Raw genomic sequence first — 48,882 nt, 5'->3', positions numbered from 1 at the left:
ATCCCACAAATTGTGACGCACATCTTGCAGAAAGCCTTTTTCAGACACGCTCTAGAATGCAGTAAATAAATATTTTCAGAGAGACTGGGTAAATATATGGAAAATGTGATTCGGAAACTGTATGGTATGTATATGGATAATGACAATAGAGAAAAAAATGAAATGTCAGTAATGCATGATGATTTATGTAAAGAGAAAAAAGAGAAGGCATACCAGTGCTATCAGAAATTGAGAGTTCAACTGACAGATGAGCTTGCTGAAGAACTGGATGAACTGATGAATAAACATATGGAAATATATCCACAGGAGCTGGAAGAAAGTTTTGCCATGGGATTTAAAACAGGGGCAAGGCTGATGTGCGAGATTTTCAGTGAAGAAACAGAATGATTGTAAAGCAGATATGGCAATTCTCCAGATAAAGTATGATTTTAGAGGATTGCCATAGGTTTGATAAGTGGGTCTGACATATAATTTTTGATAACATGATCAGGATAATTTATGGTTGTTGAACGTTATCAGAAATTGTGAGGTTGTCAGACGTAATTTCATTCAGGAGATATTCTATAGTATGCATATGTTCGTTCATAACTTTTTCTGCAAGAGGTGCATCATTATTGGTTATTGCCTGAACAAGCCGAGTGTGCTGGGAATCAATCTCCGGTGCATCGTTATTTTTCTGCATAAGATAGGAACGTATTCCAACGATCATATTTTCAGTAATCTGTGCAGAGGCATTTAATACACTCAGTATTAATGGATTGGCAGAAATCTGAGCAATTTTCAGATGCAGATCACGATCCAGATCACCGCGGATTTTTTCATCCTGAGTGCTGTCCAGTCTGGCAATGATAAGCTGGAGTTCAGCAGCATCCAGCGGTGTACAGTTTTGGGCGGCGAGAAAAGCAGCTTTGCTTTCCAGTGCGCCTCGAAGCTGCAATGCATCCTGAATTTTGCTGTTGTACATTTGAAATATGATAGACAGAGGTTCAGTAAGACAGCTGTGAAGATCAGTTGCAATATAATTGGCACCGCCATGTACGCTGACAGTAATCCCGAGCAGGGAAAGAGCCTTCAGGACTTCTCGTAATGCTGGTCTGGAGATTCCGAATTCTTCTGCCAGAATACGTTCAGCAGGAAGTGCATCGCCGGGTTGTAATTCTCCGTTTTGGATATTTTCGATAATTTGTTTCAGAACATCGTTGAATGTACTGGTTTTATCTATTTTTCTAAACATTTATTTTCCTCTTTCCTGGTACATCGTTTCGTAAATAACTATACCAATCGCGTAAGATGCGGATTCGAGTGTGCAGCTCTATATCAGATAACTGTTCCGCAGAGATTTCTTTGATTATTAAATAGTTACATACATCTAATATTATAACGGATTGAAAGGGAGATGCAACTGATTCCTACAAAATTTCTAAAAGTGTAAAATTTTTGTGTTGCTGAGAACGGAGTGAACAGTAACAAATTTTTGCAGTTTTTTTATAAATTTTATAATTATATTAGAAATTAGACAAATTTCTCTCACATTTATAGGTTATGATATTTACATCTTAAGGAAATGACGTACCTTAAGAGAAAATCTTTCCTTTCCCTAAAAAGTGTAAAATGAACGTGAATCACCGCTTAGCCGACAAGATCGACGGAGAAGCGGTGATTTTATTATGTCACTGAAGCAGGATTCTTTCTTATAAACCTCTGTAACGATTAAGACAGGCATAAATTTCCTGAATACGGGGAGTAGCGTAACCACAGGAAATTTTTTGATTCTCCGTAAAAAAGGACAGACCATGTAAAGAGAGATTTTTCCAGAGAAACTGCACAATCTCAGGCAGGGTACGTCTGCCGTCTGCCAGATGTTCAACTGCATATTTCAGCAGGAGACCTAAGGCAGCGGTCTGTTCTGCGTCAATAAGCTGTTCTGTATAGCGGAGATCAATCTCCTGTCTGCCGAGAGAGAAGCCATCTGTTCCGGAGATTCTGGTTTTCAGGCGCTCAGGTTTTGTGGCACCGGAATCGGAATGATTTCCACGACTGTTATGTCTGAGGCGCTTAGAAGATTCGGCAGGTCTGCTCATAATGCGATGGCTGTGCGGAAGCTGAAAATCAGTAACTGAAACAGCAGGCAGAGGATATTGGCTGCATAATTTTTTGACAGAAGTTGTAATATCTTTTGGAACGTAATTGTCCATCTGGATAATTGTATCTGCAATATGAAAGAATGCCCCGGAACTTCCGGCAACAAGAATTGTAGAAATCCCTGCTTTTTTATAAAGATCTTCTGCACGCTCCAGAAACGGAGTGATCGGCTCTTTCTCACGCTGAATAACCTGCTGCATGAAAGCATCGCGAACCATGAAGTTAGTTGCGGAGGTGTCTTCGTCAAGAAGAAAAAGGTGGCTTCCGGCTTCCATGCTTTCTACGATACCGGCTGCCTGGGAAGTGCTTCCACTGGCATCCAGTGTAGAGAAACAGCGGGTATCTTTCTTGTTTGGAAGATCATTTATAAACATGGAAATATCCACATCCTTGATAAAACGGCCATCTTCTGAACGCAGTTTGACAGCAGTTGCATCTGTGATCACGTATTCACGTCCATCTCCGGGGATATGATTGTATACACCAAGTTCAAGTGCATTCAGAAGCGTGGATTTGCCATGATATCCACCGCCTACGATCAGAGTGATTCCCTTTGGAATCCCCATGCCTGTGATTTTTCCTTTATGGGGAAGATTTATGGAAATGCGCAGACTGTCCGGAGAAGTAAAGGGAATGGAAGCTTTCATAGGGCGGGAGGAAATACCGCTTTCTCTTGGGAGGATGGAGCCGTCGGCTATGAATGCGCAGAGATTTTTTGCGGGTAGCGTCTGACGGATAAATTCCTGATCCTCTGCAAGCTCTATATAATTCTGTAATTCCTTTGCATTAAGGCTGGAATAGAAAAAGGATTTTTGAATGCATACAGGCAGAAAATCAAAAAGGATTTTCTCCAGTTCAGTGGCATTGATCGTGCGGCCATTAGCAGGGAAGCCCACAAAAAAGCGGGCGGTTATGCCTTTTTCTGTTATTTCACAGGCTGTCCGGGAAAGAATCTCCTGACCACAATGACTGACAGTGAGCAGGCCGCTTTTGCCGGAGCCTTTTGCACGAAAGCTGTACTGACTGACCTGTTTTTCAAACTGACGTGTAAGATAGTCGCAAAGAGTAGTCCCGGTAAGTGTATCTTTATAATATTCGACGGGAAATCCGGCATCTCTGTGTGAAATCTGAATGCTGACATGAGAGGGAGAAGCAAAAGGATCTCCCTGCACATGGTCGATGGACAGAATATAATTTCCAAAATGATACAGACCTTTCAGCCCTTTATATGCCGGATAACTTTTGCGGTTTATGGAACGAAGCTGCTGACGCAGTTCCTCTGAATTTTTCATGACAGAACCTCCTGGTATTGCAGATATTTTTATAATAATCCTCGCAAATAATGAATTTGAGAGGAGAAACATTAACCTGCCATCAACTATAGCGGAAATGAATCATAATGTCCACTGACAAATAAATATTAATCATATGGAAAATTTTCAGAGGATGTTTTATAATGAAAAACAGGTAATTGTTCAATATCATTACATAATAGCGAACTGATGAATAGTTACCGTTATCAAAGCAATACTATGAATGACAGTCATAAAGAAAGGCGGAACAGTAAATGGAACGTAGAAATGCATGGCTTTCTTATACAGAAGCAGAAGAAAAAGAACTGGAGCAGGTTGCAAAAGCGTATCGCAATTTTCTTAATGTGGGAAAAACAGAGCGTGAATGTGTGACGCAGATCATCAGAGAAGCACGGGCAGCAGGTTATGAATCTCTGGAAGAGAAGACTGCGAAGGGTGAGAAACTGAAAGCAGGAGATAAAGTTTATACAGTCGGAATGAAGAAGATCATTGCACTGTTTCATATCGGACAGGATGATATTTCTGAGGGAATGAATATTCTGGGAGCACACATTGATTCTCCACGTCTTGATGTCAAACAGAATCCATTATATGAGGATACGGATCTTGCATATCTGGATACCCATTATTATGGTGGTGTTAAGAAATACCAGTGGGTGACTCTTCCCCTGGCAATCCATGGCGTAGTGGTAAAGAAAGACGGAAGTACAGCAGAAGTAAATATCGGTGAGGATGAGGATGATCCGATCGTATATATCACAGACCTTCTGATCCATCTTGCAGGAAAGCAGATGCAAAAAAAAGCGACAGAAGTGATCGAGGGAGAGAATCTGGACATCCTGATCGGCAGCAGACCACTGAAAGACATGGAAGATGATAAGAAGAAAGAGGCAGTAAAACAGAATGTATTGAATATCCTTAAAGAGAAGTATGATATGGAAGAGGAAGATTTTCTTTCTGCAGAGCTGGAGATCGTACCGGCAGGAAAAGCAAGAGAGTGTGGTCTGGACAGAAGTATGATCGCTGCTTATGGACAGGATGACAGAGTGTGCGCATATACTTCTCTGCTTGCAATGCTTGGGATGGACACCCCGAAACACACTTCCTGCTGTCTGTTTACTGATAAAGAAGAGATTGGAAGCGTAGGTGCAACCGGTATGCAGTCACGTTTCTTTGAGAACGCAGTGGCTGAACTTCTGGATGTAATGGGATGCTACAGTGATCTGAGATTGAGAAGAACTCTGAAGAATTCCAGTATGCTTTCCTCTGATGTAAGTGCTGGTTATGATCCGGCTTATGGGGAGGCATTTGAGAAAAAGAATGCAGCTTATCTTGGAAGAGGTATCGTATTAAATAAATTTACCGGAGCAAGAGGTAAATCCGGCTCGAATGATGCAAATGCAGAATACGTGGCAAGAGTCAGAAATATTTTTGACAGCCATGAAGTTGCGTTCCAGACAGCTGAACTTGGTAAAGTTGATGTAGGCGGAGGCGGAACAATCGCTTATATCGCAGCGCTTTATGGAATGGAAGTCATTGACAGCGGTGTGGCAGTGCTCAGTATGCATGCACCATGGGAAGTGACAAGTAAGGCAGATATTTACGAAGCTAAGAAAGCATATAAGGCATTTCTGCTGGAAGCATAAAAAGTCAGGCAGATGCGGAATAAAAATATGAAGAAATCGTGGAAGCTGTATCGTTTCTGATAACAGAGACTTGCAGATTCCGCAGATAAGGGCAGAGCTTTTGGAAAACTGAAGCGCTGCCCTTTTAACATATAAGTGAGGTTATGATTGTAAAAGGTATTTCTGATATCTTACGAAAGACAGGTTGCGATTCTGTAAGATCTGGATTGGAGCAGGATATTTAATAGACAGGAGGGAAAGATGGAGGAAGCGCTGATCAGAGTAAAAGATTTGTGTAAAATATATAATCCCGGCGAGAATGAAGTACGGGCGCTGGATCATATTAATCTGGAAATTAATAAGGGTGAGTTTGTTGCTATTATCGGACAGTCAGGTTCGGGAAAGTCTACATTTATGAATATGCTGGGTTGTCTGGATGTGCCTACATCCGGCGAATATTTTCTGAATGGAACTGATGTGTCCACAATGGAAGATAATGAACTCTCAGAAGTCAGAAACCGGGAGATCGGATTTATTTTTCAGGGATTTAATCTGATCTCAAATCTGACTGCAATTGAAAATGTGGAACTACCGCTGGTTTACAGAGGGGTAGACAGAAAAACGAGACATAAGCTGGCAGTAGAGTCACTGACCATGGTAGGGCTTGAGAAACGTATGGATCACAGACCAAATGAAATGTCAGGAGGACAGCAGCAGAGGGTGGCTATTGCAAGAGCAATCGCGGCCCAGCCACCGGTGATCCTGGCAGATGAACCTACAGGAAATCTGGATTCTGCATCCAGTAAGGAGATTCTTCAGATTCTTAAAAGTATGCATGAGCAGGGAAAAACGGTCATATTGATCACACATGATAATGGGATTGCTGCTCAGGCAAGGCGTGTAGTCAGAATTATGGATGGAAAGATAGAGTCAGATTTTATCAATAAAAACTATGGGAAAGAAGAATATATAAAAAATCAGCTGGATGCATAAACCCGGTTACAAGGAGACAAATATTATGAAAAAAAAGAAAAGTAAAAAGAAAATTATTATTGGAGCAGCGGCTGTTCTCGTTGTTGCCGGCGGAGTTACAGTAGCAGGTCAGAGGAATTCCACAGAAAATCAGATCCCGCAGGTTCAGGTGGTAATTGCAGAGAAGGGTGATGTTGAGGAAATTGTAGATGCTACAGGAACAGTGGGAAGTGAAGAGGAGAAGACCTATTATTCTCCTGTAAATGCAGAGCTGAAAACGGTTTCTTTTGCCCAGGGAGATGTGGTGAAAAAGGGAACAAAACTGATCGAGTTTAATACAGAGGATCTGGAGAAAGATAATCGGAAAGCAGAACTGAATCTGAAATCAACAAAGTATGATACAAAGGATACAAGAAATAAATCTGACAAAGCAGAGAAGAAGCAGAAGGATGCCAAAAAGAATGTTCAGGAGCTTGAGAAGAAAATAAAGGATAAAAAAGCTTATGTCTCGTCTCTGAAATCACAGATTTCAGCGGCAGCAGCAGCGGCACAGCGTGAAGCGGCAGCTCAGGCATCCGCACAGGCAGCAGCTCAGGCTCAGGCACAGCAGCAGGAAGCTCAGGCAAAAGCCCAGGCAGAGGCAAAGAAACAGGAGGAAATCCAGAGTAAATATCAGGCCGCACTTTATACATACAAGACGGAGACTCTTCCGCAGTACCAGCAGCAGCTCTCAGATCTGAATGCACAGTATAATCAGGCACAAAGCGATTATAATCAGGCAGACACCACATATCAGATGGCATTTGCAACATGGCAGGCAGACCCTTCAGATGAGAATACACAGGCTCTGGATAATGCGGAGGCTGCAAGAACACAGGCACAGCTCGCAATGCAGCAGGCACAGCAGACTTATAATGATCTTAAGCAACAGACACCGAAAATGCCGGTACTTTCTGATTTCACAGAAAGCAGTGCAGATTACTCATGGGGAATTTCAGACGGTTCAGATGCAGATGACAGCGATGGGGAAGATTCTTCCTCCTACGGATATGATTACAGTGGAAGTGATGGCGGGACAGTAACTGCGGATACTTCTGCTCTGGAAAGTGCACTTGAGACAGCAAGCGATGAACTTGCAGAGCTTCAGTCAGATCTGGCTTCTGAGAAAGCTATCGCAGAGGCAGATTCCACAAGCCTGACAAAAGAAGAAAAAGAGAAACTGAAAGTAACAGATAATCTTTCCGAACTGGACGCAAAATCAGCCGAGGAGCTGGTGAAGGAAGGAAAGAAAGGAATCACCGCGGAATTTAACGGAATCATATCCAAGGCAGATATTAAGCAGGGAGCAGCAGTTACTCAGGGTATGGAACTGTTTACTATTGAGAATACAGACAAGGCAAGTGTGGATGTGACTCTCTCTAAATATGATTATAATACAGTGAAAGAGGGGCAGTCTGTTGAGATTACCTTGGGGGATAATACTTATCAGGGTACTGTAACAAAAATGAGTCATATTGCGGTGCAGAATGAAAAAGGAACGCCGGTCATTTCAGCAACAGTAAGCATTGATAATCCGGATGAAGATATTTTCCTGGGAGTAGATGCCAAGGTTAAGATTCATGCGGCTTCTGCGAAAAATGTGGTGACTCTTCCTGTGGAAGTGGTCAATATCGGAAAAGAAGGCTCCTTCTGCTATGTGATAGAAGATGGACTGGTGACAAAGAGAAATATTACCACAGGAATCAGCTCAGAGGATTATGTGGAAATTACGGACGGAATTAAAGAAGGAGAAGAAGTAATCGCAGATCTGGGTGATTACACAGAGGGAATGGAAGTACAGGCAGTTCCTGAACAGACAGGAGAGGATGCCGATGAGTAATCTGTATGAATATATCAAGATGGCAGTCCATAACATTATGGCAAATAAGGGACGTTCTTTTCTGACTATGCTTGGCATTATCATTGGCATTGCTTCTGTAATTGCCATTGTATCTGTGGGTGAAGGAACCAAGAACCAGATGAACAGTGAAATTGATGATATCGGCGGCGGGCAGATTGCCATCAGTGTCAGCGATGAGGCACAGACAGATGAGGAGTGGATCACTGCGGATGATGTGGAAGCAATCCGGGCGGTAGACGGTATAGAAGGAGTAAATGTTTCGGATTCATTCAGTGGAGAAACTACCACAGGTAAGGGAAATTTTTCTCTTATGCTGACGGGTGAGGGACCGGATGCAAAGCTGTTAAATAATGCCACCATGAAGCATGGAGTATATTTCGGGGAAAATGAAGTTCAGGAAGCCAAAAATGTCTGTGTGCTTTCCGATGCAGATGCAAAAAGACTCTTTGGCACAGATGATGTGGTTGGAATGACTGTAGATGTCAATTGTTATGGACTGACCAAAAGTCTTCGTATCTGCGGGGTGACAACCCAGAAAGAAAATGGAACCTTTGTCAGTTATACTTATGAGGGAATGCCGGTGACTATTAATGTTCCCTATACTACAATGAATGAATTCACCGGTGTATCCGATTACTTTTTCTCAGTAACAATGCAGGCAGATAAGAGCTTAAACAGTCAGGATGTTGCTGACAAAGTGGTAAAACTGATGGAAAAAAGACATCAGTGTGCAGGAAAAGATTACTTTCAGGTACAGAGCTTTCAGGATATTATGAGCTCTATGAATCAGATGCTGGATATGGTGACTGCTTTTATCTCCTTTGTGGCGGGAATTTCCCTTCTGGTTGGCGGTATCGGCGTTATGAATATTATGCTGGTTTCCGTAACAGAACGTACCAGAGAGATTGGTATCCGTAAGTCACTGGGAGCGAAAACCTCTTCTATTATGATGCAGTTTCTGGCAGAGGCGGCAATTCTGACGGTGATTGGAGGGGTGATAGGAATTGTTCTGGGTGTGATTGGCGGATATGTGATCTGTTCAATCATAAGCAGCAGTATGGGAATGTCCATCACTCCGGGAATCAGCCTGAGTACAATTATGGCGGCGACTTTGTTTTCCTGTGCTGTGGGAGTATTCTTTGGAATTTATCCTGCGAAGAAAGCAGCAAAACTGAGCCCGATCGAGGCTTTGCGGCGGAATTAATGAAAACAGGACTGCGATGGTATTTTGGTGTTCTGATATCATTACAGAATAGTTGTAAATTGTTATAATTTTGCGAATCAAAAGAAAAAAATAAAAAATTCAAAAAAAGTGTTGACAAATGTTCCAGTATAGAGTAGAATACTCATTGTTGTGAGGGACACGAGATAAGAACTTCACAAGGATGTGCGTTTAGCTCAGCTGGATAGAGCGTTTGGCTACGGACCAAAAGGCCGGGGGTTCGAATCCTCTAACGCACGTAGAACCGCTAGAAATCAAGGCTTCTAGCGGTTATTTTTTTGATTGGCCAGTCCTGAAATTACTTCCATGAGAAGCGTTGGAAAATGTTCTGAAAGGAACTTTATAAAGGTTAGGCATGGACGTGGAAAAGGGCTATACAATAAATAAATGAAAAAGAAACGCTGGTTCCGGTAAATACCGGTTCCGGCGTTTCTTTTTATAATTTTCGGATCATTGCGCTTCCATGCAGATCGCATACAGGATCTGCAAACAGATGGTTTTTCAGACAGAATTCCCCGACCGCTTTTCGACATCCGGAAAACTGTGTACTGTACACATCGTGGATCAGGAGAACTCCTCCGGTGGCCAGGCGTTCATAGAACAGAGGAAGTGCGGCTGCAGTTGGAGCATAGAGATCTGCGTCCAGAGATACAAAACAAAAAGTTTCATCTGTGACATCGGAAAAGGTATCCGGAAACCATCCTTTGTGGATCACAGTACGTGTAGGATCAGGCATAACATGAAGAACAGAGTCAATATCAGTAGAAGAAAAATCACCTGTTTTGGCACGGGACAGATTACCGGAGGCTTCTATTGTGATATCCTTTTCTGAAAAGCCCTCAAAAGTATCAAAAAGATGGATTTTTCGGTCTGGAAAGGCTGCACTGATTAGGGAAGAAAATTCACCTCGAAAAACACCTAGTTCTGCAACATTTCCCGGAATATCCAATTGATAGATCTGCTCAGATAAAAGACGCATAACAGCAACCCGTGCGTCAAACATGCGAAGGACGGAGGGATCACGAAAAGGTCCGTGATAACCTAAGTTTTCCATCTGCTTTATCATAGAATTGCGCCGTTCTTCATCCAGAACTCCCAGGATGACCAGATCCGGGAGAAGTGCTGCTGCAGTATCCGGAGAACAGACTGGAATATTTCCAATATATGATCCGTGTTTATGGGGGTCATTATCAGCAAAGCACAGGAGCTGACAGGGACTGCTGAGAAGTCTTGCGGTCATTTGTCCAATTTGTCCGGCACCAAATATTACAGTTTTATATACTGATTTTGCCATCATTTTGATGTAGCCTTTCTGTCAGCGCGAACCTGGATCATCTGTCCTGTGATGGAGATGGCGATTTCAGCCGGTGTTTCTGCTTTGATCTCCAGTCCTATAGGTGAGATGATATGGTTTAAATCTTGTTCATTAATGTTGTATTCTTCAATCAGACGGCGAAATACAGCAGCTTTTTTTGCACGGCTTCCAATGACGCCTATATAACATGCAGGTGTAGCGAGAAGCTGTGCCTGTACAATGGTATCATAGGAATGTCCACGTGTCATGACGCAGCAATAATCAGCAGCTGTAATAGAAACATACTGGTCCAGATGGTTGAAATCACAAAGTATTGTTTCAACTGCTCCTGGGAAAAGAGCAGGATTTGTAAATTCCGGCCGGTCATCCAGGACAACACAGCGAAAATCAACGCTTGCAAGGATTGGGACAAGCTTTTGTGAGACATGTCCGCCGCCGAATACATAGACAGTTCCTGAGGTTCCAATCTGTTCAGAAAACAGATCATAATCTTCACTGTGATATCGGTGTGGCTTTGTAGACAAAGAAGATAATACAGAAGAAGGAACATTGGCAGTTCCGATGAGACCGCATGCAGGACTGTAGAGGCTCACACCGGAGGTGGTGAGAAGATCGCAGATCAGCCAGAAATCTTTTCGCTCTTCATAGAATTTTTCAGCAGTTTCCGTGATTTCCATAATAATCGGATCGTTATGATCAAGATACTGGAAAAAGGCCGTAACATCACCACCACAGATCATACCAATATTTTCAACATCTTTATGATTCAGCCGGAATTCATGCTCGCAGGATTCCTTTTTTTCAAGAATATCCAATGCCATACATTCAGCACGATATTCTACAGCTCCACCTCCGATGGTTCCGGAAATTCTGCCGTTTTTTCCGACCAGCATGCGGGAACCGGCACCTCTTGGTGTAGACCCTGAGGATGCTGTAACGGAAACAAGTACAAGATCGTTTCCCTCCAGGAATTGTTGTTTTATTGTCTGAAATAATGTTCTCATATAATAAAATACCTCCTAACTAAATTAAGTGATTTTTCTGCTCCAGTTGTGTACGTCTGCCCGCCTGAACTAAAGCGTGATATGGCAGAGTGATTGTATCATGTCCTGCAGTTTGCGGGCTTGTTCTAACTGCTGCTCATGAGCTTTGCGAGCTTCCGGACTTTTGCATTTACTCATGCTGTCGGCAAATCTTTTTTCTATGGTTACACGCTGTGTTTCCTGAATCAGTTTATCAGCCAGAAATACAATAGCTGCTTCATCCAGCGTGGCTTCCAACAGACCATGGTGCTGTGAAATGATCTGGCTGATCTCAGGATAACCTAACTGTAAGAAAAGTTCACCGCCTGTTTTCGCGTGATGCCTCTGAAGTCTGGCAATATCATGCAGAAGTGCACCGGAGCGAACAAGCTTCTGGTCAAAGATATAACCATTGGATTCCAGCATATTGCATAAACAACAGGCAAGTTCAGTAACAGCATCACTGTGAGCTTGTACATGACGGGGCAGAGAAACAGCATTGCGAAGCCTGAGACATAGTCCGTCATTTAATTCAGGATGAGGCAGTATATAACTGGGATCAGAGAAAGAAATATTATTTTTTTCATTCACTTCCAGATGATAGTAAGAGCCGCAGGGCAGACGAAACCGCTGCCTGCTGTACATATCAGAATGTAATGCATGTAAATAAGAAGAGATTACATCTGTATGAGTTACCACTGCAATATCACCTTCAGAAGCGCAAAGAATCTTATGAACTGCCTGCGAAAAGCGAAAACCAGATGCAGCAGGAGTTTCTGCTCCCGGGATCGGATGATCAGGGTTATTCCCACGCGCTTTATAAATGTCCGGCCATCTCTGGCGTATTTCATCAAAAGAAAGGCCATCCCATTCTCCCAGATTTCGTTCTGACAGATCAGAAACAATGATATGTGGAAGCTCAGGTGCCATATGGCCTGCTGTCTCAACTGCTCTTAACAAAGGACTGCAGTATACCCCTGATATTTTATCGGACAATTCTTCGTTAAGAAGGACTGCCTGCAGATGTCCAAGCATGGATAGAGAGAAATCTGTCTGTCCTACACAGTAAGAATGTTCATCCGGATACTGTGGTTTTCCATGCCGGACCAGATAAAGGTTACGCATTTAAAAACCCTCCGAAACATTCTTCAAATATTTTTTTTGAACAGGAACGTGTTTCTTCTGAAAAACGGGCATATCGTTTCAGAAATTCTTCGCCGTATGGTGTCAGTTCGCTATGGCTTCCCCTTGTACCGCCTTGGCTTCTGATGATCAGAGGTTCATGAAGCTGTGATTCCAGGGTATGGATCAGGTTCCAGCTGGTAGAATAGGAAATGTGCATGCGCTCACAGGCATCGCGGACAGATCCTGTTTCATGGATCAGTGTAAGCAGCGAATAGAGTTTTTCATCAAAAAAAACTTTTTCCCGGGCTAGCTGAATATGGATTTCAGAACGGATCAGACTCTGGTTGTGTATGCGGAGAAGTTCAGCATAATCCTCTGGTGTATCAGCATCATGAATAATACCGGGATCCTTTACATTAAGATAATACATGGGTTCCCCGCAGTTATCCACAGCACCTTTAAGTCCTGATTTTCCGTCATCACTTAGGATGGAATCAATCAGTGTGGAACGGATCAGAATGGGATGACCGGGATTGCCATTACAGACCGGAGTTACAAGGGGACGCCCCAGAGAGAGCATTTGAGTGACTGTCTGGGCTGTGAACAGCGGAACATCAACAGGTGTAAAGAGTACCGTATCCACTTTGTCTTTCAGATACTCAAGTCCGATTCGGACAGAATCAAACATATGAGTGTTTGCATAGTTCTCATTTCGAAGAAAGACTACATTATTGGAAGCCAGGTGGCATTCCAGAACATCTGCATGATATCCGGTTACCACTACTACTTTGGAGATTCCGGCCTGCCGGAAATTATTGATCACGCGCTGTGCGATGGAAATGGAGCCAAGCTGAAGCATGGGTTTAAAGTCTCCCATTCGTGATGATTTCCCCGCAGCCACGATGAGGGCGCCTGTCTGCATTTAGATACCTCCTTCTTTCAATGATATTATACAAATTTGATATTATTATAACATATAAAAGAATAAAAATAGTTAAAATTTTAAATAAAACAAAATAAAATTGTCTGCAATATATAAAATAGCCAACTATTAATTATTTGTAATTTGTATAATTGTGCAAAATTATGGTAGTATGGATATATAAAATAACGTGGACAGGAGAACTTTTTTATGGATAAGATTTTTGAGATTACCGCAAAAGAAGTTACTGTACAGGTAAAAGATGAGCGTACAGGGGTTGTATATAACCGGACGCTTCCCATCGATTATTATGAGAATGCAAATGTTTTAAAGCTCAGCGGTGAGAATCTGGACGGGAGCAGCTCTTCCATTGTTTTCTATTCCGCCAGAGGAATAGAGAGACTGAAAGATCTGACAGGCAGGGGAGCTGACCATGATTCGTGCGGAACACATAAGCCTGAAGATCAGTAAGATTGAAATGAATTTTTTTAAAAGGAGGAATGGGACATGATTAAAAAGACATTGAAGATTAATGGTGTTGAGAGAATACTTATTCTTGATAAGGATGAGACACTGGCGCAGGTGCTCCGTGATCACCTTCTTCTTACAGGATGTAAGATTGGCTGCGGTGAAGGTCACTGTGGAGCCTGTAATGTTATTATGAACGGAAAAGTCACAAGATCCTGTATCTACAAGATGAGCCGTGTTCCCGATCATGCAGAGATCACAACCATTGAAGGTGTGGGAACACTTTCTGATATGCATCCAATCCAGGTTGCATGGATGGCATATGGATGCGCACAGTGCGGTTTCTGTTCACCGGGATTTATTATTTCAGCAAAAGTGCTTCTGGACAATAATCCAAGTCCTACCCGTGAGGAGGTAAGAGACTGGTTTAACAAACAGCGTAATCTCTGCCGTTGTACAGGCTATAAGCCGCTGATCGATGCTACTATGGCTGCAGCAGCAGTTATGCGCGGCGAGATGACAAAGGAAGACCTTGTGTTCAAACAGACAGGTGATTCTATTGTTGGAACAAATTATATCCGTCCGTCAGCAGCACAGAAGGTAACAGGTACCTGGGATTTTGGTGCAGATGATGCATTAAAGATGCCATCAGGAACACTTCGCCTTGCTCTTACACAGGCAAAGGTTTCTCATGCAAATATTCTCAATATTGACACAGCAGAAGCAGAGAGTATGCCTGGTGTTGTTCGTGTTATCACAGCAAAAGATATTAAGGCAGCAGGCGGAACCAATAAGATCAATGGTCTTGTAATGCTTCCAAAACACAACAAGACAGACGGTTTCGAACGTCCTGTACTTTGCGATGAAAAAATCTTCCAGTTTGGTGATGCGATTGCCATCGTAGCTGCTGATACAGAAGAGCATGCAAGGGCAGCAGCAGAAGCAGTTAAAGTTGAGATCGAAGAGCTTCCTGCATATATGAATGCAATGGATGCCATCGCACCGGATGCGGCAGAGATTCATCCCGGTATTCCGAACGCATTCTTTGAGACAAACTGTATCAAGGGTCCTGATTTTGACTGGGACAGCATTCCGGATTCACAGCAGGTTGAGATCGAATCTTACTGTTCACGTCAGCCTCATCTTCATCTTGAGCCGGACTGCGGTTATGGTTACATTGACGAAGACGGTATGATAACTGTTCATTCCAAATCCATTGGTATCCATCTGCATATGCCTATGATCGCTGATGGTATCGGTGTGCCAATGGAGAACTTACGAATTGTTCAGAACCATGCAGGAGGAACCTTTGGTTACAAGTTCTCTCCTACAAATGAGGCTCTGATCGGCGCTGCTGTTAAGATCCTTGAACGTCCTGTGTCTCTGGTATTTAATCAGTTCCAGAATATTACTTATACAGGAAAGAGATCCCCTGCATTTATGAATATCAAGCTTGCAGCAGATGAAAATGGTAAGCTTCTTGCACTCTGGGGCAATAACTATGTGGATCATGGTCCATACTCAGAATTCGGTGATCTGCTTACAATGAGACTTTCCCAGTTTACAGGTGCAGGCTATGGAATCAATTCTATCCGTAACAAATCTACAACAGTGTTTACAAACCATGCATGGGGTTCAGCATTCCGTGCTTACGGATCTCCTCAGTCTTATATGGGATCTGAGATTGCGATAGATGTTCTGGCTGCAAAGATGGGAATCGACCCCTTCGATATCCGTGAAATGAACTGTTACAAAGAATCAGAAGGCAGTACGATCCCTACAGGTTATCCGCCTGAAGTATACTGTGAAGAAGAACTGTTCAAGACAGCTCGTCCACTGTATGAAGCAGCTAAGAAACGTGTGGCTGAAAAGAATGCAGCTTCTGATGGCAAGATCAAATATGGTATCGGTGTATCTCTCGGTGTATATGGCTGTGGTCTTGATGGTGTTGATACATCAAACGCATTTGCAGAGCTGAATCCGGATGGAACAGTTACAATGTATGCTGCATGGGAAGATCACGGACAGGGCGCTGATATGGGGGTTCTTGTATCATCACATGAAACACTTCGTCAGGCAGGAATCAGACCGGAACAGATCAAACTTGTTATGAATGATACCAAGACATGTCCTAATGCAGGTCCTGCAGGTGGATCACGTTCACAGGTTATGTCAGGTAATGCATGTCGTCTGGCAGCAGAAAACCTTGTGGCAGCCATGAAGAAAGAAGACGGAACCTTCCGTACTTATGATGAGATGGTGGCTGAGGGTCTTGCAACAAAATATGAAGGTAACTGGGTGACAACCTTCTGTGCAGATCATCCGATCGATCAGGATACAGCACAGGGTGATCCGTTTGCAACCTACATGTATACGATCTTCCTTCCGGAAGTTGCTGTTAATACAGAAACAGGTAAAGTTAAAGTTGAAAAATTCACCTGTGTGGCTGACGTAGGTACCATCATGAACAGACTTCTTGTAGAAGGCAACTTCTACGGCGGCCTTGTACAGGGTATTGGTCTTGCTCTTACAGAAGATTTCGAGGATCTGAACCATGATACTTCTCTGAAGAACTGTGGCATTCCGTATCCAAATGATGCGCCGGATGATATTGAACTTCATTTCAATGAAACATATCGCCCAAGCGGTCCTTACGGTGCTGCCGGCTGTGGTGAGGCTCCGCTGGATGCTCCTCATCCTGCAATCCTGAATGCGATCTACAATGCTACAGGCGCACGTATCACACGTGTTCCTGCCCGTCCTGAAAAGGTTCTTGCAGCATTAAAGGAACTTGAGAAATAACTGTCAGTATAATTTTATCATGTGATATAATAAGGGGAGACGGGAGACTGTCTCCCCTTTGGAAATGAAAGGAGTATCGGGTTATGACATATATACAGGAAAGAGGTTCCACTCATGTTTATCACGTAAATCGAATGTCAAAGGAAGAGATGGATCATATGATCAGCCTCTGTGTTCATGAACAGCCGGCGTACTGTGTTGCAGCCTGTCCTTTCAAAGCAGATACAAAAGAAATGCTGTTTTATGCTGCAAAAGGAAACTTTAAGAAAGCTCTGGCTATTTATGAAAAGATCACACCATTTCCCATGATCCTCTGTAACGGATGTACTGCACCATGTGAGGAAAAATGCAGACTCTGTGAGCTGGGTGATGGCATATCCATACGTGAAGTAGAGCGTGCCATTGTACGATATGGGGAACCTGGAAAACGGAGCAGTGTATTTCGTATCAGAAAGAAAAAAAAGGCTGTGATCTTTGGCTCAGGATTGTTCCCGCTGTTTCTTGCAGGGGAACTGGAAAAGAAGATGTATCCTGCAACCATTTACTGTCAGGAGAAAGATTATGAAGCCTATATTGCAGCAGCAGCTCCGGAGCTTTTGGAATCAGATCGCAAAAATGAGGTAAAACGTCTCAGTTCCATGGACCTTTCCTTTGAATTCGGATGCAGTCTTGACCTTCCGTTTATCAGAGCGAAAATGAAGGAGGCAGATGTGGTCTGTGCTTCAGAGGAGGTGGCCAAAAAGCTGGCTCCAGAGGAAACAGCAGACGCAGAGATCATGCTGAGAGAACAGGCGGGAATTGTCAGCGGTCCGGTCCGGTCTGTGATGGATGCAGCTTTTGCTGCAAAGAGAGCTGCCCTGACTGTAGACCTCCTTGTACAGAATCTTTCGCCCCACAGCAACAGAGGCAGTGAAGGAGCAGTTACCACCAGGCTCTATACAAATATGGACGGGATGAAAGGCTCCAAAAAGATTCCCTGCAGCACAGATGGATATTCAAAAGAAGAAGCTGTTGAGGAAGCAAAGCGGTGCATTCAGTGTCACTGTGATGAGTGTATGAAAAGCTGTGTCTATTTAAGGGAATATAAAAAGCATCCGGGTCTTCTTGCACGTGAGATTTATAATAATACCCAGATCATTATGGGAGATCACCAGATGAATAAACCGATGAATTCCTGTTCACTCTGCGGACAGTGTACTGTAACCTGTCCAAATGGGTTTGATATGAGCCAGGTCTGCAAATCTGCAAGAGAAAACATGGTATCTACAGACAAAATGCCTCTGGCACCTCATGAATTTGCACTGATGGATATGCTGTTCTCCAATTCGGAGGCTTTCTTATGCAGACCTCAGCCGGGATATGAAACCTGTAGATATGTATTTTTCCCAGGATGTCAGGCAGGAGCTATAGCGCCGGATGTTGTCACAGAGGCATATGAGGATCTGTGCAGGAGGACAGAGGGCGGTGTTGCTCTGATGCTGGGATGCTGTGGTGCTATCAGTGAATGGGCAGGACGCTATGAAATGACAGAAAAGGTAAATGAACAGCTGAAGCAGGAGCTTGCAAAACTGGGAGATCCTATGATTATAGCAGGCTGTCCAAGCTGTATGAAACAGTTAAAAGAGAGTCTTGGCGCCAAAGTCACAGGAATCTGGGAGATCTTAAAGGAAATCGGACTTCCCGGACAGGCAAAAGGACTGGAGATACCTGTTGCAATACATGATGCCTGCGGTGCCAGGGGAGATACACAGACACAGGATACAATAAGAGAGCTTCTTGCAGATATGGGGTGCACTGTTGTAAATACAGAATATTCCAGAGATCTGTCTCCCTGCTGCGGATACGGCGGACTGACTGCCTACGCTAATAAAGAGATGGCAGATAAAATGACAGAAAAGTGTCTGGAACGATCCGATTCCCCATATATAACGTACTGCATGGCATGCAGGGACCGATTTGTCAGGGAAGGCAGGGAATCCAGACATATCCTGGAACTTCTGTATGGTATAAATGCCGCCAATATGCCGGATATCAGTGAGAAACGCTACAACCGGCTTGAGCTAAAAGAGAAGCTTTTAAAAAATATATGGAATGAGGAACTGATGATGGAGAAAAAAGATTATACCGTTGCATATACAGAAGATGCCATCAGTATGATGGATGAACGTATGATCCTGAAAAGCGATGTGGAGCGTGTATTATCAGATTACAGAGAAAATCAGGAAGCGATCTTTGATGAAGAGACAAAAGAACTGGTGACAAGGAGCAGACTTGGAAATGTTACATTCTGGGTGAGATTTGTGGAAACAGAAGAAGGGTATCTGGTACGCAGAGCATACAGTCATAGAATGAATATTATGAAAAGGGTGGGACAGTAATGGCAGTAGAGAGAACATATTATACCATTGATCCTGAGGGAAAGCTGACCTGCATGAAATGCAAGGTTCCTCTTGTAAAGGGAAAAGCAAAATTTATGTATCTGGAGAACGGTTTTCCTGTTGAGATGCCGGTCTGTCCCAAATGTGGCTTTGTCTATGTTCCGGAAGAGCTGGCTCTTGGAAAGGTTTTGGCAGTGGAACGTGCACTGGAGGATAAATAGATGAACAGACACCCCGGAGGGGAAGAGCAGACAATTCATCTTCTGAAAAGCATAGAATTGAAAAAAGGAATGAAAGCTCTGGATCTGGGAGCAGGAGAGGGAGAGACCGTGCGGATCATGAAAGCATTTGGTCTGAATGTGCAGGGTGTGGATTTTGCTCCGCGAAGCAGTGAGGTGCAGCAGGGAGATTTTCTGACCCTTCAGTATGCAGCAGACAGTATGGATCTCTGTATCAGCCAGTGTGCATTTTTTGTCAGCAGAGATCAGAAAAAGGCAGTCTCTGAATGCTGGCGTGTACTGAAAAAGGGAGGATTTCTTTTGCTGTCAGATCTGGATCCGGGCAATCTTCTGGAAATTGTGAAAGAAACAGGGTTTACGATTCTCTGTCAGGAGGATCAGACTGCTCTCTGGAGAGAATATTATCTGGAAGCAATCTGGAATGATTCATTCTGCTGCGAGGATCATAAGCTTCTGCAAAAAGAATACAAAGGCAGAAAAATAGGCTATACCATGGTGGTTGGCAGAAAGGAGTAATGTATGGATCTTTACGAAAGAATAATGGAATTAGGTAGCATGGGATATCATTGTTCACAGATCATTATGATCATGACTCTGGAAACCATAGGAGAGGAAAATCCACAGCTTGTAAAGGCAATGGGAGGCCTTGGCGGAGGAATCGGTTACTGTGGAGATACCTGCGGATGTCTGACAGGAAGTGCCTGTGCCATCGGATATTTTCTCGGAAATCTGGCTCCTGAGGAGAAGGAAGATGCACAGATGAAACCGGCTGTACAGGAATTATATCAGTGGTTCCGCCAGAAGACAGAGGAAGAATTCGGAGCTTTTTACTGTAAGGATATCACTCATCTGGACTGGGGTGTGATCATGGAGAAATGTCCTGGACTTATTGCAGATACTTATACAAAAGTTATGGAAATTCTGACAGAGCGGGAGGTACTGAAGCTTTGATCACCATCGGCAAAACAAAGAGTGTCTGTCCGGAATGTATGAAGGTAGTTCCTGCCATAAAAGGTATCGGTGAAGACGGGATCTATCTGGTAAAGGAATGCAATGCTCATGGAAAATTTCAGACCCTGATCTGGGAAGGAAATGCAGCAGATTATCTTTCCTGGGGAAGAGAAAATCTCTCAGCAGAAACGCCTGTAAATCCGAAGGTTAAAGAAAAATCCTGTCCGGATAATTGCGGACTCTGTGAGGAACATGAAAGAAAAGGCTGCTGTATGATCCTGGAAGTTACAAAACGCTGTAATATGCATTGTCCTGTCTGCTTTGCTTCAGCAGGAGAAGACAGGGAAAAGGGAGATATTCCCATCTGTGAAATAGAAAAACAGTATGATTTTCTGATGGCTCACGGAGGTCCCTTTAATATACAGCTTTCAGGAGGAGAACCAACCATGAGGGACGATCTGCCTGAAATCATACATATGGGAAGAGAAAAAGGATTTACATTTTTTCAGTTAAATACCAATGGGATCCGGCTTGCCAGGGAGGAGGGGTATGCCGGAAAGCTGAAAAAAGCAGGACTGAATACAGTATTTCTTCAGTTTGACGGTGTGACAGATCAGGTTTATGAGACTTTACGTGGACAGGCTATGATGGAACTGAAGAAAAAGGCGGTCTTAAACTGCTCAGAAGCAGAGCTTGGTATTGCTCTTGTGCCGGTCATTGCGCCGGGAGTAAATGATATGCAGGTAGGGGATATCCTGAAATTTGGTCTGGATCATATGCCCTTTGTTCGTGGCGTACATTTTCAGCCTATCAGTTATTTTGGCAGATGTTCCCAGAAGCGCCCCCAAAATCCCATCACCATACCAAAGATGCTGAGGCTTATTGAAGAACAGACAGAGGGACTGATGAAAATTGAGGATTTTGCAGGCGGCGGCGCAGAGAATCCCTACTGCTCCTTTCATGCAAGTTATCTGAGAAAAGGAGAGCAGGAACTGAAGCTTCTTGAAAAAAAATCAGGAAAAGGATGCTGCTGTACTACCAGTGATGATTCCAGGCAGTATGTGGAAAATCAGTGGAGCTACAGTACAAAAACCTATGATGAGGGAGAAATGACACAGACAGATGCGCTAGATGAGTTTCTGATCCGGATACATAATGAAACCTTTGCAGTATCAGGTATGATCTTTCAGGATGCCTGGAATCTGGATCTTGACCGTCTGAAACGCTGTTATATCTGTGAAGTGGATCCTGATCACGGAATGGTACCGTTCTGTGCATATAATCTGACTAATCTGAAAGGAACATATTTATACAGAAAGTGAAACGATCCAATATAGATGCAATGATCTGTAGGCAGGAAAAAATTACAGATATTACAAGGGAAACAATAAACAAAATACAGCTGGATAAACTGAATGCTGTTCTGAAAAGAGAAAAAGAAAGGCAGGGATTTTATAGAGATCTGCCGGAAAGGCTGGAAAGCCTTGATGATCTGAAAACCCTTCCCTTTACAACGGAATCCGACCTTGCTCAGAAAGGGGGCAGGATGTTACTGTGCTCTCAGGGAGAAATACAGAGGATCATTTCAGAACAGACAAGCGGAACAACAGGTGCAGGTAAACGTGTATTTTATACAGAAGGAGATTGTGAACATACCATAGAACTTTTTATGGCCGGACTTGGTGAGTTTATTTATCCGGGAAGCAGGACTATGGTTGCCATGCCGTTTTCAGGTCCTTCTGGACTGGGAGAACTGATCGCAGACGCAATCAGACGTATAGGAGCACATCCCCTTTTAACCGGGAACAATAAAACCTATGGTGAGTTAAAAACAATTCTGGAAGAGGAGCGGCCGGATACTTATGTAGGTATGCCGACAGCACTGCTTTCCATGCTCAGAATGTGTGGAAAAGGCAGTATAAAGAGAGCACTGATATCAGGGGATGCCTGTCCGGAAACAGTAATGAAAGCAATAGAAAAAATTTTGGGAACACCACTCTGGCCTCATTATGGTTCCAGAGAGATGGGACTTGGGGGTGCGATTTGCTGTCAGGCTCATGAGGGCATGCACATGAGGGAGAATCATTGTATCACAGAGATCATAGATAAAGAGGGAAATGTTCTGCCTGACGGTCAATGGGGAGAACTGGTGATCACAACCATTGGGATGGAGGCACAGCCTCTGATCAGATACAGGACCGGCGATCATACACGTATCATCCCCGGAAAATGTATCTGCGGAAGTGAGGTAAGGCGTCTGGATTTTGTAAGGCGCATCGACCAGTCCAAAAGTATGAGAGAAATGGATGAATTACTGTTTCAGTTTCCGGAACTGGTAGATTACTGTGTAAGGAGTGTTGGAGGGAAAAAAGAAATCACAGCACTTTTTATATCAGATAACGGAGAAGAACTGATCAGAAATGTCTGCACAGAGAAGAATATTATTTCTTTGGACTGCAGAAAAGCAGAATGGAGCGATAGGGCATTGTATCCTGCGAAACGTATTATTTTATAGAGAAACTATTAGAAAACAGAACGAAACCCATTGACTATCAGTCGGATTTCGTTCTGTTTTTTATTTTATGAATAGTTATTTGTTCACAGGATAATACGGACAGTCCTCTCTGATACATTCTTTATTATCTTCAAAATATTTACATAGTACAGAAGACAGCGGAATCTTTACAGAGCTGAACTGCCTGTAAAACCTGATCGCTTCTTCAATAGCAATTCTGCTGGTGCGTTTACAGCAGCGCGGACCACCAACATCAGCCAGTTTGGATAAAATAACAGAGACAAGCTTCTGAGGAAAGGGCCATGCATCCTTATGGAGGGGACCGGATCCGGTCATAACAGACATAAAGATTCCGGCACCTGCTGCTGCACCACACACTCCCCAGTAACCGCAGGTACCACCGGGAACCTGCCTCGCTCTTTTACAGATTTCAGATAATGCGGTATCGTAATTCATACGCTCTCCATTATTGCGAAGTGCAGTCAGAAGAACACTGGGAACAATGGCATGATGTTCAGGTCCATGCATGTGGACAGAAGGAAGGTCCATGATCTCTTCCAGAAGCAGCAGGGGATCCTTCTCTGTGCTGCTTCTGAGGGCTATGATCACCGGTATATAAGTACCATAGCTGTGACAGGCATCACAGACAAAATGGCCATTTTCACAGACAGCATTTGTCAGCTGCTCTTTGTGGCAGATGCTACAGGTTTTCACAGAACTTTCGACGCTGTATGTGACCGGTGCTCCACAGATCAGGCAGCCTGAAAAATGTTCTGTCTCTCCACAACAGCAGGAATTATTTGTATTATCCATAAAAATCAGCATTTCTCAGCAATATCATAGATAAGCCGTTCTGTATCTTCCCATCCGAGGCAAGGATCTGTGATGGAACAGCCAGGAGTCATATGATCACTGATATCCTGGCGGCCTTCGAGAAGGTAGCTTTCGATCATAACACCTTTAACCAGCTTTCTGAGGTCTGGATTATAGTTACGGCTGTGAAGTACTTCTGAAACAATACGGATCTGTTCCTTGTATTGCTTGTTGGAGTTTGAGTGGTTGGCATCTATGATGATGGCAGGGTTCTTAAGGTCCTTTTTGGCATACAAAGCAGACAGATGTATCAGATCTTCATAGTGGTAGTTAGGAATAGTCTGTCCGTACTGGTTTACACCACCTCTGAGAATTGTGTGTGCCAGATCATTTCCTGAAGTTTCCACATCATTTCCTCTGTAGATGAAGTGGTGAGGATGCTGTGCAGCAGTGACAGAATTCAGCATAACAGAGAGATCACCGCTGGTAGGATTCTTCATACCGACAGGAATATCCATGCCACTGGCAGTGAGACGATGCTGCTGGTTCTCCACAGAACGTGCACCTACAGCTTCATAGGAGAGAATATCATCCAGATAGCTGCGGTTTTCAGGATAAAGCATCTCATCTGCAGAAGAGAGTCCTGTCTCCTGCATAACTCTCATGTGCATCTTGCGGATAGCAATAATTCCGGCAAGAAGGTCAGGAGCCTTATCAGGGTCTGGCTGATGAAGCATTCCTTTGTAACCGTCACCTGTGGTACGGGGCTTATTTGTATAAACTCGCGGGATGATCATCAGTTTGTCAGAGACTTTATCTGCCACTGTTTTCAGTTTGCGTACATATTCGCAGACTGTATCTTCGTTATCAGCGGAACAAGGTCCTACAAGGACGATAAATTTATCTGATTCACCGGTGAAGATACGGCGTATTTCTTCATCGCGCTGTTTTTTTACTTCTTTGAGTTCCTGGCTGAGAGGGTACTGAGATTTCAGAACCTCCGGTAAAGGGAGCTCGTGATTGATTTTCATAGACATGATCTGTTTCCTCCATATAAGTACATGCAGGTCTTTGATAATGCCGGAACTCAGGAATATTTTATACCTGACCGGACTGCCTGCACATTTTCCTTTACAAGTATAACATGGTGTTATCTAAAATTCCAGTACTTTAACACTTTAAACTGACATATTTTGAGAGAATGTAATCAGACCGTTTTTTATGCCTGTTTCTTAGCTTCACAAAAATGCTTTCAGATGTTACAATCAAATAAAAGATATAAGGAAAGAAATATCAAAAGAATACCAAAGAAAGTCGGGGTGAAGGTTATGGAGATTAAGAGTATTTTGATAAAGGACACAACCAGAGAAGAAAGAAAACAGATTGTGGAGGAATCTTTTGGGAATATTTCTGCAAGCTGTGATGGCTGTATGGCGGGACTGACAGAGATGTATCAGGAATATATTGATGGTACAAAGGAAATCCGCGACATTAACATGGAGTTTAATGCACACTACGTACGGGAAGATTTGGATGAGAAATCAAAGAGAAGCTGCCCGATGTAGATAAAACAACTATATGGGAAACTTGCAGATCCCGAATATGCAGGAAATAACAAGATAACAGGAGAAGGATATAAAAATGAGTACAAACAATATGGATAGATTTGAATTCAGATGTATCAGACCGGAGGAGACACAGCAGGCGATAGAGATCGAGCAGATCTGTTTCCCGCCAAATGAGGCATGTTCTCCGAAAAGTCTGACAGAGAGAATAAAAGCAACAGCAGAAACATTTCTGGTAGCTGAGGATAAGGAAACCGGAAAGCTGGCTGCATTTCTTAATGGAGTTCCTACAGATGAGGAGGCTTTCAGAGATGAATTCTTCACAGATATTTCTCTGAGTAATCCTGAAGGCAAAAATATCATGCTTCTGGGTCTGGACGTCCGTCCGGAATATCGTATGCAGGGCCTGGGCCGTGAACTGGTATCCAGATACTGCCAGAGGGAAGCTCAAAAAGGACGAAAGAAACTTTTCCTCACCTGTCTGGATGAAAAAGTGAAGATGTATGAGAAATTTGGCTTTACAGATCTGGGCCAGGCAAATTCCACCTGGGGCGGAGAAGCCTGGCATGCTATGAGCATCAAGATTGAAAAATAATTAACAATCAGAACAGACAGGAGAGTGTACAATGAGCCTATACGCAATCGGTGATTTTCATCTTTCGTTTACAGTCAATAAACCTATGGATGTATTTGATAAAAGATGGAAGAATCATGTAGTTAAGATTGAGAAATACTGGAAGAAGAGAGTGACAGAGAATGATACAGTAGTGATTACCGGAGATCATTCCTGGGGGAGAGATCTTGCAGAGTGTCAGGCGGATCTGGATTTTATTATGGCTCTGCCGGGCAGGAAGATTCTGCTTCGGGGAAATCACGATATGTTCTGGGATGCAAAGAAGACAGAAGATCTGAATGAGATGTTCTGGGGAAAGCTGGAATTTTTGCAGAATAATTTTTATACATATGAGGATTATGCGCTGGTGGGAACCAAGGGCTACTGTTATGAAGGAAAAGACAGCTATGAGCATTTCTTGAAGATCCGGGAGCGGGAGCTGGGGCGGCTGCGCTGCTCTTTTGAAGGGGCGAAGGCTGCAGGATATGAGAAGTTTATCATGTTTCTTCATTATCCGCCTACAAGTATTGGAGAGATGGAGAGTCCGTTTACCCTGATGGCACAGGAATTTGGCGCCGAGAAGGTAATCTATTCTCACTGTCATGGAGAGAAGCGATATGATGACAGCTTTAAAGGCTATGTGGATGGAATAGAGTACAAGCTGGTGTCAGGAGACTATCTGAATTTTAAACCGGAGTTGGTTTTACGCTAATTATATTGTCTGGAAAAAATCCCTGGGAAGTATTATACTTTTCAGGGATGATTTTATGTGCTTTGAGAGAAAATATCTTCGGGGAGAAATGAGAAAATGAAGATTTACTACAGAGAGAAATCTGGCGGGATTGAAATTCTGCGGTGTTTTGGAATAGAAAGCAGAGTTGAGATTCCGGGAATGATAGATGACAAATTGGTAATTAGTGCGGCACCGTATGCATTCTCCAGTCATATGGATGAGAAAGAAGAACTGAAAAATGCCAGCCTGTGGGAAGTGTCAGAGGGTCTTGGGTTTGGCAGAGAAGAGCATGTTCTGGCAGGAAATGACGTGGAGGAGATTGTTTTTCCTTACACTTTAAAAGAGATTGGACGATATATTTTTTATGGCTGCGGGAATCTGAAAAAGCTGGAGTTTTCTGACAGCCTGATGCAGATAGGCTGTGGTGCATTTACAGGCTGCCATGCATTGGAGAAGCTGACTGTTCATATGAGACAGGGAAAGAAGTCAGGCGTTAAGGAAATGCTGGGCGAGATGTGGCAGAGGATAGATGTAAACTTTCTTTATGAGTATGAAGAAGCCAGACTTGTATTTCCGGAGCATTATGATGAGGCGGTTGAGAACACTCCGGCGCGTATTTTGTATACGGAATATCATGGATCAGGCAGTAATTACAGGCAGTGTTTTTATGATAAGGAGCTGAATTATCAGGAATATGACAGGCTTTTTGAAATGGCGGTAGCCATGGATAAGCTGGAAGTTCTGGTTGATATGTCATTTGGCAGACTGGAGTTTCCTTATGAACTGACCGGGAAAGCCAGGGAGAATTACAGGGAATATATCCGTAAGAATCTGGGAGATATTGCAGAATATCTGGTAAAGCAGGAGGATATGCACAGATTGGAAGTGATATCCTCGCAAAAACTCTGGACACTGGAGGGAATTGATTCTGCGTTGGATTGTGCATCTAAGAGAAAAGAAACGGAAGTATCCGCATTTTTGATGAATGAAAGAGCAAATCTGGTGGATAATACGGCAGGAAGTGAACGTATAGATGTGGATAAGTTGCAAAATAGTCAGGAAGCTGACAGGACAGAGCAGGGGAAAAATGAACAATCACAAACTACAGAAAAATCTTTGAATAGAAGAACTATACTAAGAAAAAAGAGGTTTGAACTGTGATAGATACAGAGGAAAATAATGATGCAGCCAGAGGATAAAATACAGGAAATAGCAGAAAGAGCAGAGCGTTTGCAGGAAATCGGCAGCAGTATTCTCAGGGCTGCGCGGGATGAATTATATCTGGGAATGCGGTTTTTGGATGTGGCGCTGAGCAGTTTTTCTTATCAGATGGATGGTCAGGTCCATGGATTTGGAACGGATGGAAGAGTGATGTATTTCCAGCCGCAGATGCTGGGAGGCTTATATAGAGAGAACAGGATTCTGGTGAACAGAGGGTATCTGCATATGGTATTCCACTGTATTTTCCGGCATTTTGCATGGAGCGGTACAGAAAGTAAGAAGAGGGCAGACGATGGAATCACAATCCAGGAACGTATGCGTGATCTGAGTTGTGACATTGCAGTGGAGCATATGATAGATGGGATGAACTATCGGAGTATCCGTTTCTCACGCAGTCTTCTGCGAAGGGAAACCTACCGTCTCCTTGAAAAAGAGGGAAAAACCCTCAACGCACAGAGAGTATATAAAATATTGTCAGAATGGAATCTGAACGAAAAGGATCTTACAAATCTGGAACAGGAATTTCGCACAGATGACCACAGATACTGGGAAAGTAAGAAACCGGATCAGAAACCGAATCCCATGCTCAGCCGCAAATGGGGGGAGATCAATGATGGAATCGAGACGGATCTGGAAACCTTTTCCCAGGAGGCAGGTGAGCGGGACGGAGATTTCCTGGAGCAGATAAAAACAGAGAACAGAAGTCGGTACGATTACAGAGAATTCCTGCGGAAATTTGCAGTTTTTCATGAAGAACTGGCAGTGGATGATGACAGTTTTGATTACAATTTTTATACTTACGGTCTGCGTCTTTATGGAAATATGCCGTTGATCGAACCATTGGAATCCAAAGAAGTTAAGAAGATAGAGGAGTTCGTGATCATTATCGATACCTCCATGTCTTGTTCAGGAGAACTGGTGAGAAAGTTTCTGGAGGAAACCTACGGTGTACTTAGTGAGAGTGAGAGCTTTTTTACAAAAATCAATGTGCACATCATTCAGTGTGATGAGAAAGTCCACACAGATAAAAGGATTACCTCCCGGAAAGAAATGAAAGACTATATGGAACATCTGGAATTGTATGGAGATGGCGGAACAGATTTCAGGCCTGCATTTGAATGGGTGGATAAACTGTTGGAACAGCATGAATTTCATAACCTGAAAGGGATGATCTATTTTACAGACGGATTCGGAATTTACCCGAAGAAAATGCCATCATATAAGACTGCATTTGTGTTTATGCAGGATAATTACAGAGATGTGGATGTGCCGGTATGGGCCATGAAACTGATTTTGGATGAGGATGATTTTGAGAAGCCAGACAGGTAATGAAGAGAGAAAATTATAATTGCGGGAGCTGCAAATCGCGGAGCAATTCGTGGATATCAAGGAAATGAGAAAACTGAGTAAAAGTAAGAAGTGTTCAGCAGGAAAGGATTTACATTATGGATATAAAACGAGCAAAACAGGAGATAAAGGACTCAATAGAAGCATACCTTGCGAAGGATGAATTTGGAGAATACCTGATCCCGGCCATACGCCAGAGACCAATTCTCCTTATGGGGGCACCGGGTATTGGAAAGACGCAGATTATGGAACAGATCGCCAGGGAATGTAAGGTAGGTCTGGTATCTTATACTATCACACATCACACCCGTCAGAGTGCAGTAGGACTGCCGTTTATCAAAGAGAAAACCTTTGGTCAGGAGACTTTTTCTGTCACAGAATATACTATGAGTGAGATTATTGCCTCTGTCTATGAAAAGATGGAAAAAACAGGTCTCAGAGAAGGAATTCTTTTTATTGATGAGATTAACTGCGTATCAGAGACCTTGGCGCCTATGATGCTGCAGTTTCTTCAGGGAAAGACATTTGGCAATCAGAAAGTACCGGAAGGATGGGTGATCATGACAGCAGGAAACCCGCCGGAATACAATAAATCTGTCCGCGAATTTGACGTAGTAACCCTTGACAGAATCAAGAGGATTGATGTGCAGCCGGATTTTGAAGTGTGGAAAGAATATGCCTATGAGCAGGGAATCCATCCGGCTGTTATCTCTTATCTGGAGCTTCGCAGAAAGAATTTCTACAGAATGGAGAACACAGTAGACGGACGGATTTTTGCCACTGCCAGAGGCTGGGAAGATCTTTCCAGGCTGATACAGGTATATGAAACACTGGATAAAGAAGTGGATAGAGAGGTGGTATATCAGTATATCCAGCATCCAATGATCGCAAAAGATTTTGCCGCATATCTGGCATTATACAATAAGTATAAGACAGACTATGCAGTGGAGGATCTGCTTCAGGGTAAATGGACACCCATCACTCTGGGTAAGATCCGCAATGCTTCACTGGATGAGCATCTGAGTATTGTTGGTCTGCTGAACGGAAAGCTCAGCCAGTTATTTGCAGACTGTTATTTTATGGATGCCTATGTGACAAAGCTCTATGGTTACATGACAGAATACAGAGATAACCTTCCGGAAATGACGCTGGAATCCATTTATAAAAAGGCAGAAAATGATTTTCAGACTGCAAAAAAATCTGAGCTTCTCACTAAAAATGAAGAAAAAGTATTTATCCGTACAGTGGATTTTCTTGAGAAATTATGGATAGAACTGAGGGGAGAAACTGGTTCTGAAGATAAAACAGAGAATAATAAAGCTGTTGAAATTTCGGAAAAAGATACCTATGAGCAGACAAAAACTGCTTTTACAGCGGAGGCAGACAACCTGGAAACTCAGACAGAATATATCTCTCAGACGCTTCAGAATGTTTTTGATTTTATGGAAGCAGCCTTTGGTGACAGCCAGGAAATGGTAGCATTTATTACGGAACTGAATGCAAACTTTTACAGTATCTGGTTTATCCGGGAAAATGGTTCTGACCAGTATTACCGTCACAACAAGGGACTACTGTTTGATGACAGACAGAAACTGATCCTGGGACAAATGGAAGAACTGGAGAACACGATGAAGCGGGGACTAAAAAATTAATTTTTATGTCAATTAGCATTGGATTTTCAGATAAATCGTGGTATGCTGATGAATAGAATTATGATTTGAGTGAAAAATATCAGGAATGCAGGCGCATTTGACTGTGCAGCAGTAGAACGATATGGAATCACTAGAAAAAACGAGGAGGAATATAAAATGGAATTAGAAGTATTAAGAAAAGATATGGTTGCAGCTATGAAAGCCAAAGATAAAGTAACAAAAGAAGCAGTCTCCTCTCTGATCTCTGCAGTAAAAAAAGTAGCGATCGATGAGGGATGCCGTGATGAAATTAAGAGCGATCTGGTGGACAGAGTTATTTTGAAGGAGTTGAAAACTGTAAAAGAACAGTTGGATACCTGTCCGGAAAGCCGTGAGGATCTGAAGGCTGAATATCAGGCAAGGTATGATGTGATTGCCAAATATGCACCAAAACAGATGGATGCAGCAGAGGTAAAGACATATCTGGAAGAAAAATTTGCAGATGTGATCGCAACGAAAAATAAGGGGCAGATCATGAAGGCTGTTATGGCTGATATGAAAGGAAAAGCAGACGGAAAGGTAATTAATCAGGTTGTGGCAGAGCTCTGCAAATAATGTGTTATCTTAACCGAATCAAGTAAGTCCCCTGCTTCAATTGCGAAAAGCAATAAGCAGTGGGTGGGACTATGTGAAGAATAGGATCATCCAGCAGATTTGGTATGCAGAAAGCTGGATAGTTATCGAAATAGCCGCAGTATATTGGAGTATCCGAATACTGCGGTTATTTTGTTAGGAGGTGAATATATATGGAGTTTCAGCATGAACTGATCATTCCTAATGAGGGACTTCCGTTTAAGGTTTTTCTTTTTGAAGGAGGAAATGGCAATTATGTGCGTGAGAAGCACTGGCATACGTCTGTAGAGATTTTTGCTGTAATGGAGGGGCGACTGGATTTTTTTGTAAATAAGGATGAATATCCGCTGAAAGCTGGAGAGCAGATAATCATTAATTCCAATGAGATCCACTCTATCCATGCTGTGGAGAAAAATAAAACAGTAGTTCTGCAGATTCCTCTGAAACAGTTTGAGAATTATTTTACTGCCCAGAGATATATCCGTTTTCGGGGGCAGGAGGAGCTGGTGGATAAGAAACTGGCTTCTTTGCTTCGTAAATTATATCATGTGTATTCCGAGCGGAAAATTGGATATGAGTTCCGGACAATTTCTATTTTTTACGAGATCATGTATATCCTGGTGAAGGATTACCGTGTGACAGAGACCAGGGAGAAGGATATCCGACACAGCCGCCGTCTGGATGCATTGTCAAAAATCACCACATATATGCGTGAGCATTACAGGGAGGAACTGAAGCTTTCTGATGTGGCGGCTACTTTTGGATACTCGGATGCATATTTGTCGCGAATGTTTCAAAAATATGCAAAAATCAACTATAAAACTTATCTGCAGGATATCCGTATGGCATATGCGTACAGGGATTTGCTGAATACAGACCATACAATTAGTCAGATTGCACTAGATAATGGATTTTGCAGCAGCAGGGGTTTTTCCGGGGAATTTCAGAAAAGATATGGGATACTTCCAAGTGAGATGCGAAAACAGATAAATGAAAAAGGTCAAAAAAACGCTATAGATTAGACAAGAAAACTGGCGAAAAATACCCTTTATTCTGATATATTCTAAGCACAGTCAAGAAAACGTAATATCGACAGAATATAAGGAGGTTTTTGAAGTGAAAATTCAGAATGTAACAGATGCTTCCTTCCGTAAATATGGAAAGGTGCTTGAAGGGTATGACTTCAGTGCTCTTCTCAAAGAAATGAAACATACACCGGTTCCGGATGATGTGGTTTATGTACCATCTGTTGAGGAGCTGGAAGCTCTGGATGTAGCAAAAGCACTGCAGAATAAAGGATTTGGCGGAATCCCGATCGAAATTGGATACTGCAACGGACATAATAAGAAATTAAATGCAGTAGAATATCACCGCAGTTCAGAGATCAATGTAGCGGTAACAGATCTGGTGCTGCTTATCGGAAGCCAGCAGGATATCATAGATGATTTTACATATGATACTTCTAAGATCGAAGCATTCCTGGTACCTGCAGGAACAGGTATTGAAGTATATGCAACTACACTTCATTATGCGCCATGCAATGTACAGGATGGCGGTTTCCAGTGTGTAGTCGTACTTCCGGCAGGAACCAATACAGATCTTACATTTGAGACAGCTAAGACAGGCGAGGACAGCCTGCTGACAGCTAAGAACAAATGGCTCATTGCACATGAAGATGCGGCAATCGAGGGTGCAGTAAACGGACTTCGTGGAGAGAATATCACCATTGACTGAGTTGCTCGGAATCTGTGGCAGTAGAGTATCAGAATATAGTAAATGAATAACAAAATCATATAAATACATATCAAATATGGAGGAATTTATATTATGAACAATATACCAGTAGTAAAACTTGGATTAATCGCAGTAAGCCGTGACTGTTTTCCAATTCAGCTTTCTGAAAAGAGACGTGCAGCAATCAAGGAAACTTATAAAGGTGAACTTTATGAATGTCCTGTAACTGTTGAGAACGAGAAGGATATGGAGAAAGCTCTTGAAGATGTAAACAAAGCAGAGTGTAATGCGCTGGTTGTTTTCCTTGGAAACTTCGGACCTGAAACTCCTGAAACTCTGATCGCAGAGAGATTTGACGGACCTTGTATGTATGTAGCAGCAGCAGAAGGTGACGGTGATATGATCAACGGCAGAGGTGATGCTTACTGTGGTATGCTTAACTGCTCCTACAACTTAAAAATGCGTCATCTGAAAGCATATATTCCGGAATATCCTGTTGGAACAGCAGATGATATTGCAAAGATGATCGCTGATTTCGTACCGGTTGCACGTGCAGTCATCGGTGTCAGCAATCTTAAGATCATTACTTTCGGACCACGTCCACAGGACTTCTTCGCATGCAACGCACCTATTAAAGGCCTCTATGAGCTGGGTGTTGAGATTGAAGAGAACTCAGAGCTTGATCTTCTTGTTTCTTTCAAAGAGCATGAAAATGATCCTCGTATCCCGGAAGTTTGTGCAGATATGGCAAAAGAGATGGGCGAAGGCAAATATTATGCTGACCTTAATGTGAAAATGGCACAGTTTGAGCTTACACTTCTTGACTGGGCAGAGGCTCATAAGGGAGCAAGAAAATACGTTGCATTTGCTGACAAATGTTGGCCTGCATTCCCGTCACAGTTTGGATTTGAACCTTGCTATGTAAATAGCCGTCTGGTTTCCAGAGGAATTCCGGTATCCTGTGAGGTTGATATCTACGGAGCACTCAGCGAGTACATCGGACTTTGCATTTCCAATGATGCAGTTACACTGCTTGATATCAACAACTCTGTTCCACAGTATATCTATGATGAAGATATTAAAGGAAAATACGATTATAAGCTTACTGATACATTTATGGGATTCCATTGTGGAAATACTCCTGCATGCAAGATGTGTGATTCCAGAGCTGTTAAATATCAGCTGATCCAGCACAGACTTCTTGAGCCGGCAGGATCTGAACCAGACTTCACAAGAGGAACTCTTGAAGGTGATATCGCTGCATCTGACATTACATTCTATCGTTTACAGTGCAATTCCGAGGGCGAGCTGGTTTCTTATGTTGCAGAAGGTGAAGTACTGGATGTACCTACAAGATCATTCGGTGGTATCGGTATTTTCGCAATCAAAGAAATGGGAAGATTCTACCGTCACGTACTGATCGAGGGCAACTATCCGCATCATGGAGCAGTTATGTTTGGACATTACGGAAAAGCATTCTATGAGGTAGTGAAATTCCTTGGACTGGATGTTAAGAAGATTGGATATAACCAGCCGGCAGGCGTAAGATACCCGACAGAAAATCCATGGGGTTAATGAGAAATCAGTAAAACGGATTATTAATGTTCATGTGAAGTGAATGAATCTGAATACAGAATAAATAAACTGACACTATATTAAAGGCATCCCGGGGCTTTGCTCTGGGATGTATTAGATTAGAAATAGAAAAGGAGAGCACTTATGTATTATATTGGTATTGACCTTGGTACTTCCGCTGTAAAACTTCTTCTTATGGAAGAATCAGGAAAAATCTGTAACATCGTATCCAGAGAATATCCTTTATTCTTCCCACATCCGGGCTGGTCTGAGCAGAAACCGGAAGACTGGTTTGCGCAGAGTATGGAAGGCATGAAAGAGCTGACAAAGGATATCGACAGAGCGCAGGTAGCAGGAATTGGTTTTGGCGGCCAGATGCATGGTCTGGTAACACTTGACAAGGATGATAATGTGATCCGTCCTGCAATCCTCTGGAATGACGGACGTACAGGCGAAGAGACAGAATATCTGAATACAGTGATCGGAAAAGACAAACTTTCACAGTATACAGCAAATATTGCTTTCGCAGGCTTCACAGCACCGAAGATCCTCTGGATGCAGAAAAATGAGCCTGAGAACTTTAAGAAGGTAGTAAAGATTATGCTTCCTAAGGATTATCTGGCATATCGTCTGTCCGGTTCTTTTTGTACAGATGTTTCTGATGCTTCCGGTATGCTTCTTCTTGATGTGAAGAACCGCTGCTGGTCAAAAGAAATGCTGGAGATCTGTGGAATCACAGAAGAGCAGCTTCCGAAACTGTATGAGAGTTGGGAAGTAGTAGGAACTCTGAAACCTGAGATTGCGAAAGAACTTGGATTCAGTGAGAATGTAAAAGTTGTTGCAGGTGCAGGTGACAATGCGGCAGCTGCTGTAGGAACAGGTACAGTTGGTGACGGTCAGTGTAATATTTCTCTTGGAACATCCGGAACTGTGTTTATTTCCAGTAAAAACTTTGGTGTGGACGAAAATAACGCACTTCATTCTTTCTGTCATGCAGATGGAAGCTATCATCTGATGGGATGCATGCTCAGCGCAGCTTCCTGTAACAAATGGTGGGCAGAGGAGATTCTTCAGACAAAGGATTTCGCAGCAGAGCAGGCTCCAATTCAGAAGCTGGGAGAGAATCATGTATTCTTCCTTCCATATCTGATGGGAGAACGTTCACCTCATAATAATCCTGATGCAAGAGGTGTATTCTTCGGAATGTCCATGGACAGCACAAGAGCAGACATGACACAGGCTGTTCTGGAAGGTGTTGCCTTTGGTCTTCGTGATTCCCTGGAAGTTGCAAGAAACCTTGGAATCAAGATTGAGAGAACCAAGATCTGCGGTGGTGGAGCTAAGAGCCCACTGTGGAAGAAGATCATTGCAAACGTTATGAACCTGAAGGTTGATGTTCTGGAGAACGAAGAAGGACCGTCCATGGGTGGAGCTATGCTGGCAGCAGTAGGCTGTGGTGCTTACCCGGATGTAGAAACCATCGGTAAGAAATTTGCCAAAGTTGTTGATACGGTAGAACCGGATCCTGAACTGGTTGCAAAATATGAAGAGAGATATCAGAAGTTCAGAACTCTGTATCCGGCGATGAAGCCATTGTTCTAATCGAATATCTGCCTGACATACTGGGGTTGTTGTGCTTATTTAGCACAACAACCCCATTTTGACGTACATCTGATGATGACCAATCACCACAGCCTATTTGATTATGACATATCAGGAAAAGGGCAGCTTCAGGAATTCTTCCATGGCTCTGCTGATATAGCGGCCTTTCTTCCAGTAAAAAAACACAGTGCGTTTACTGCTCTGACCGGGCAGCTTATAAAAAACAAGTTCTGAATTTGTTGGAACTCTGGAGAGCAGAAGATCCCCGATGAAAGTGATACCCATTCCCAAACATGCAATATTATAGGCAGTCATCTGCTGATCTAGGCGAAATACTACAGAAGGCGAAAAGTGATTTTCCTGACAAATGGTAAGTGCACGCTTACCGGTATCATTATCTGAACGAAGAATAATAAATGGTTCGTTCTCGAATTTGTTTAATGGAACAGAAGGAATATGAGAAGAACGGAACTGCCCGTTCCGGATTTCCTCAATAGGAATCTGATATTTCTGCAGTCTGGTATTTACTGAATAATTTTTGGGAACTGCAAGAAGAAGTTGTTCTTTCTGGTAGATATAACGTTCAAAAATCTGGTTATCCAGAATACAGTTATCAATCACCAGATCTAACTTTCCGGCCTGGAGAAACTGGGATAGTTTTGCTGTACTTTCTTCTACAAGAGAAATTTGAACATGGGGGAATTTTTGGGAAAAATCAGCAATAAGGGGAGGCAGAATCCACGAAGAAAAAAAGTTACTGCCACCTACATTAAGAGTTCCTGTTTTGAGATTTCCCAGATCCAGTAGGTAGTTTTCGAGATTATTTTCAATATCCATGACTTTTTCAACAGCCTGTATATAATGTTTTCCAACTTCAGTTAACTGCAAAGGTTTGGTACTTCGATCAAAAATAGGATAGCCAATACGGTTTTCCACACGTTTTACATTGGCGCTTAAAGAAGGCTGCGAAATGAAAAGAGCAGCAGCAGCTTTGGAAAAGCTTTTTTCCTTGTAGACCTCATAGATGTATTCCATTCCCTGAAACATATAAACTCCTCCGATATATAATTTAAACACTATATATTTTATAAAAATATATGTATTTGATTATATTATAGCAGAGATATATAATGAGGGCAAATACATGGGAGGGCGAATAACTATGAAAAAAACAGACTATCGTGTAGAAAGGGATTCTATTGGTGTAAAGGATATTCCGGAAGATGTATATTATGGAGTACAATCCTTACGTGCGGCTGAAAATTTCCACATTACGGGGCTGAATATGCATCCGGAAATTATTAACAGTCTTGCATACATAAAAAAAGCAGCAGCGATAACCAATTGTGAGGTGGGGCTTCTTGAGAAGAAAAAAGCACAGGCGATTGTCCAGGCATGTGATGAAATTGTTTCAGGAAAATTCCATAATGAATTTATTGTGGATCCTGTTCAGGGAGGAGCTGGCACATCTTTAAATATGAATGCCAATGAAGTAATTGCAAATCGCGCGATTGAGATACTGGGAGGAAAAAAGGGCGATTATACAATTATAAATCCTAACGATGATGTGAATTGTGGACAGTCTACCAATGACGTTATTCCTACTGCCGGTAAAATGACTTCTCTTCGTTTGTTGCAGAATCTGAAAAAACAGCTTCTTCGCCTCTATGATGCTCTTAATGAAAAAGCTACAGAGTTTGATCACATAATAAAAATGGGGCGTACACAGATGCAGGATGCAGTACCAATTCGTCTGGGACAGGAATTTAAGGCATATTCGGTAGCAATCATGCGTGATATCCACAGAATGGATAAAGCAATGGATGAAATGCGGACTCTTAATATGGGAGGTACTGCTATCGGAACAGGAATTAATGCAGATGAGGGCTATCTGAGAAGAATTGTTCCAAATCTCACTGAAATATCGGGAATGGACTTTATACAGGCTTTTGATCTGATTGATTCCACTCAGAATCTGGATCCATTTGTAGCCGTTTCCGGTGCTGTGAAAGCATGTGCGGTAACTCTTTCCAAAATGTCAAATGATCTCCGTCTGATGTCCTCCGGTCCACGTACTGGTTTTGGGGAGATTAATCTTCCGGCAAAACAGAATGGTTCCTCTATTATGCCAGGTAAAGTTAATCCGGTTATTCCTGAAGTAGTGAATCAGGTGGCTTTTAATATTATTGGTAATGATGTTACGATTACTATGGCTGCAGAGGCTGGTCAGCTGGAATTAAATGCCTTTGAGCCGATTATTTTCTATTGCATGTTTCAGTCTATCGATACTCTTGGCTATGCAGTCCAGACATTGGTAGATAATTGTATTGTAGGAATTACGGCAAATGAAGAAAGATGCCGTTATCTGGTAGAAAACAGTGTAGGTATTATCACTGCAATCAGCCCCCATCTTGGATATCAGAAGGCTGCGGATATTGCAAAAAAGGCAATTAAGACAGGCGAATCTGTAAGACGTCTGATTCTGAAAGAAAAGCTTATGGACGATGATGAACTTAATCGCATTCTGGATCCGATCCATATGACGGAACCTGGTATTTCCGGAAAAGATTATCTTATAAAAAAATAAAGAAAAAAACAGGCGGGAAAATCTTCCCGCCTGTAAAATCGTCTGGACATATATCATATATAAATATGATTTTTATATTTTTGAATTATTCGATTGATTTCAACTGGATTAGAACAGACCTGTGATCTTACCTGTCTCGTCTACATCGATTCTCTCAGCAGCCGGAACTTTAGGAAGACCTGGCATTGTCATGATCTCGCCTGTAAGAGCTACGATGAATCCTGCACCAGCGGAAATCTTCAGGTTACGTACTGTAACTTCGAAGTCAGTAGGAGCACCCAGTTTAGTCTGGTCATCTGTTAAGCTGTACTGTGTCTTAGCTACACAGATCGGGCAGTTGCCAAAGCCAAGAGCTTCTAACTGTTTCGCCTGTTTCTGAGCGTTAGCTGTCAGAACTACTTTCTTACCGCCATATACTTTCTGAACGATCTGGTTCAGTTTGTCTTCGATAGAACCTTCCAGTTCATATGCATAGGAGAAGTCGTTTGGTTCTTCAACAAGACGGATAACTTCTTCTGCAAGTTTGATTCCGCCTTCGCCGCCTTTTGCCCACACTTCAGAAAGAGCAACGTTAACGCCCAGTTCTTTACATTTAGCTTCTACAAAGTCAAGCTCTGCTTTTGTATCTGTAGGGAATGCGTTGATAGCAACAACACATGGAAGTTTGTATACGTTTTTGATGTTGGAAACGTGTTTTAACAGGTTCGGGATACCTTTTTCAAGAGCTTCCAGGTTTTCATTGTTAAGGTCAGCTTTAGCAACACCGCCGTTGTATTTCAGGGCACGTACTGTAGCTACGATTACAACTGCGCTTGGTTTTAAACCAGCCATACGGCATTTGATATCAAGGAATTTCTCAGCACCAAGGTCAGCACCGAAACCAGCTTCTGTGATTGCATAATCAGCAAGCTTCATAGCCATCTTTGTAGCTGTTACAGAGTTACATCCATGAGCGATGTTTGCGAATGGTCCGCCATGTACGATTGCAGGAACGTGTTCCAGAGTCTGTACAAGGTTTGGTTTCAGAGCATCTTTTAACAGGGCTGTCATAGCGCCTTCTGCGTGAAGGTCACCTGCTGTTACAGGTTTCTGCTCGGAAACTTTTCCGTATGTATATCCGATGATGATCTTGGATAATCTTTCTTTCAGGTCTTTGATGTCGCTTGCAAGACAGAGAACTGCCATGATTTCAGATGCAACTGTGATGTCGTATCCGTCTTCACGAGGCATACCGTTTGTCTTTCCACCAAGACCATCTACTACGTTACGAAGCTGACGGTCGTTCATATCTACACATCTTCTCCATGTGATCTTACGTGGGTCGATGTTTAATGCATTGCCCTGGAAGATATGGTTATCGATCATAGCTGCCAGTAAGTTGTTAGCTGCGCCAATGGCATGGAAGTCACCTGTGAAGTGAAGGTTAATATCTTCCATAGGAACAACCTGTGCATATCCGCCGCCTGCTGCACCACCTTTTACACCGAATACCGGTCCTAAGGATGGCTCACGAAGAGCTACCATAACACTCTTGCCAAGTCTCTGCATACCATCTGCAAGACCTACAGTAGTAGTAGTTTTACCTTCTCCTGCTGGAGTTGGGTTGATAGCTGTAACGAGGATTAATTTTCCATCCTTCTTATCACTTTCTTTCAGAAGATTGTAGTCGATTTTTGCTTTGTATTTTCCGTACTGCTCCAGATATTTGTCGTCAATACCTGCTTTCTCTGCGATCTGAGTAATTGGAAGCATTTCGCATTCCTGTGCAATTTCAATGTCTGATTTGAATCCCATAATTGTTTTTCTCCTTTCGTTTCCGCATAACATGAAAAACTTCTGTTGCTGTTCACTCCGCGATCAGCAACAATTATTAATTGAAAGAAGTATTGGCCGGTCTGCCTGGTATTCCTGATTTCTGCCCTGAAAGTTATAAAAAAAGGCCAGTATCTGAATATTTCAAATACTGCCCAGACGGTCGGCTCCCACAAACCTCCGACTCCACGTGGTTTGCACTCCACTCTTTCCGTCAGTACTCGAAGGTTCTTTCAATTGATGAATACAATATATCATTTTGAGAAAAAAATGTCAAGAAAATTTTTGTTGAAACGTCAAAAAATGTGAGTAAACTGGATAAAAGTTGTGCAAATTGATAAGAGAAGAGAATCGTAATCCCTGGTAATGAAAGAAAATACGTTTTCTCAAGGGAAGAAATTGTTAAAAAATAGACACAGTTTTCCCTGATAAATGAAGAAAATATAAAAAGCGGGTAAAGCTAGAGCGTGTCTGAAAAATCATTCCCGCAATCTGCACGCCCCACTTTGCGGGATATTTCACCCGAATTCAGTTGCCGTAGCCCGCTACGGCGCCCTCATCCGGGCAAAATATACCACAAATTGTGACGCACATCTTGCAGAAAGCCTTTTTCAGACACGCTCTAGTGCAAAATATGGAAAATGGAATTGACAACAGTTCAGAAGATATGTTATTCTCATCTTTAGTATGAAAAGACACTATCGTTTTCATGCAAATATTTGCTCACATTCAGAGACAGTTTCTGAATGTTAAGCCATACGGACAGGCGGGGCAGTTGCCGGGTGGGAGACACCACATTATTGATTGAGTTAGAAGCTCAAATTTTATAAGTTGATTACTTTATAATAATCAGTGCGTAAGCACACATCATCTTGTGAAACGGTCAATAAGAGCATAGCATATATTTGCCAGCGATTGAAGACGACAGCAGTCATGAATATTTCAGAATACGGGAACAGGCACAGGATACAGACGGATTTATACGGGAAATCCGGTCAGTATATAAAGAGACAGAGCCTGAGAAATTCTATAGATCATGAGAGAAGCAGATGGTGAATGAACTTATCTGCTTCTTTTTTTGTGCAGATATAGCAAATATATATAGAAATAATTGAATCATTGTGCCGGTTTGAGGCAGTATACAATTGCTGAATGATAGAACTGTATTTGCCGGTACATGACGACAGGAAAAGAGGAACATGTCAAATGGATTATGAAAGACAACAGCATGCGCCCATATATGAAGCACTGGAACGTTTCCGAAAGAAGAGAGTCGTTCCCTTTGATGTGCCGGGACATAAAAGAGGAAGAGGAAATCCGGAGCTTGCACAGTTGCTGGGAGAGAAATGTGTGGGGCTGGATGTTAATTCTATGAAGCCGCTGGACAATCTCTGCCACCCGGTTTCGGTGATCAGAGAAGCGGAGGAGCTTGCAGCAGATGCTTTTGGCGCAGCGCATGCATTCCTTATGGTAGGAGGAACCACATCTGCAGTGCAGAGCATGATCCTGTCTGTCTGCAAGGCAGGGGATAAGATCATTCTGCCGCGAAATGTACATAAAAGTGCCATCAATGCCCTGGTACTGTGCGGTGCAATTCCGGTTTATGTAAACCCGGAGGTGAATGCGCAGCTGGGCATTTCCCTTGGCATGGAAGTCAGTCAGGTGGAGAAGGCTATGGATGAGAATCCGGATGCGGTGGCAGTTCTTGTAAATAACCCTACCTATTATGGAATCTGTTCGGATCTGCGGACTATCGTAAAGAAGGCTCATGCAAGAGGAATGAAGGTGCTGGCAGATGAGGCTCATGGAACCCATCTTTATTTCGGCAGAAACCTTCCTGTATCCGGAATGGCGGCAGGTGCTGACATGGCGGCAGTTTCCATGCACAAATCCGGCGGAAGTCTGACACAGAGTTCGCTGCTGCTTTTGAATAAGAGTATGAATGCAGAGAAAGTGCGCCAGATCATCAATCTGACTCAGACCACAAGCGCTTCTTATCTTCTGTTGTCCAGTCTGGATATCTCCAGAAGAAATCTGGCACTCAGGGGAGAGGAATCCTTTGAAAAGGTTGCAGGGATGGCGCAGTATGCCAGAGAGGAGATCAATGAGATCGGCGGTTATTATGCATATGGTATGGATCTGATCAATGGAACCAGTGTTTTTGATTTTGATGTTACAAAACTCTCCATTTATACACTGGGAAATGGGTTGGCAGGTATTGAAGTTTATGATCTTCTCAGAGATGAATATGATATTCAGATCGAGTTTGGAGATATCTGTAATATTCTGGCTTACATTTCCATCGGAGACAGGCTTCAGGATATTGAGAGACTGGTAGGGGCATTGGCTGATATTGAACGTCTGTATAAGAAGGACAGCACAGGTATGCTTTCCGGGGAATATATCGCACCTGCAGTGGTGGCGTCTCCACAGCAGGCATTTTATGCGGAGAAAGAATCTCTGCCCATGGAACAGGCGGCAGGCAGGATCAGCGGTGAATTTGTTATGTGTTATCCTCCGGGAATCCCGATTCTTGCTCCTGGAGAAATGGTGACACAGGAAATTGTAGAATACATTCTTTATGCAAGAGACAAAGGCTGTTCCATGCAGGGAATGGAGGATCCGAAGGTAGAAAATCTTCAGGTCCTGAAAGGGGGTATCTGATCATGGAATTATGGTATTCCGAGTTCCATACAGGAAATGTAAAGCTTTCTGTCCGGATTAACCGACAGTTATTTTCAGGGGAAAGTGAATTTCAGAGAATCGATGTGTTTGAGTCTGAAGAATTTGGAAGATTTGTGGCTCTGGACGGTGAGATCGTATTTTCTGACAAGGATGAATTTATTTATGATGAAATGGTCACGCATGTGCCAATGACAGTACATCCCAATGTAAAAAATGTTCTGATCATCGGCGGCGGTGACGGTGGAGTTGCCAGAGAACTGATCCATTATCCACAGATTGAGAGCATTGATGTGGTGGAATCCGATAAAATGTTTGTGGATGTATGTGCGGAGATGTTTCCGGATATTGCCCAGGGACTGAAGGATGAGAGAGTCAATATTTATTATGAAGACGGCCTTCGGTTCCTGCGGAATAAAAAGGCCAGATATGACCTGATCATCAATGATTCCACAGATCCGCTGGGACATACAGAGGGACTTTTTACAAAGGAATTCTACGGAAGCTGTTATAAGGCTCTCAGAGATGACGGAATCATGGTTTATCAGCATGGAAGTCCTTTTTATGATGAGGATGAGGTGGAATGCAGAAAGATGCACAGAAAGGTTTTCCGGTCATTTCCGGTGAGCAGGGTTTATCAGGCACATATCCCTACCTGTCCCTCGGGATACTGGCTTTTTGGATTTGCATCAAAGAAATATCATCCACTGGAAGATTTCAGGCCGGAGAGGTTTGATAATCTTAATATAGAAACATGGTATTATACAACAAACCTTCACAGAGGAGCATTTATGCTTCCAAAATATGTAGAAGATTTACTGGAAGAGGAGGAAAACAGTTTATGAGCAGATTATTGGTAATCGGATGTGGTGGGGTAGCTTCAGTGGCAATTCGCAAATGCTGTCAGAACAGCGATGTTTTTACAGAGATTATGATCGCAAGCAGGACAAAGGAAAAATGCGATGCACTCAAAGAGAAGATTGAAAGTACAACGAAGACAAAAATTGAGACAGCAAAGGTAGATGCGGATAATGCAGCAGAGGTCGCAGAATTGATCAGAGCCTATAAGCCGGATGCTGTCCTGAATGTGGCACTTCCATATCAGGATCTTACCATCATGGATGCATGTCTGGAAGCCGGTGCGGATTATATTGATACTGCCAATTATGAAGCAGAGGATACAGAAGATCCCACATGGCGTGCAATCTACGAAAAGAGATGTAAAGAAAAAGGCTTTACTGCATATTTCGATTATTCCTGGCAGTGGGCTTATGATGAGAAATTTAAGGAAGCAGGACTGACTGCTCTTCTGGGAACCGGTTTTGATCCGGGTGTTACCAGTGTATTCAGTGCCTATGCCCTGAAGCATTATTTTGATGAAATCCATACCATTGATATTCTGGACTGTAACGGCGGTGATCATGGATATCCTTTTGCCACAAACTTTAACCCGGAGATCAATCTTCGAGAGGTTTCCGCAAATGGTTCCTACTGGGAAGACGGACATTGGGTAGAAACAGAGCCTATGGAATTTAAATCTGTCTACGATTTCCCTGAGGTAGGAAAGAAGGATATGTATCTTCTTCATCATGAAGAGATTGAATCACTGGCAAAAAATATTCCGGGAGTACAGAGGATCCGTTTCTTTATGACATTCGGACAGAGCTATCTGACACATATGAAATGTCTGGAAAATGTAGGAATGCTTTCCACCGCACCTGTGGAATTTAATGGACAGGAGATCGTGCCGATTCAGTTTTTGAAAGCTCTTCTGCCGGATCCTGCATCTCTGGGTCCGAGAACAGTGGGTAAAACAAATATCGGCTGTATTTTCACAGGTGTTAAGGACGGAAAAGAGAAAAGTATTTATATTTATAATGTATGTGATCATCAGGAATGCTATAAAGAGGTGGAATCCCAGGCAATCTCCTATACAACAGGTGTTCCGGCTATGATCGGTTCCATGATGGTAGTGACCGGACAGTGGAAGAAGCCGGGTGTATTTAATGTGGAAGAATTTGATCCGGATCCATATATGGAAGCACTGAACAAATGGGGACTTCCATGGAAAGTCTGCGAAGATCCTGAACTGGTAAAGGTCTGGAAAGCCAATGAAGATTGATCAACTGCAAACTCCCTGCTATGTGATCGATGAGAAGAAGATGCGGGAGAATCTGGAGATTTTGAAAAAAGTCCAGGAGGATACCGGGTGTAAGATCCTTCTGGCGCAGAAAGCGTTTTCCGGCTTTGCTCTGTATCCCATGATCGGAAAATATCTGGCAGGTACCACTGCCAGCGGTCTGTTTGAGGCAAGGCTTGGATATGAAGAGATGGGGAAAGAGAATCATGTTTTTTCCCCTGCTTACCGTACAGAAGATATAGAGGAACTGGATCATATCTGTGACCATATTATCTTTAATTCCACAGCACAGCTGAAGAAATTTAAAGAAGTGTGTACCGGAGCCAGTCTGGGACTCCGTATTAATCCGGAATGCTCCACTCAGGGGGATCATGCGATCTATGATCCCTGTGCGCCGGGTTCCAGGCTGGGGGTTACCAGAGAGAACTTTGACGTGGAATGTCTGAAATGGATCGACGGACTGCATTTTCATACGCTCTGCGAACAGAATGCGGATGACCTGGAGAAAACATTGCAGGCGGTAGAGGAGAAGTTTGGAGAATTTCTATCTGAGGTTTCCTGGCTGAATATGGGCGGCGGACATCATATTACCAGAGAGGATTATGATGTAAAGCTCCTGGAAAAATGTATTCAGCATATGAAGGAAACCTATGATCTGGATATTTATCTGGAGCCCGGGGAGGCTGTTGCCCTGAATGCCGGATATCTGGTGACAGAGGTTATGGACATTGTGGAAAATGAGATCAGAACGCTGATTTTGGATGCTTCTGCAGCCTGCCATATGCCGGATGTGCTGGAGATGCCCTATCGTCCGCCTCTTAAGGACAGCGGGGAAGCAGGGGAGAAGGCATATACCTACCGCTTGTCTTCCTGCACCTGCCTGGCAGGAGATGTAATCGGAGATTATTCCTTTGACAGAGAGATCCGGATCGGGGACAAGCTGTATTTTATGGATATGGCGATTTATTCTATGGTGAAGAATAATACATTTAACGGTATGCCGCTGCCGGATATTGCGGTTATGCATGAGGACGGAGAGTGTGAGGTTATCAGACATTTCGGATACGAAGACTTTAAGAGCCGGCTTTCCTGATATCTGCCGGGCTATCAAAGAAAAGGAGACAGACATGGAAGTTACAGAGAAGAACAGAACAAAATATCGTATGCCCGGAGAATTTGAGCCTCATGAGGGATGTGTGATGATCTGGCCGGAACGTCCCGGTTCCTGGAATTATGGGGCAAGGGAAGCACAGAAAGCATTTGTGAAAGTTGCAGAGGCTATTGGAGAGAGCGAAAAGGTGTATATGCTGGTTTCCAAAGCTCAGATGGAGAATGCAAAGAATCAGCTTGGGAATGTTTCCGGTGTGACTTTGCTGGAATGCGAGACAGATGACGCCTGGGCCAGAGATGTGGGAGCAACCATGGTTCTGGATGAGAAAGGGGCGGTCTGTGGAGTTGACTGGCAGTTTAATGCCTGGGGAGGAGACTTTGATGGACTTTACCGGAACTGGGAGAAGGACGACAGGGTGGCTGCCTTTATCTGCAGGACTCTTGGTTGTCCATGTCTGGATGCCAGACCTTTTGTGCTTGAGGGCGGTTCCATCCATTCTGACGGAGAGGGGACTCTGATCGTTACAGAGGCCTGTCTTCTGAGTCAGGGACGCAATCCTCAGATGAGCAGGGAACAGATAGAGGAACAGTTGAAGTACTGGCTCGGTGTCCACAAGATTATCTGGCTTCCATGTGGAATCTATCAGGATGAAACCAATGAGCATGTGGATAACGTGTGCGCTTTTGTAAGGCCCGGAGAGGTTGTGCTTGCATGGACAGAGGATGAGACAGATCCGCAGTATGCCATGTCTTTGGCTGATCTGAAGGTGCTGGAACAGGAAACAGATGCAAAAGGCAGAAAATTTAAGATTCATAAGCTTCCGATTCCTCAGAAACCGGTCTGCCTTACCCGGGAAGATGTGGATGGCTTTGTGTTTGAAGAGGGAGAAGACGAACGGGAAGCAGGAGAACGGATGGCTGCCAGTTACGTGAATTTCTATATTTCCAATGGAGGGATCATCCTTCCACAATTTGGGGATGAAAATGACAAAAGGGCAGTGGAGATTCTGCAGAAGTGTTTTCCTGAAAGAAGGATTTATCCCATTGATGCCAGAGCCATCATTGTCGGCGGTGGAAATATTCACTGTATTACCCAGCAGATTCCCGGAAAAATATCTGACCTTGATGCAGAAAAACTTTGAGAGTCATGTGTTTGAGGGTTATTACCTGAAAGTTATGAAAAAACTTACTTATGTAAACAGGAGCAGGAGGAACAGACAGGATGAGAAATGTAACAGTGGCAGCAGTTCAGATGAAATGCAGTAAAAGTGTGGAGAAAAATATTGCCCATGCAGAGGAACTGGTGCGTCAGGCAGCAGCAAAGGGAGCTGAGATTGTTCTTCTTCCGGAGCTTTTTGAACGGCCCTATTTCTGCCAGGAGCGCAGATATGAGTATTATGAATATGCGCAGACTGCAGAGGAAAACCCTGCAGTGCGTCATTTCAGCAGGGTAGCGGCAGAGCTGGGGATTGTGATCCCGGTCAGCTTTTATGAAAAAGAGGTCAATAATACTTATAACAGCGTTGCGGTTCTGGATGCAGATGGAAAGAATCTCGGCATTTATCGGAAAACACATATTCCGGATGACCATTATTATCAGGAAAAATTCTATTTCACACCGGGAGATACCGGCTTTAAGGTTTTTGATACCAGATTTGGAACCATTGGAGTTGGAATCTGCTGGGATCAGTGGTTCCCGGAAACGGCAAGATGTATGGCACTGCAGGGCGCAGAGCTTCTCTTTTATCCCACTGCCATCGGAAGTGAACCCATCTTGGAATGTGACAGCATGGAACACTGGAGAAGATGTATGCAGGGACACGCTGCCTCCAACCTGATTCCTGTGATCGTTGCCAACAGAATCGGTGAGGAAACAGTAGAGCCATGTCCGGAAAATGGAATGCAGAAATCTGCTCTTAATTTTTATGGTTCCTCTTTTATCACAGACAACACAGGCGCTCTCTGTGCAGAACTGCCCGGAGGGGAAGAGGGGGTGCTTGTAAGCACTTTTGACCTGGATGCATTAAAGGCAGACAGACTGAACTGGGGACTTTTCAGAGACCGCAGACCGGAGATGTATGCAAAAATTGTCGGGAAATGATGTATGAGTTTAGTTATTGTTCACACACCACTATCCCGCGAGGTGTTTTGGCATGAATATGCCAAAATCCCG

Annotated in this window: 43 protein-coding genes, 1 tRNA gene, 2 pseudogenes and 1 riboswitch; of the genes and pseudogenes, 35 read left to right on the top strand and 11 right to left on the bottom strand. The window is 43.1% G+C overall.

The genetic code is table 11. From position 1 onward, the window contains the following. The coding region (locus tag LJE11_RS20815; protein WP_420359805.1) for a DUF6783 domain-containing protein at nt 1–65 on the top strand (65 nt) is incomplete at its 5' end. A 31-nt stretch (nt 66–96) separates the two neighbouring features. Beyond that, nucleotides 97–387, top strand: a complete 291-nt coding sequence (locus LJE11_RS11815) for a DUF6809 family protein (RefSeq protein ID WP_008708052.1) — start codon at nt 97–99, stop codon at nt 385–387. 109 nt (nt 388–496) lie between these two features. Here the strand turns inward: LJE11_RS11815 and LJE11_RS11810 are convergent, their stop codons facing one another. Further along, nucleotides 497–1,234, bottom strand: coding sequence for a FadR/GntR family transcriptional regulator (locus LJE11_RS11810; RefSeq protein ID WP_008708053.1), 738 nt, complete (start codon nt 1,232–1,234; stop codon nt 497–499). Nucleotides 1,235–1,691: 457 nt separating this feature from the next. After that, nucleotides 1,692–3,434, bottom strand: coding sequence for an ABC-ATPase domain-containing protein (locus LJE11_RS11805; protein WP_227296004.1), 1,743 nt, complete (start codon nt 3,432–3,434; stop codon nt 1,692–1,694). 275 nt (nt 3,435–3,709) lie between these two features. On the opposite strand from LJE11_RS11805, the gene LJE11_RS11800 reads away from it, so the two are divergent. From LJE11_RS11800 to LJE11_RS11780, 5 genes are all read left to right on the top strand, one after another. Further along, a complete protein-coding gene (locus tag LJE11_RS11800; RefSeq protein WP_196027652.1) occupies nt 3,710–5,101 on the top strand; it encodes an aminopeptidase in 1,392 nt (463 codons plus the stop codon). Nucleotides 5,102–5,341: 240 nt separating this feature from the next. Continuing rightward, nucleotides 5,342–6,073, top strand: a complete 732-nt coding sequence (locus tag LJE11_RS11795; protein ID WP_008708059.1) for an ABC transporter ATP-binding protein — start codon at nt 5,342–5,344, stop codon at nt 6,071–6,073. Between the two features lie 25 nt (nt 6,074–6,098). Continuing rightward, complete coding sequence (locus LJE11_RS11790; protein WP_227296003.1) at nt 6,099–7,931, top strand: efflux RND transporter periplasmic adaptor subunit; 1,833 nt, start codon at nt 6,099–6,101, stop codon at nt 7,929–7,931. Beyond that, entirely contained in the window at nt 7,924–9,156 is a 1,233-nt protein-coding gene (locus tag LJE11_RS11785; protein WP_008708063.1) for an ABC transporter permease, read from the top strand. The genes LJE11_RS11790 and LJE11_RS11785 overlap by 8 nt, the downstream gene beginning before the upstream one ends. 183 nt (nt 9,157–9,339) lie before the next feature. Further along, a tRNA-Arg gene (locus LJE11_RS11780) sits at nt 9,340–9,413 on the top strand. Between the two features lie 197 nt (nt 9,414–9,610). Here the strand turns inward: LJE11_RS11780 and LJE11_RS11775 are convergent. The 4 genes from LJE11_RS11775 to LJE11_RS11760 all read right to left on the bottom strand — a co-directional run bounded on the left by LJE11_RS11775 (nt 9,611) and on the right by LJE11_RS11760 (nt 13,558). Continuing rightward, nucleotides 9,611–10,471, bottom strand: a complete 861-nt coding sequence (locus tag LJE11_RS11775) for a TylF/MycF/NovP-related O-methyltransferase (protein WP_008708066.1) — start codon at nt 10,469–10,471, stop codon at nt 9,611–9,613. Next, the gene (locus tag LJE11_RS11770) at nt 10,468–11,493 is read right to left on the bottom strand and encodes an XdhC family protein (protein ID WP_062807448.1); all 1,026 of its coding nucleotides are present in this window, start codon (nt 11,491–11,493) and stop codon (nt 10,468–10,470) included. Before LJE11_RS11770 ends, LJE11_RS11775 begins: the two co-directional genes overlap by 4 nt. A gap of 69 nt (nt 11,494–11,562) precedes the next feature. Then, nucleotides 11,563–12,636, bottom strand: a complete 1,074-nt coding sequence (locus tag LJE11_RS11765; protein ID WP_008708068.1) for a histidine phosphatase family protein — start codon at nt 12,634–12,636, stop codon at nt 11,563–11,565. Continuing rightward, nucleotides 12,629–13,558, bottom strand: coding sequence for an NTP transferase domain-containing protein (locus LJE11_RS11760; RefSeq protein ID WP_008708069.1), 930 nt, complete (start codon nt 13,556–13,558; stop codon nt 12,629–12,631). The genes LJE11_RS11765 and LJE11_RS11760 overlap by 8 nt, the downstream gene beginning before the upstream one ends. 210 nt (nt 13,559–13,768) lie before the next feature. On the opposite strand from LJE11_RS11760, the gene LJE11_RS11755 reads away from it, so the two are divergent. From LJE11_RS11755 to LJE11_RS11720, 8 genes are all read left to right on the top strand, one after another. After that, nucleotides 13,769–14,029 (top strand): hypothetical protein, encoded by a 261-nt coding sequence (locus tag LJE11_RS11755; RefSeq protein WP_118633159.1) that lies wholly within the window; start codon nt 13,769–13,771, stop codon nt 14,027–14,029. A gap of 36 nt (nt 14,030–14,065) precedes the next feature. Beyond that, nucleotides 14,066–16,828 (top strand): molybdopterin-dependent aldehyde oxidoreductase, encoded by a 2,763-nt coding sequence (locus tag LJE11_RS11750; protein WP_055059913.1) that lies wholly within the window; start codon nt 14,066–14,068, stop codon nt 16,826–16,828. An 83-nt stretch (nt 16,829–16,911) separates the two neighbouring features. Beyond that, nucleotides 16,912–19,206 (top strand): pyridine nucleotide-disulfide oxidoreductase/dicluster-binding protein, encoded by a 2,295-nt coding sequence (locus tag LJE11_RS11745; RefSeq protein ID WP_008708072.1) that lies wholly within the window; start codon nt 16,912–16,914, stop codon nt 19,204–19,206. Next, nucleotides 19,206–19,427: a DVU_1557 family redox protein gene (locus LJE11_RS11740; RefSeq protein ID WP_005427475.1), complete on the top strand. Its 222-nt coding sequence runs from the start codon at nt 19,206–19,208 to the stop codon at nt 19,425–19,427. The genes LJE11_RS11745 and LJE11_RS11740 overlap by 1 nt, the downstream gene beginning before the upstream one ends. Next, nucleotides 19,428–19,961, top strand: a complete 534-nt coding sequence (locus LJE11_RS11735) for a class I SAM-dependent methyltransferase (RefSeq protein WP_118614289.1) — start codon at nt 19,428–19,430, stop codon at nt 19,959–19,961. 3 nt (nt 19,962–19,964) lie between these two features. Then, nucleotides 19,965–20,396: a DVU_1555 family C-GCAxxG-C-C protein gene (locus tag LJE11_RS11730; protein WP_008708077.1), complete on the top strand. Its 432-nt coding sequence runs from the start codon at nt 19,965–19,967 to the stop codon at nt 20,394–20,396. Then, nucleotides 20,393–21,718, top strand: a complete 1,326-nt coding sequence (gene trsS, locus LJE11_RS11725; RefSeq protein ID WP_020437246.1) for a radical SAM (seleno)protein TrsS — start codon at nt 20,393–20,395, stop codon at nt 21,716–21,718. The genes LJE11_RS11730 and trsS overlap by 4 nt, the downstream gene beginning before the upstream one ends. Beyond that, nucleotides 21,715–22,911 carry a DVU_1553 family AMP-dependent CoA ligase gene (locus LJE11_RS11720; protein ID WP_227194292.1) on the top strand — a complete coding sequence of 399 codons (1,197 nt, stop codon included), beginning with the start codon at nt 21,715–21,717 and terminating at the stop codon, nt 22,909–22,911. Before trsS ends, LJE11_RS11720 begins: the two co-directional genes overlap by 4 nt. A gap of 75 nt (nt 22,912–22,986) precedes the next feature. On the opposite strand, the gene LJE11_RS11715 is transcribed toward LJE11_RS11720, so the two are convergent. Beyond that, the gene (locus LJE11_RS11715; RefSeq protein WP_008708080.1) at nt 22,987–23,724 is read right to left on the bottom strand and encodes a DUF5714 domain-containing protein; all 738 of its coding nucleotides are present in this window, start codon (nt 23,722–23,724) and stop codon (nt 22,987–22,989) included. A 5-nt stretch (nt 23,725–23,729) separates the two neighbouring features. Further along, on the bottom strand, nt 23,730–24,761 hold the full coding sequence (locus tag LJE11_RS11710) for a 3-deoxy-7-phosphoheptulonate synthase (RefSeq protein WP_008708081.1): 1,032 nt from the start codon (nt 24,759–24,761) through the stop codon (nt 23,730–23,732). 291 nt (nt 24,762–25,052) lie between these two features. On the opposite strand from LJE11_RS11710, the gene LJE11_RS11705 reads away from it, so the two are divergent. The 11 genes from LJE11_RS11705 (at nt 25,053) to xylB (ending at nt 36,378) form a co-directional block, all read left to right on the top strand. Further along, entirely contained in the window at nt 25,053–25,289 is a 237-nt protein-coding gene (locus LJE11_RS11705; protein WP_020437247.1) for a hypothetical protein, read from the top strand. Nucleotides 25,290–25,365: 76 nt separating this feature from the next. Then, nucleotides 25,366–25,884 (top strand): GNAT family N-acetyltransferase, encoded by a 519-nt coding sequence (locus LJE11_RS11700; protein ID WP_118614291.1) that lies wholly within the window; start codon nt 25,366–25,368, stop codon nt 25,882–25,884. 31 nt (nt 25,885–25,915) lie between these two features. Beyond that, complete coding sequence (locus LJE11_RS11695; RefSeq protein WP_025578944.1) at nt 25,916–26,614, top strand: metallophosphoesterase; 699 nt, start codon at nt 25,916–25,918, stop codon at nt 26,612–26,614. Nucleotides 26,615–26,710: 96 nt separating this feature from the next. Further along, nucleotides 26,711–27,796, top strand: coding sequence for a leucine-rich repeat protein (locus LJE11_RS11690; protein ID WP_025578942.1), 1,086 nt, complete (start codon nt 26,711–26,713; stop codon nt 27,794–27,796). Between the two features lie 21 nt (nt 27,797–27,817). Next, nucleotides 27,818–29,185, top strand: coding sequence for a vWA domain-containing protein (locus LJE11_RS11685; RefSeq protein WP_227296008.1), 1,368 nt, complete (start codon nt 27,818–27,820; stop codon nt 29,183–29,185). A gap of 116 nt (nt 29,186–29,301) precedes the next feature. Continuing rightward, a complete protein-coding gene (locus LJE11_RS11680) occupies nt 29,302–30,855 on the top strand; it encodes an ATP-binding protein (RefSeq protein ID WP_227296001.1) in 1,554 nt (517 codons plus the stop codon). A gap of 156 nt (nt 30,856–31,011) precedes the next feature. Continuing rightward, nucleotides 31,012–31,449: a GatB/YqeY domain-containing protein gene (locus LJE11_RS11675; protein ID WP_025578938.1), complete on the top strand. Its 438-nt coding sequence runs from the start codon at nt 31,012–31,014 to the stop codon at nt 31,447–31,449. 191 nt (nt 31,450–31,640) lie between these two features. Next, on the top strand, nt 31,641–32,489 hold the full coding sequence (locus LJE11_RS11670) for an AraC family transcriptional regulator (RefSeq protein ID WP_173683517.1): 849 nt from the start codon (nt 31,641–31,643) through the stop codon (nt 32,487–32,489). A gap of 94 nt (nt 32,490–32,583) precedes the next feature. Next, complete coding sequence (locus tag LJE11_RS11665) at nt 32,584–33,201, top strand: DUF4867 family protein (protein WP_173702030.1); 618 nt, start codon at nt 32,584–32,586, stop codon at nt 33,199–33,201. 93 nt (nt 33,202–33,294) lie between these two features. Next, a complete protein-coding gene (locus tag LJE11_RS11660; RefSeq protein ID WP_008708129.1) occupies nt 33,295–34,776 on the top strand; it encodes an L-fucose/L-arabinose isomerase family protein in 1,482 nt (493 codons plus the stop codon). 144 nt (nt 34,777–34,920) lie between these two features. Next, on the top strand, nt 34,921–36,378 hold the full coding sequence (xylB, locus tag LJE11_RS11655; protein ID WP_025578933.1) for a xylulokinase: 1,458 nt from the start codon (nt 34,921–34,923) through the stop codon (nt 36,376–36,378). Between the two features lie 111 nt (nt 36,379–36,489). Here xylB and LJE11_RS11650 read toward each other — a convergent pair whose 3' ends face one another. Beyond that, a complete protein-coding gene (locus LJE11_RS11650; RefSeq protein ID WP_055059923.1) occupies nt 36,490–37,425 on the bottom strand; it encodes a LysR family transcriptional regulator in 936 nt (311 codons plus the stop codon). 97 nt (nt 37,426–37,522) lie between these two features. Between LJE11_RS11650 and LJE11_RS11645 the strand changes: the two genes are divergently transcribed. Beyond that, entirely contained in the window at nt 37,523–38,965 is a 1,443-nt protein-coding gene (locus tag LJE11_RS11645; protein WP_173701029.1) for an aspartate ammonia-lyase, read from the top strand. A 108-nt stretch (nt 38,966–39,073) separates the two neighbouring features. Here the strand turns inward: LJE11_RS11645 and LJE11_RS11640 are convergent, their stop codons facing one another. Together LJE11_RS11640 and LJE11_RS20405 are read right to left on the bottom strand one after the other, a co-directional pair. Continuing rightward, entirely contained in the window at nt 39,074–40,759 is a 1,686-nt protein-coding gene (locus tag LJE11_RS11640) for a formate--tetrahydrofolate ligase (RefSeq protein WP_008708136.1), read from the bottom strand. Between the two features lie 164 nt (nt 40,760–40,923). After that, nucleotides 40,924–41,009: riboswitch (ZMP/ZTP riboswitch) on the bottom strand. 170 nt (nt 41,010–41,179) lie between these two features. Then, nucleotides 41,180–41,350 (bottom strand): annotated as a pseudogene (locus LJE11_RS20405) (DUF6783 domain-containing protein). On the opposite strand from LJE11_RS20405, the pseudogene LJE11_RS20400 reads away from it, so the two are divergent. The 8 genes and pseudogenes from LJE11_RS20400 to aguB all read left to right on the top strand — a co-directional run. After that, a pseudogene (locus LJE11_RS20400) lies at nt 41,309–41,428 on the top strand (DUF6783 domain-containing protein); the annotation flags it as partial. The pseudogenes LJE11_RS20405 and LJE11_RS20400 overlap by 42 nt on opposite strands. A 254-nt stretch (nt 41,429–41,682) precedes the next feature. Then, complete coding sequence (locus LJE11_RS19820) at nt 41,683–41,817, top strand: hypothetical protein (RefSeq protein WP_255610858.1); 135 nt, start codon at nt 41,683–41,685, stop codon at nt 41,815–41,817. 166 nt (nt 41,818–41,983) lie between these two features. Beyond that, nucleotides 41,984–43,441, top strand: coding sequence for an aminotransferase class I/II-fold pyridoxal phosphate-dependent enzyme (locus LJE11_RS11635; protein ID WP_020435601.1), 1,458 nt, complete (start codon nt 41,984–41,986; stop codon nt 43,439–43,441). Nucleotides 43,442–43,443: 2 nt separating this feature from the next. Further along, nucleotides 43,444–44,304 (top strand): polyamine aminopropyltransferase, encoded by an 861-nt coding sequence (gene speE / locus LJE11_RS11630; RefSeq protein WP_008708139.1) that lies wholly within the window; start codon nt 43,444–43,446, stop codon nt 44,302–44,304. After that, complete coding sequence (locus LJE11_RS11625; RefSeq protein ID WP_020435602.1) at nt 44,301–45,581, top strand: saccharopine dehydrogenase family protein; 1,281 nt, start codon at nt 44,301–44,303, stop codon at nt 45,579–45,581. The genes speE and LJE11_RS11625 overlap by 4 nt, the downstream gene beginning before the upstream one ends. After that, nucleotides 45,571–46,692 carry a carboxynorspermidine decarboxylase gene (nspC, locus tag LJE11_RS11620; RefSeq protein ID WP_118331334.1) on the top strand — a complete coding sequence of 374 codons (1,122 nt, stop codon included), beginning with the start codon at nt 45,571–45,573 and terminating at the stop codon, nt 46,690–46,692. Before LJE11_RS11625 ends, nspC begins: the two co-directional genes overlap by 11 nt. Before the next feature lie 34 nt (nt 46,693–46,726). Then, nucleotides 46,727–47,851, top strand: coding sequence for an agmatine deiminase (gene aguA, locus LJE11_RS11615; RefSeq protein WP_227296006.1), 1,125 nt, complete (start codon nt 46,727–46,729; stop codon nt 47,849–47,851). A gap of 80 nt (nt 47,852–47,931) precedes the next feature. Then, nucleotides 47,932–48,810, top strand: coding sequence for an N-carbamoylputrescine amidase (gene aguB, locus LJE11_RS11610; protein WP_227296000.1), 879 nt, complete (start codon nt 47,932–47,934; stop codon nt 48,808–48,810). Nucleotides 48,811–48,882 lie beyond the last annotated feature (72 nt).

The organism is Blautia sp. DFI.1.216 (assembly GCF_020594215.1).
In the GTDB taxonomy this organism is placed as follows: domain Bacteria; phylum Bacillota; class Clostridia; order Lachnospirales; family Lachnospiraceae; genus Blautia_A; species Blautia_A wexlerae.
The sequence above is the reverse complement of the archived record's forward strand: the minus strand, read 5'-3'. Positions and strand labels throughout refer to the sequence as shown.

Bases quoted from the DNA above. Each gene is read 5' to 3' on its own strand.
- LJE11_RS11815 (WP_008708052.1), top strand. From the start codon at position 97: ATGGAAAATGTGATTCGGAAACTGTATGGTATGTATATGGATAATGAC.
- LJE11_RS11810 (WP_008708053.1), bottom strand. From the start codon at position 1,234: ATGTTTAGAAAAATAGATAAAACCAGTACATTCAACGATGTTCTGAAA.
- LJE11_RS11805 (WP_227296004.1), bottom strand. From the start codon at position 3,434: ATGAAAAATTCAGAGGAACTGCGTCAGCAGCTTCGTTCCATAAACCGC.
- LJE11_RS11800 (WP_196027652.1), top strand. From the start codon at position 3,710: ATGGAACGTAGAAATGCATGGCTTTCTTATACAGAAGCAGAAGAAAAA.
- LJE11_RS11795 (WP_008708059.1), top strand. From the start codon at position 5,342: ATGGAGGAAGCGCTGATCAGAGTAAAAGATTTGTGTAAAATATATAAT.
- LJE11_RS11790 (WP_227296003.1), top strand. From the start codon at position 6,099: ATGAAAAAAAAGAAAAGTAAAAAGAAAATTATTATTGGAGCAGCGGCT.
- LJE11_RS11785 (WP_008708063.1), top strand. From the start codon at position 7,924: ATGAGTAATCTGTATGAATATATCAAGATGGCAGTCCATAACATTATG.
- LJE11_RS11775 (WP_008708066.1), bottom strand. From the start codon at position 10,471: ATGATGGCAAAATCAGTATATAAAACTGTAATATTTGGTGCCGGACAA.
- LJE11_RS11770 (WP_062807448.1), bottom strand. From the start codon at position 11,493: ATGAGAACATTATTTCAGACAATAAAACAACAATTCCTGGAGGGAAAC.
- LJE11_RS11765 (WP_008708068.1), bottom strand. From the start codon at position 12,636: ATGCGTAACCTTTATCTGGTCCGGCATGGAAAACCACAGTATCCGGAT.
- LJE11_RS11760 (WP_008708069.1), bottom strand. From the start codon at position 13,558: ATGCAGACAGGCGCCCTCATCGTGGCTGCGGGGAAATCATCACGAATG.
- LJE11_RS11755 (WP_118633159.1), top strand. From the start codon at position 13,769: ATGGATAAGATTTTTGAGATTACCGCAAAAGAAGTTACTGTACAGGTA.
- LJE11_RS11750 (WP_055059913.1), top strand. From the start codon at position 14,066: ATGATTAAAAAGACATTGAAGATTAATGGTGTTGAGAGAATACTTATT.
- LJE11_RS11745 (WP_008708072.1), top strand. From the start codon at position 16,912: ATGACATATATACAGGAAAGAGGTTCCACTCATGTTTATCACGTAAAT.
- LJE11_RS11740 (WP_005427475.1), top strand. From the start codon at position 19,206: ATGGCAGTAGAGAGAACATATTATACCATTGATCCTGAGGGAAAGCTG.
- LJE11_RS11735 (WP_118614289.1), top strand. From the start codon at position 19,428: ATGAACAGACACCCCGGAGGGGAAGAGCAGACAATTCATCTTCTGAAA.
- LJE11_RS11730 (WP_008708077.1), top strand. From the start codon at position 19,965: ATGGATCTTTACGAAAGAATAATGGAATTAGGTAGCATGGGATATCAT.
- LJE11_RS11715 (WP_008708080.1), bottom strand. From the start codon at position 23,724: ATGGATAATACAAATAATTCCTGCTGTTGTGGAGAGACAGAACATTTT.
- LJE11_RS11710 (WP_008708081.1), bottom strand. From the start codon at position 24,761: ATGTCTATGAAAATCAATCACGAGCTCCCTTTACCGGAGGTTCTGAAA.
- LJE11_RS11705 (WP_020437247.1), top strand. From the start codon at position 25,053: ATGGAGATTAAGAGTATTTTGATAAAGGACACAACCAGAGAAGAAAGA.
- LJE11_RS11700 (WP_118614291.1), top strand. From the start codon at position 25,366: ATGAGTACAAACAATATGGATAGATTTGAATTCAGATGTATCAGACCG.
- LJE11_RS11695 (WP_025578944.1), top strand. From the start codon at position 25,916: ATGAGCCTATACGCAATCGGTGATTTTCATCTTTCGTTTACAGTCAAT.
- LJE11_RS11690 (WP_025578942.1), top strand. From the start codon at position 26,711: ATGAAGATTTACTACAGAGAGAAATCTGGCGGGATTGAAATTCTGCGG.
- LJE11_RS11685 (WP_227296008.1), top strand. From the start codon at position 27,818: ATGCAGCCAGAGGATAAAATACAGGAAATAGCAGAAAGAGCAGAGCGT.
- LJE11_RS11680 (WP_227296001.1), top strand. From the start codon at position 29,302: ATGGATATAAAACGAGCAAAACAGGAGATAAAGGACTCAATAGAAGCA.
- LJE11_RS11675 (WP_025578938.1), top strand. From the start codon at position 31,012: ATGGAATTAGAAGTATTAAGAAAAGATATGGTTGCAGCTATGAAAGCC.
- LJE11_RS11670 (WP_173683517.1), top strand. From the start codon at position 31,641: ATGGAGTTTCAGCATGAACTGATCATTCCTAATGAGGGACTTCCGTTT.
- LJE11_RS11660 (WP_008708129.1), top strand. From the start codon at position 33,295: ATGAACAATATACCAGTAGTAAAACTTGGATTAATCGCAGTAAGCCGT.
- xylB (WP_025578933.1), top strand. From the start codon at position 34,921: ATGTATTATATTGGTATTGACCTTGGTACTTCCGCTGTAAAACTTCTT.
- LJE11_RS11650 (WP_055059923.1), bottom strand. From the start codon at position 37,425: ATGTTTCAGGGAATGGAATACATCTATGAGGTCTACAAGGAAAAAAGC.
- LJE11_RS11645 (WP_173701029.1), top strand. From the start codon at position 37,523: ATGGGAGGGCGAATAACTATGAAAAAAACAGACTATCGTGTAGAAAGG.
- LJE11_RS11640 (WP_008708136.1), bottom strand. From the start codon at position 40,759: ATGGGATTCAAATCAGACATTGAAATTGCACAGGAATGCGAAATGCTT.
- LJE11_RS11635 (WP_020435601.1), top strand. From the start codon at position 41,984: ATGGATTATGAAAGACAACAGCATGCGCCCATATATGAAGCACTGGAA.
- speE (WP_008708139.1), top strand. From the start codon at position 43,444: ATGGAATTATGGTATTCCGAGTTCCATACAGGAAATGTAAAGCTTTCT.
- LJE11_RS11625 (WP_020435602.1), top strand. From the start codon at position 44,301: ATGAGCAGATTATTGGTAATCGGATGTGGTGGGGTAGCTTCAGTGGCA.
- nspC (WP_118331334.1), top strand. From the start codon at position 45,571: ATGAAGATTGATCAACTGCAAACTCCCTGCTATGTGATCGATGAGAAG.
- aguA (WP_227296006.1), top strand. From the start codon at position 46,727: ATGGAAGTTACAGAGAAGAACAGAACAAAATATCGTATGCCCGGAGAA.
- aguB (WP_227296000.1), top strand. From the start codon at position 47,932: ATGAGAAATGTAACAGTGGCAGCAGTTCAGATGAAATGCAGTAAAAGT.